Origin of the sequence: Streptosporangium oxazolinicum (assembly GCF_039537505.1) — a bacterium.
Taxonomy (GTDB): domain Bacteria; phylum Actinomycetota; class Actinomycetes; order Streptosporangiales; family Streptosporangiaceae; genus Streptosporangium; species Streptosporangium oxazolinicum.
In genome coordinates this window covers 1-57,280 of record NZ_BAABAQ010000023.1, presented here as the reverse complement: position 1 = coordinate 57,280, position 57,280 = coordinate 1, and the positions used below count along the sequence as shown (strand labels likewise).

50 protein-coding genes and 1 pseudogene (1 of these 51 cut by a window edge) are annotated in these 57,280 nt (G+C 68.5%); 26 read left to right on the top strand and 25 right to left on the bottom strand.

Features of this window, described 5'->3' with window-relative positions; all coding sequences use genetic code 11:
* Window positions 1-354, bottom strand: the 5' portion of a protein-coding gene (locus ABD817_RS38670) for a hypothetical protein (RefSeq protein WP_344923435.1). It extends 183 nt beyond the left edge of the window; 354 of the gene's 537 nt are visible here — the first part of the coding sequence; the start codon lies at window positions 352-354; its stop codon lies beyond the left edge, outside the window.
* 87 nt (window positions 355-441) lie between these two features.
* Here ABD817_RS38670 and ABD817_RS38665 point away from each other — a divergent pair, with 87 nt between their 5' ends.
* Window positions 442-1,821 carry a hypothetical protein gene (locus tag ABD817_RS38665; protein WP_344923434.1) on the top strand — a complete coding sequence of 460 codons (1,380 nt, stop codon included), beginning with the start codon at window positions 442-444 and terminating at the stop codon, window positions 1,819-1,821.
* On the opposite strand, the pseudogene ABD817_RS38660 reads toward ABD817_RS38665, so the two are convergent.
* A pseudogene (locus ABD817_RS38660) lies at window positions 1,784-2,974 on the bottom strand (IS3 family transposase). The gene ABD817_RS38665 and the pseudogene ABD817_RS38660 sit on opposite strands and share 38 nt — an antisense overlap.
* A 162-nt stretch (window positions 2,975-3,136) precedes the next feature.
* Here ABD817_RS38660 and ABD817_RS38655 point away from each other — a divergent pair.
* Entirely contained in the window at window positions 3,137-3,337 is a 201-nt protein-coding gene (locus ABD817_RS38655; RefSeq protein ID WP_344923433.1) for a hypothetical protein, read from the top strand.
* Here the strand turns inward: ABD817_RS38655 and ABD817_RS38650 are convergent.
* The 4 genes from ABD817_RS38650 to ABD817_RS38635 are packed head-to-tail and all read right to left on the bottom strand — an operon-like array spanning window position 3,330 to window position 12,139.
* The gene (locus tag ABD817_RS38650) at window positions 3,330-6,002 is read right to left on the bottom strand and encodes a pPIWI_RE module domain-containing protein (RefSeq protein ID WP_344923432.1); all 2,673 of its coding nucleotides are present in this window, start codon (window positions 6,000-6,002) and stop codon (window positions 3,330-3,332) included. The two genes, ABD817_RS38655 and ABD817_RS38650, sit on opposite strands and share 8 nt — an antisense overlap.
* Window positions 6,003-6,007: 5 nt before the next feature.
* Entirely contained in the window at window positions 6,008-9,526 is a 3,519-nt protein-coding gene (locus tag ABD817_RS38645; RefSeq protein WP_344923431.1) for a pPIWI_RE_Z domain-containing protein, read from the bottom strand.
* Window positions 9,519-10,580 carry a pPIWI_RE_Y domain-containing protein gene (locus ABD817_RS38640; protein ID WP_344923430.1) on the bottom strand — a complete coding sequence of 354 codons (1,062 nt, stop codon included), beginning with the start codon at window positions 10,578-10,580 and terminating at the stop codon, window positions 9,519-9,521. The genes ABD817_RS38645 and ABD817_RS38640 overlap by 8 nt, the downstream gene beginning before the upstream one ends.
* Window positions 10,577-12,139, bottom strand: a complete 1,563-nt coding sequence (locus ABD817_RS38635) for a PD-(D/E)XK nuclease family protein (protein ID WP_344923429.1) — start codon at window positions 12,137-12,139, stop codon at window positions 10,577-10,579. Before ABD817_RS38635 ends, ABD817_RS38640 begins: the two co-directional genes overlap by 4 nt.
* A gap of 74 nt (window positions 12,140-12,213) precedes the next feature.
* On the opposite strand from ABD817_RS38635, the gene ABD817_RS38630 reads away from it, so the two are divergent.
* Window positions 12,214-13,110 carry a serine/threonine protein kinase gene (locus ABD817_RS38630; protein WP_344923428.1) on the top strand — a complete coding sequence of 299 codons (897 nt, stop codon included), beginning with the start codon at window positions 12,214-12,216 and terminating at the stop codon, window positions 13,108-13,110.
* 30 nt (window positions 13,111-13,140) lie between these two features.
* Here ABD817_RS38630 and ABD817_RS38625 read toward each other — a convergent pair whose 3' ends face one another.
* Window positions 13,141-15,882: an AfsR/SARP family transcriptional regulator gene (locus ABD817_RS38625; protein WP_344923427.1), complete on the bottom strand. Its 2,742-nt coding sequence runs from the start codon at window positions 15,880-15,882 to the stop codon at window positions 13,141-13,143.
* A gap of 846 nt (window positions 15,883-16,728) precedes the next feature.
* On the opposite strand from ABD817_RS38625, the gene ABD817_RS38620 reads away from it, so the two are divergent.
* From ABD817_RS38620 to ABD817_RS38600, 5 genes are all read left to right on the top strand, one after another.
* Window positions 16,729-16,920: a hypothetical protein gene (locus tag ABD817_RS38620; protein WP_344923426.1), complete on the top strand. Its 192-nt coding sequence runs from the start codon at window positions 16,729-16,731 to the stop codon at window positions 16,918-16,920.
* Window positions 16,921-16,925: 5 nt separating this feature from the next.
* Window positions 16,926-17,453: a DUF6879 family protein gene (locus ABD817_RS38615; protein WP_344923425.1), complete on the top strand. Its 528-nt coding sequence runs from the start codon at window positions 16,926-16,928 to the stop codon at window positions 17,451-17,453.
* Window positions 17,446-18,282, top strand: a complete 837-nt coding sequence (locus tag ABD817_RS38610; protein ID WP_344923424.1) for a helix-turn-helix domain-containing protein — start codon at window positions 17,446-17,448, stop codon at window positions 18,280-18,282. The genes ABD817_RS38615 and ABD817_RS38610 overlap by 8 nt, the downstream gene beginning before the upstream one ends.
* A 701-nt stretch (window positions 18,283-18,983) precedes the next feature.
* The gene (locus ABD817_RS38605; RefSeq protein WP_344923423.1) at window positions 18,984-19,415 is read left to right on the top strand and encodes a PPOX class F420-dependent oxidoreductase; all 432 of its coding nucleotides are present in this window, start codon (window positions 18,984-18,986) and stop codon (window positions 19,413-19,415) included.
* A 212-nt stretch (window positions 19,416-19,627) separates the two neighbouring features.
* Window positions 19,628-20,152, top strand: coding sequence for an NUDIX hydrolase (locus tag ABD817_RS38600; protein ID WP_344923422.1), 525 nt, complete (start codon window positions 19,628-19,630; stop codon window positions 20,150-20,152).
* Between the two features lie 265 nt (window positions 20,153-20,417).
* On the opposite strand, the gene ABD817_RS38595 is transcribed toward ABD817_RS38600, so the two are convergent.
* Window positions 20,418-21,158, bottom strand: coding sequence for a hypothetical protein (locus ABD817_RS38595; protein ID WP_344923421.1), 741 nt, complete (start codon window positions 21,156-21,158; stop codon window positions 20,418-20,420).
* 203 nt (window positions 21,159-21,361) lie between these two features.
* Between ABD817_RS38595 and ABD817_RS38590 the strand changes: the two genes are divergently transcribed.
* The 5 genes from ABD817_RS38590 to pcp all read left to right on the top strand — a co-directional run bounded on the left by ABD817_RS38590 (window position 21,362) and on the right by pcp (window position 26,535).
* Window positions 21,362-22,249, top strand: a complete 888-nt coding sequence (locus ABD817_RS38590; protein WP_344923420.1) for a hypothetical protein — start codon at window positions 21,362-21,364, stop codon at window positions 22,247-22,249.
* A 36-nt stretch (window positions 22,250-22,285) separates the two neighbouring features.
* A complete protein-coding gene (locus ABD817_RS38585; protein ID WP_344923419.1) occupies window positions 22,286-23,488 on the top strand; it encodes a hypothetical protein in 1,203 nt (400 codons plus the stop codon).
* Between the two features lie 131 nt (window positions 23,489-23,619).
* A complete protein-coding gene (locus tag ABD817_RS38580; RefSeq protein WP_344923418.1) occupies window positions 23,620-25,473 on the top strand; it encodes an endonuclease/exonuclease/phosphatase family protein in 1,854 nt (617 codons plus the stop codon).
* A 28-nt stretch (window positions 25,474-25,501) separates the two neighbouring features.
* Window positions 25,502-25,912, top strand: a complete 411-nt coding sequence (locus ABD817_RS38575) for a thiol-disulfide oxidoreductase DCC family protein (protein ID WP_344923417.1) — start codon at window positions 25,502-25,504, stop codon at window positions 25,910-25,912.
* Entirely contained in the window at window positions 25,909-26,535 is a 627-nt protein-coding gene (gene pcp, locus ABD817_RS38570) for a pyroglutamyl-peptidase I (protein ID WP_344923416.1), read from the top strand. Before ABD817_RS38575 ends, pcp begins: the two co-directional genes overlap by 4 nt.
* A gap of 73 nt (window positions 26,536-26,608) precedes the next feature.
* Here pcp and ABD817_RS38565 read toward each other — a convergent pair whose 3' ends face one another.
* Window positions 26,609-27,655 carry a hypothetical protein gene (locus tag ABD817_RS38565; RefSeq protein WP_344923415.1) on the bottom strand — a complete coding sequence of 349 codons (1,047 nt, stop codon included), beginning with the start codon at window positions 27,653-27,655 and terminating at the stop codon, window positions 26,609-26,611.
* Between the two features lie 89 nt (window positions 27,656-27,744).
* Window positions 27,745-29,181 carry a glutamate-cysteine ligase family protein gene (locus ABD817_RS38560; RefSeq protein ID WP_344923414.1) on the bottom strand — a complete coding sequence of 479 codons (1,437 nt, stop codon included), beginning with the start codon at window positions 29,179-29,181 and terminating at the stop codon, window positions 27,745-27,747.
* Window positions 29,182-29,487: 306 nt separating this feature from the next.
* Between ABD817_RS38560 and ABD817_RS38555 the strand changes: the two genes are divergently transcribed.
* Both ABD817_RS38555 and ABD817_RS38550 read left to right on the top strand, forming a co-directional pair.
* Window positions 29,488-30,579 (top strand): alcohol dehydrogenase catalytic domain-containing protein, encoded by a 1,092-nt coding sequence (locus ABD817_RS38555; RefSeq protein WP_344923413.1) that lies wholly within the window; start codon window positions 29,488-29,490, stop codon window positions 30,577-30,579.
* Window positions 30,580-30,660: 81 nt separating this feature from the next.
* Window positions 30,661-31,053 (top strand): hypothetical protein, encoded by a 393-nt coding sequence (locus tag ABD817_RS38550; protein ID WP_344923412.1) that lies wholly within the window; start codon window positions 30,661-30,663, stop codon window positions 31,051-31,053.
* 12 nt (window positions 31,054-31,065) lie between these two features.
* On the opposite strand, the gene ABD817_RS38545 is transcribed toward ABD817_RS38550, so the two are convergent.
* A complete protein-coding gene (locus tag ABD817_RS38545) occupies window positions 31,066-32,139 on the bottom strand; it encodes a class I SAM-dependent methyltransferase (protein ID WP_344923411.1) in 1,074 nt (357 codons plus the stop codon).
* 227 nt (window positions 32,140-32,366) lie between these two features.
* Between ABD817_RS38545 and ABD817_RS38540 the strand changes: the two genes are divergently transcribed.
* Window positions 32,367-34,277 carry a S9 family peptidase gene (locus ABD817_RS38540; RefSeq protein ID WP_344923410.1) on the top strand — a complete coding sequence of 637 codons (1,911 nt, stop codon included), beginning with the start codon at window positions 32,367-32,369 and terminating at the stop codon, window positions 34,275-34,277.
* Window positions 34,278-34,343: 66 nt separating this feature from the next.
* On the opposite strand, the gene ABD817_RS38535 is transcribed toward ABD817_RS38540, so the two are convergent.
* Complete coding sequence (locus ABD817_RS38535) at window positions 34,344-35,282, bottom strand: MBL fold metallo-hydrolase (protein WP_344923409.1); 939 nt, start codon at window positions 35,280-35,282, stop codon at window positions 34,344-34,346.
* A 195-nt stretch (window positions 35,283-35,477) separates the two neighbouring features.
* On the opposite strand from ABD817_RS38535, the gene ABD817_RS38530 reads away from it, so the two are divergent.
* Complete coding sequence (locus ABD817_RS38530) at window positions 35,478-36,137, top strand: DUF4232 domain-containing protein (RefSeq protein ID WP_344923408.1); 660 nt, start codon at window positions 35,478-35,480, stop codon at window positions 36,135-36,137.
* Between the two features lie 44 nt (window positions 36,138-36,181).
* Here ABD817_RS38530 and ABD817_RS38525 read toward each other — a convergent pair whose 3' ends face one another.
* Together ABD817_RS38525 and ABD817_RS38520 are read right to left on the bottom strand one after the other, a co-directional pair.
* Complete coding sequence (locus tag ABD817_RS38525) at window positions 36,182-36,631, bottom strand: MerR family transcriptional regulator (protein ID WP_344923407.1); 450 nt, start codon at window positions 36,629-36,631, stop codon at window positions 36,182-36,184.
* A complete protein-coding gene (locus ABD817_RS38520) occupies window positions 36,628-36,960 on the bottom strand; it encodes a hypothetical protein (RefSeq protein WP_344923406.1) in 333 nt (110 codons plus the stop codon). Before ABD817_RS38520 ends, ABD817_RS38525 begins: the two co-directional genes overlap by 4 nt.
* A 256-nt stretch (window positions 36,961-37,216) precedes the next feature.
* Between ABD817_RS38520 and ABD817_RS38515 the strand changes: the two genes are divergently transcribed.
* Window positions 37,217-38,191, top strand: a complete 975-nt coding sequence (locus ABD817_RS38515; RefSeq protein ID WP_344923405.1) for an aldo/keto reductase — start codon at window positions 37,217-37,219, stop codon at window positions 38,189-38,191.
* 112 nt (window positions 38,192-38,303) lie between these two features.
* Window positions 38,304-39,335 carry an AraC-like ligand-binding domain-containing protein gene (locus ABD817_RS38510; protein WP_344923404.1) on the top strand — a complete coding sequence of 344 codons (1,032 nt, stop codon included), beginning with the start codon at window positions 38,304-38,306 and terminating at the stop codon, window positions 39,333-39,335.
* 7 nt (window positions 39,336-39,342) lie between these two features.
* On the opposite strand, the gene ABD817_RS38505 is transcribed toward ABD817_RS38510, so the two are convergent.
* The 9 genes from ABD817_RS38505 to ABD817_RS38465 all read right to left on the bottom strand — a co-directional run bounded on the left by ABD817_RS38505 (window position 39,343) and on the right by ABD817_RS38465 (window position 46,164).
* On the bottom strand, window positions 39,343-39,615 hold the full coding sequence (locus ABD817_RS38505; RefSeq protein WP_344923403.1) for a DUF6510 family protein: 273 nt from the start codon (window positions 39,613-39,615) through the stop codon (window positions 39,343-39,345).
* On the bottom strand, window positions 39,612-40,370 hold the full coding sequence (locus ABD817_RS38500) for a ferredoxin reductase (RefSeq protein WP_344923402.1): 759 nt from the start codon (window positions 40,368-40,370) through the stop codon (window positions 39,612-39,614). The genes ABD817_RS38505 and ABD817_RS38500 overlap by 4 nt, the downstream gene beginning before the upstream one ends.
* Window positions 40,340-40,939, bottom strand: a complete 600-nt coding sequence (locus ABD817_RS38495; RefSeq protein WP_344923438.1) for a sulfite oxidase-like oxidoreductase — start codon at window positions 40,937-40,939, stop codon at window positions 40,340-40,342. The genes ABD817_RS38500 and ABD817_RS38495 overlap by 31 nt, the downstream gene beginning before the upstream one ends.
* Before the next feature lie 383 nt (window positions 40,940-41,322).
* Entirely contained in the window at window positions 41,323-42,069 is a 747-nt protein-coding gene (locus ABD817_RS38490) for a copper homeostasis protein CutC (RefSeq protein WP_344923401.1), read from the bottom strand.
* Window positions 42,066-43,016, bottom strand: a complete 951-nt coding sequence (locus ABD817_RS38485) for an asparaginase (protein ID WP_344923400.1) — start codon at window positions 43,014-43,016, stop codon at window positions 42,066-42,068. The genes ABD817_RS38490 and ABD817_RS38485 overlap by 4 nt, the downstream gene beginning before the upstream one ends.
* Window positions 43,009-43,836, bottom strand: a complete 828-nt coding sequence (locus ABD817_RS38480) for an amino acid ABC transporter permease (RefSeq protein WP_344923399.1) — start codon at window positions 43,834-43,836, stop codon at window positions 43,009-43,011. Before ABD817_RS38480 ends, ABD817_RS38485 begins: the two co-directional genes overlap by 8 nt.
* On the bottom strand, window positions 43,833-44,477 hold the full coding sequence (locus tag ABD817_RS38475) for an amino acid ABC transporter permease (protein WP_344923398.1): 645 nt from the start codon (window positions 44,475-44,477) through the stop codon (window positions 43,833-43,835). The genes ABD817_RS38480 and ABD817_RS38475 overlap by 4 nt, the downstream gene beginning before the upstream one ends.
* Entirely contained in the window at window positions 44,477-45,394 is a 918-nt protein-coding gene (locus ABD817_RS38470; protein WP_344923397.1) for a glutamate ABC transporter substrate-binding protein, read from the bottom strand. The genes ABD817_RS38475 and ABD817_RS38470 overlap by 1 nt, the downstream gene beginning before the upstream one ends.
* 41 nt (window positions 45,395-45,435) lie before the next feature.
* A complete protein-coding gene (locus ABD817_RS38465) occupies window positions 45,436-46,164 on the bottom strand; it encodes an amino acid ABC transporter ATP-binding protein (RefSeq protein ID WP_344923396.1) in 729 nt (242 codons plus the stop codon).
* Between the two features lie 105 nt (window positions 46,165-46,269).
* Here ABD817_RS38465 and ABD817_RS38460 point away from each other — a divergent pair, with 105 nt between their 5' ends.
* Entirely contained in the window at window positions 46,270-47,412 is a 1,143-nt protein-coding gene (locus ABD817_RS38460; RefSeq protein ID WP_344923395.1) for an ROK family protein, read from the top strand.
* 159 nt (window positions 47,413-47,571) lie between these two features.
* Complete coding sequence (locus tag ABD817_RS38455; protein WP_344923394.1) at window positions 47,572-48,123, top strand: DUF4142 domain-containing protein; 552 nt, start codon at window positions 47,572-47,574, stop codon at window positions 48,121-48,123.
* Window positions 48,124-48,215: 92 nt separating this feature from the next.
* Here the strand turns inward: ABD817_RS38455 and ABD817_RS38450 are convergent, their stop codons facing one another.
* Together ABD817_RS38450 and ABD817_RS38445 are read right to left on the bottom strand one after the other, a co-directional pair.
* Complete coding sequence (locus tag ABD817_RS38450; RefSeq protein ID WP_344923393.1) at window positions 48,216-49,256, bottom strand: LacI family DNA-binding transcriptional regulator; 1,041 nt, start codon at window positions 49,254-49,256, stop codon at window positions 48,216-48,218.
* Entirely contained in the window at window positions 49,240-51,693 is a 2,454-nt protein-coding gene (locus ABD817_RS38445) for a beta-xylosidase/alpha-l-arabinosidase (protein ID WP_344923392.1), read from the bottom strand. The genes ABD817_RS38450 and ABD817_RS38445 overlap by 17 nt, the downstream gene beginning before the upstream one ends.
* A gap of 350 nt (window positions 51,694-52,043) precedes the next feature.
* On the opposite strand from ABD817_RS38445, the gene ABD817_RS38440 reads away from it, so the two are divergent.
* The 5 genes from ABD817_RS38440 to ABD817_RS38420 form a co-directional block, all read left to right on the top strand.
* On the top strand, window positions 52,044-53,399 hold the full coding sequence (locus ABD817_RS38440; RefSeq protein WP_344923391.1) for an extracellular solute-binding protein: 1,356 nt from the start codon (window positions 52,044-52,046) through the stop codon (window positions 53,397-53,399).
* Window positions 53,396-54,322: a carbohydrate ABC transporter permease gene (locus ABD817_RS38435; RefSeq protein WP_344923390.1), complete on the top strand. Its 927-nt coding sequence runs from the start codon at window positions 53,396-53,398 to the stop codon at window positions 54,320-54,322. Before ABD817_RS38440 ends, ABD817_RS38435 begins: the two co-directional genes overlap by 4 nt.
* 1 nt (window position 54,323) lies before the next feature.
* The gene (locus ABD817_RS38430; RefSeq protein WP_344923389.1) at window positions 54,324-55,256 is read left to right on the top strand and encodes a carbohydrate ABC transporter permease; all 933 of its coding nucleotides are present in this window, start codon (window positions 54,324-54,326) and stop codon (window positions 55,254-55,256) included.
* Between the two features lie 248 nt (window positions 55,257-55,504).
* Window positions 55,505-56,440 (top strand): class A beta-lactamase, encoded by a 936-nt coding sequence (bla, locus tag ABD817_RS38425; RefSeq protein ID WP_344923388.1) that lies wholly within the window; start codon window positions 55,505-55,507, stop codon window positions 56,438-56,440.
* A partial coding sequence (locus ABD817_RS38420; protein ID WP_344923387.1) for a transglycosylase domain-containing protein occupies window positions 56,440-57,280 on the top strand: 841 nt, incomplete at its 3' end. The genes bla and ABD817_RS38420, both read left to right, overlap by 1 nt.

Here is a 57,280-nt window from a genome sequence, read left to right as displayed (position 1 = left end):
GCCGCCTATGACCAACTCCAGTGTGAGTGGAGAGTTCATCGAGATGTGGCGCACTTCCAGGCCGTCCTCGCTGATCTTATGCCGCAACAAAGGCCCTACTCGATCCTCTAGGAGGATCAAACGAATTCTCTCCAAGTCGCTAGAGGGAGACCAATCCTCCTGATAGATATCAAGGCCGAGGGAATCCCCTTCTAACTTAACTATCAGATTTGTATTCAGCGTATCAAGGAAGTCTTTCAGCGTCGCCATTATCCCTAGGACATCAGCAAACGGCGGCAACCCAGTCGGCGCCGGGTGCTCCGTAGTGGTCAAAAAGAATCTTAAATCAAGATCCCTAATGACCACTTCAAGCACATTTCCAGTACGAACACGTTCACCTGCACCCAGTTCCGTCACAAGGTCTAGATCGTAGTGCCCCCGGCGGGCCGGGGGTGATGCCTTATGCAATCGGGCAATCTTCCCGAGGGAGTCCCCCACCCGACACGCAGCCTGGGCTACCAGATCCTGCGCTGGGGCGAGCGTTACCTCGTTCAGCCTGATGGCGAGAACGCGGGCGACCCCTGGGTTTTCACCACCGAGCAGAAGCGCTTCATTCTCTGGCTGTACGCCATCGACCCCAAGGGCCGGTGGCTGTACGACACCGCATGTCTGCGCAGGTCGAAGGGCTGGGGCAAGACGCCCGTCCTGGCGGCGCTCGCGATCGTGGAGTTCATCGGCCCCTGCCGGTTCTCCCATTTCGACGAGAACGGCTACCCGGTCGGCAAGGCGGTGCGCTTGCCGCTGGTTCAGATCGCGGCTACCAGCATCGACCAGACGGCAAACACGCGGGACATGGTGCGCGGGATGCTCGCCAATTCGCCAGCTGAGATCGAGTACGTCATCGAGATCGGCAAGGAGCGTATTCAGTTCCGGAACGGGCGCCCTGGCCGCATCGAGCCCGTCACCAGCTCCAGCCGGGGTCTGGAGGGTGCTCGGCCGACGTTCTGCCTCGGCGACGAGACGCACCACTGGGTTCCCTCCAACGGCGGAGTCGCCGTGTTCGAGGTGCTCGACCGCAACGTGCGAAAGACCGCTGGCGCGGGCTCGCGCTTCGTCGAATCCACCAACGCGCACAACCCGAACGAGGACTCGGTCGCGCAGCGCACCTATGAGGCATATCTGAAGCGGCCCAACGGGCGACTGCTGTACGACTGTGTGGAGGCTGACTCCGACGAGATTGACCTCCGGGACCTCGGGGCCGTTGAGCTGGGTCTACGGCAGGCGTACGGCGACTCGCACTGGGTGGACATCGCTGGGCTGCTGGAGGCGATCCAGGACCCGCGCACGACCGTCAGTCAGGCGTACCGCTTTTACCTCAACAAGATCCAAGAATCATCCGACGCCTGGATGGCCAAGCCCGTCTACGACGGCCTGCTGTCCAACGTCGACCCGATCATGCCCGGCGATCAGATCAGCATCGGCTTCGATGGGAGCCTCTACAGCGACTCCACGGCGATCGTGGGCTGTCGCTTGCGGGATGGCAAGTTGTTTCTGATCCATCTGGATGAGCAGCCGGACCCGAAGTTCTCCAAGAACGCGGCCGACTGGCAGGTGGACACGCTGCTCGTGGATCGCAAGATGCGCGAGGCGTTCGCCACCTACCGCGTGATGTGGATCTTCGCCGACCCCAGCTACTGGCAGAACGTGGTCGGGACCTGGGCCTTGGACTTCAAGGAGAAAGACCCCGAGGGGCGAGACATCGTCTGGAGTTGCCCCGGTTCGATAGACACATCAGGGCTTGCGACTACTTGGCAGCATAGTCAAGGTCTTGGGCGTTCTTGAGCGCGTGTCGGCGTTCGTATTCGGCGGGGCTGAGCTGGCCGTTGGCGGCGTGACGGCGGCGCGGGTTGTAGAAGCCCTCGATGTAACTGAACAGGACCCGTTCGGCTTCTGACCTGGTGCGGAAGGTGCGCCGGTCAATCAGCTCGCACTCCAGCGAGGCGAAGAAGCTCTCGGTGATCGCATTGTCGAAGCACGTCCCGGTCCGGCCCGTCGACGGACGGACGCCTGCCTGCTCACAGCGCTGACCGAAGGCAATCGAGGTGTATTGCCCCCCCTTTATCGCTGTGATGAATTACCCCGGCCTCGGGGCGGCGCTGGTGCAGCGCCATCGCCAGCGCATCGGTCACCAACTCGGTACGCATGTGCTCGGCCATCGCCCAGCCAACGATCCGGCAGGAGAAGACATCCAGCACCACCGCCAGATAGATGAAACCCTGCCAGGTCGGCACGTACGTGATGTCAGCGGTCCAAATCCGGTTCGGCTCCTCGGCACAGAAGTCGCGCCCGACCAAGTCGGATGCAGATCTAGCGCGCGGATCGGTGACAGTGGTGCGAACGCCCTTACGCCTGCTCACCCCGGCCAGCCCGGCCACACGCATCAGCCGGGCCACTCGTTTGCGGCCCACCCGGACCCCATCCAGCTCGCGCAGATCGGCGTGAATACGCGGCGCCCCATAGATCTCATCAGACGCTTGGTGATGCCGACGGATCCGCTCGGTCAGCTCGGCGTCGTGACGGGCTCGCGTTGACGGGCCGCGCCGCTGCCGGGCTGCCCAGGCGTAGTAGCCCTGGCGCGACACACCCAGCACCCGGGCCAGCAGGGAGACCTCGTGGTGGCCCTTCTCCGCATGAATCAGCCGGAACTTCATCTCGGCAGATCCGTCTCCCGCGCGAAGAAAGCCGCGGCCTTGCGCAAGATCTCCTTCTCCTCACGGAGGATCTTGTTCTCCCGGCGCAGCCGGGCCAGCTCGTCCTTCTCAGCGCTGGTCAGACCGTCCTGGCGGCGGCCGCCATCCAGATCGGCCTGGCGCACCCAGGTACGGATCGACTGCGCGGAAGGCTGGAACTCCTTGGCCAGTTCCTCCGGCGTCCGTCCCGCGCGCACCAGCTCCACCATCTGCCGGCGAAACTCCGGCGGATAGTTGTTCGGCACAGCAGACTCCTTCTTCCGGGAACCAGGGTTCCCCAGAGATCAGGTGTCCACCAAACCGGGCCAACTCCGGCCATGCTGCTGGACGCCGACGAACCGCTAGGCAATATGATCTTCCTGATTTGAGCCTCGGAAGCCGTAGAGCTTGTCGACCGATCGGGATGGGTGTCCCAGCTGACCCTCCGGCACCTGGTCTCGGGGCAGACCTGCGTCATCGACTCGTTGACGCTGGAGGCCCTGATCTACATGTCCGACAAGATGATGAAGTCCCTGGCCGATCCGAACCTCATCGTGGAGGCACAATCTGCCCTGGATTGCGTGGGGCTTCCGGTCCGTCCCCGGACACCCCACGCTCAGGTCACTTGACGTTGTGAGCCCCAGCGAGCGGAAGAACGTACTCTTCGGCCAGCTTCGCGAGATGCGAAGGGAGCGGCCGGGACAAGGGTTCGTATTCGTCGTGGAATCGCAGCTGGTGTGTTATCGCAGCGATTGTCGTTGGCTTGTCCGAGTTCGTGCTGATTCGCTTGTCCTCCGCGAGAGCAGCCTCCGAAAGGCATCCTAGGACCGTGATCTCCAACGCCTGCGGGTTCCAAGCCGTCGCTGCCGGACCATGAGGCCAGTTCGGATCGGGGACCAGCTTCTGAACGTCGCGTCGCTGCTTGCTCGTCGCTGGCTTGTCGGTGGTGCTGAAGAACACCCGATTGTCTGGCTCCGCGTTCTGGGACACCCAGAGTCCCGAGGAGAAGCCCGGCGTAGCGTCTTCTGTTCCTCCCGGTGCATAGCATTCGGCTGTCTCTTCGCGGCTGTTGGCGTCCCGCAGCAGCACCAGACGCAAGTCCGCCCCGTGAAGCGCAAGCCGCGTCGGCTCCTCACCGCAGAACGTGATCATGTCCTTCCTTAGCTGCCCGTTGGCCAGGCCTGGCCAGGCATCGCGGAGGTTTCCACTGTTCACCATCACCAACGTCGGCCGATCGCGCACCTGGAAGAGCAATGATCTGATCTGACGCTCGATGTGATCACGTCGTTCCGCGTCAGTGGAGTAGGCCTTTATGTCTCCCATCCGGGCAGCGGCCGCAAGAGTAAGCAGAAGCTCCGAGTACGGCACCCACTCCTTCCGACGGCCATCCCAGCCGCGAACGGGGTGGCAAGAGTCGCGCGGGCGTATACGCAGGGCGACCAAGTGCTCGCCGGAACGCCTGGTTGGTCCACTAGCCAGCCTCCGGACCTGCCAGATCGCGAGAAACTGCAGGTCGTCAGCTATCTCCTCGCCCAGCCGCTGTTCGGGTGGCACAAACGCGCCCAGTTGGCGCATGCCATCGGCCACTGCTGAAGCGGCGCGTTCGGCCAACGGCCCTTCGGAGTCCTCTGGGACGACGATGAACTGACTGACCCGGGCCGCCTGAGCACACCCGAGCCGAAGCGCGTTTTTACAGTCCGAATCAGCGGCGAAAGAGGTGAAGTACTTGCGCCCGCGCGTTTCGACAATTGTCAGCCCGACCGGCACCTGGCACGGCCCCAGCCGCGATGCAACCTGCTCGGCACGTTTCCGAACGGCGTCGGCAAGCCGCTGGGCCCGCGAATGGCCAGCTTCTTTGGCGATCTCCAGAGGTGTGCCCAGCGTTCCGAGCGGCTGGGCGAGAAGCATGACGTGCAGGTCGTCGTCCTGCCACGCGTACTTGCCGTTCTCGTCCGGAGTGGCGCTCGAAAGTCCCAGCCACTTTCGGAGTGCCGTAATCAGTTCTTCCTTGGTCTCCTCGGTCTGCCAGAGCACCTCCACCACCAGCGGCTGTTCGGCGAGCGCGGCACGCAGCGCATCGCGCCGGACGCGCACGAGTTTCTGGGACGGCAGGGTCTTGTCTTCGGGATCCTTCACTTGGGCCTTCGGGATCACAGCGGGCTTGGACCACCGGTAGGCGCGTTCGAGGTCGGGTACTCGGCGGAACATGGGGTGGAGGGCTTCTTCGACCCAGCGGTCCAGCAAGGATCGCTCCAGAGGCATGAGACCCCCACCCACCCCGTGCGACCCCATCGTAGTGCTGCTGTATAGAATGCCCGCTGCCACTCCGTCCCGACCTCCGAGCCAGACAGCCGGTTCAGCCGTCAGCTCCGAGGGTTTGGGGTAGACACGCACCACATCCATTTCGGGTAGAAGGTTCACCAGGCTCTGACCGCGCCAAGTGAGCATTCCGAGTCGGCGATCGTAACCGACGGAGTTGGCAGTGAGTCGCCGACGTGGGCTGCCCGTGCCCAGCCACGGCGACGGCGCATCGAGCAGGACGGTCGCGCCCCTGCCGTCTTCCAGCTTGACCGGTGACTGAGTGGCCCATCGGCGGATCCCGTACGACGCATGCACTCGAAATCGGGCGTGGAAGGGCACCGTCTGCATGGTGACGGTCACAAGCGCCGAGTAATACCAGGTCCGTCCCTTCGAGCCATAGGCCCTGGGCGGCCAGCTAACGAGCTCGACCCCTTGGTCGCAGGTAATCACGCGGAAGGAGAGCTCATCACCATTGAGAAGAAGAGGACGATCTGCAAGTAGCGCCCCGATTCGTTCCGGAAGCAGAGGATAAAGCCTTCGGTCAGGCTGAGCGGTACCTCCCGGAGAGACTCCCGCCGCTGTGAGATCCACCGACTCCTGACGCCACTGCGGGCTGTGCTGGTCGATCATCGCCAGCGCCCGGTCCAGGGCAGCCTGGTGGTCCGCCATTCGTTTGGGATTCAGCTCATCGCCGGGAGGCAGCGTCATGACCCAAGAGGCCAGAAGCGGTGGAACTAGTTCGGAAGGCAGTTCCTCGGACGCGTAAACCCAGGGCATCTCACTGCTGCTCCCGGCTCCGCGGCCGGTCGCCACGAGCCCGGGAGCGGTGGCTCGGAATAGATCGTTGAGGCTGCTCACCGGCAGATGCTCCGCACCACGCCATCGCCGACGGTACAGTTCCAGGAATTCGGCCCGCCACTCCTGGGGGAAGGGCATGACCCGGTACTTCTCGGTCCACAGGCCGGCGGCAGGGTCCGGCTCGTAGGCGGTCATTCTGATCAGTCGATACACTTGGCGGACCCTTCGGCAACGATCTCGGGAAGGCAGCGGTCAAGAGCGCTCCATAACGGGCGGTAGAGCGCCTGTACGATGTGTCGGTCGTCGGCAGGCACAGGGCTGCCCGGGGTGAAGTAAGGCTTAAGCACAGCGTGCATGCTGAGCAGCAGACTGGTCTCCGGCGTGTCCGGCTCCTGGGCCGAGAGCCCATCGGCCAGGTTCGGGGCGAAGGCCGCGTCGACGAAGGCCACTCGCGTAGGAACCGCACCGCGCACAGAACGGCCGATCACCTGCCAGATGAGCACGAGTAGATCCCAGGTGACCTGCTCCCGATCATCCTTGAGCCCGCTCCAGGCCATGCGTCTGGCAAGAACCCGGTACCACTGGGAGCGCGCGAGGTCCCTGACCTTTCGGGCGCCGGCTCCCAGACTACTTTCTGCTTGCACCCAGGTGTCGAAGTCACCACCGTCGATCGCTCGCACGATCCAGTCATTAATGGCGTGGACGGCCAGACCTAGGTCGTCCGGACGCGGGTTGGGCCGAGCAAGGAAGTAGATCGAGCCGATGGCCGCGTGGCGGCCTTCGATGTTGAGGATGTTGTGTCCGCGCTCCACCGCTAGCAGCGGCGCGACCAGCACCTCGGCTCTGGTGCTGGCCAGTGTCTCCACGTCGCCACGACGCAAGACCGGAGCATGGTGCTCATCACCGTCCTGTCGGGCCCCTGCGTCGGGATCATCATCGGCGACCAGCCGATAGACCCTGTCCCGCCAGCGTGAACTGAGGGTGTGGAGAGTATCCGCCACCACCTTCGCCTCCTCGTAGCTACCGACAAGCAGCAGGATGTGTTTGCGGTCCTCATTCACCTGCCGCAATTCCTGTTCCAGGCGGCTCAGCTTGCCGTCGGATCGGCCCAGAGCCACAGCCATTCGGCGGAGAATGGTCGCCCGCTGGTCGATCGGGACGCCGGAGATCCGCAGCGGTTCACTGGGCACGTGACACTCGCAGCTTTGGCGGCAGTCACAGGCGGCGCGAACGAACTCGATCCGAAAATTGCTTTCTACGGCGATCCGCTCAAGTTCCACAGGATCCGGCTTGATGATCATGCCGATCGGAACCGGGACGTGATAGCGGCTCGACTTCCCTGCCCAACTGCTACCTGACATGAGCAGCACATTGGTCCCGGGCCGGCCATCCACTGTCGGCAGTCCCGGCATCGCCCGCAGCAGTTCCCTACCCACACCGCTGCACCGGAAGAAACGCAACTCGCCGCTGCGCACCCCGCCGCGGTCGGGCCCGTCCATCAGAAACTGAAAGCCGAGCACGTTCCCCATGGGGGCTTCCGGAACCATAGGCCCGTAGTCAGAGGGCCTGCGGTACATTTCGTTGAATCCCAGATTAAGGGCGGGAGCGACACGCGGCCACATCGCATTGATCAATGTGAGTTTGGGCTCCAGCGCGCTGAGAAGAAGAGTGAACTCGAAGCGATTCATCAGCAGGTTGAGCCATTTTTCCGGATCCTCCGGAAGTGGCGCCCGTTTTACTTGTTTCCGCCGGTGACCGTTAGCCTGGGCGCGTAAGCACTCGTATCGATTCACACCCTCTTCGCTGCCTTCCAGCAACGGGTCGAGAATGAAGATGTCGCGGAGAATCGCCTCCAACCGGCTCCGCGTGTGCTCACGAAAATTGGTATGGAGGATTTCACCGAGCAGGCCGGTGAGCTCGGCGCCAGTTCCAGTGGGCCGTCTCCGGTCACCAAAAGGGTTCTTCCTGAACTCGTCCAGAGTCTCTGTCAACAGGCGACGCGGCTCACGATGCGGGTGTTCGGCCCGGCTTTCATCCGAGATCGCGCCGTCGTCCTCCGGCAACGGGAAGCGTTCTTCTAGCAAGCGAAGCTGCAGCGTCCATGCGCTGAAATATCCGGTCCTGACCCAACGGCGCAGGTCGACATCGCGCACCAGCATGGCAACCAAACGGTCGACGGCGGTCTGAGTGGTGTTGACGGCAGCCGACCAGCTCTCCACATCCCGATCGGAGAGCTGTGTCCGACCGGCTTCGGCGAGTTCGCGGATGCGATGCTGATTGACATCATCAAGAAAAGATCTGACGTCCGGACCGCCACCGATCAGAGTGGTAGCCGGCGCGAACATCCGGTCGAGTTGCATCTGAACTCGGTCGGCCTCGTCGACGACAATCAAGTCGCTGCGGCGACAGGCGAGTTCAAGGTAGCGGATACGTTCCCGGTTCTGCGGGTGCGGCACCGATGAATCCACCAAGCTCGCCGGAGTCGCTACCCAGATGAGCGCATCGACGAGTTCCCGAGAGACATGATGCCGCGGACAACAAGACCACAGGGGGCAGCTCAGCGAGTGCTCAGACCATCGCGTCTCCTCCACGTCGTCGCGGGAACGACCAGGTGGTCGTAATTTGGCGCACGGTGCCTCGCCAAAGTTCAGCAGGTCGTCGGCGATCCGGTCGCTGGATTGTCTCGCCGCGTTCAGCGCGCAGGACGTGCTCAAGTACGCGAATCCAGGATCGTCGTGGATGAGCAGATTGCGTTCATGCCGCCCGGCCAACCGCCGGTGCAGACGTTCCGCGTGTTGTTCGCGGCTCGTAGCGCCCAGCACTGGAGCCGCAGATCCAGGCACGAAGGTGTTGTACTCCGCGACCAGTTTCAACTGTTCAGCGACGTCTCCCACAACGATTGTCGATCTAAGCCCCTTGCGCGCCATATGAACGGCCAGTACATCACGCAGGGTGCTCTTACCGGCACCAACGATCCCCAACATGTGCTGAATCCCGGCGATTTCAAATAGGTCAGCGGCCTGAAATCCTCCACCTTGCCGGGTGAACAGCTCGAACGTCATTCGCTGGACCCATTGAGCCGGTTTCGTCGTGTCCATGAACTCCGCCGTATCCCGCAGATCCTCCAGGCAGAAGGTCAGCTTTTCTCCGCCATTCTTCAGCGGCATACCGAGATCGTGGCCGACGGGAGGCGCGACGTTGTGCTCAGGAATCTCAACCGTGCCGAGGGTTCTTCCAACCGGAAAAACGTGTGGTCCGGCCTTTGCGGGCTTCAGTGGCAGGCCAGAGAAAGCGGGTGCCTCGTTGAGCAGCGATTCATAGGTCGACCAGCGGTCAGGCGCCACCGACAGCGATGAGCGACGCACTGCGGGAATGCCCGGATCCGTGACCTCGTAAGCGCGCAGGTGACGATCGAGGCGCTGGTACTCCTGAAGCGCTTCGGACCAGGCCATCCGGCGCCCCCAGGTCCACAACGTGTACCGCGCTGCGCGGATCATGTGCTGGCCTTCGGCGTCAACCACGCCGAAAGCACGGGCGAAGGGATATCCGCTGAACAACACCCAGGCGTCCTCGGCCGGAGATGCGGCGGAATGCTTTTCTTGGAGAAGCAGCCCGATCTCAACCTCGCACAGAAAGAGCAACTTGTGTTGTTTTAGGTCTTGAGCGGCCACCCTCAGGTGACGGATGACGTCGCTCAGGGATTCGGACGTGCTACGCATCAGATCTCCTCAATCGCTCAGACGGCGGAGTCGCGACGAACTCCGACACGGAAAGGAGGCGCACAGGCGCGCCGAACGGTAATGCACTTTGGAAGCTCTGCCGATACGAGAGGTCAGCCATTCGGTCGTCAGGTACCAAAATGTCGAGCACCCTGCCTAGACGATCCGCGAGAACGGCCGCACGTTTGGCAGCGGGCACCGGCTGCTCCAGATCCTGTACCTGAAAAACGCGAGGAATTCCTCGATGGTCGACAGCCTCGTGCACGCCCAGGCCGACCGGGATGAAGGTCGTCCTCCCCGTGAGCCGGGAGCGAACCGATAGCTCAGTGTGGCCGGGTAGCGCGAGAAACAAGCGCAATGCGAAGGGGATGGCGAGCGCCCGCCTTGGCTCTTCGGACCTTTCGAGCTTGCGGACGTCTTGCTGGCAACCTCCTTCGCACCATTCGCCACCTACCGTCGCGGTTTTGGCGAGCAACCTGCACCGGGTGCAGCGATACATCGCGCCATCCACCAGAAATCGCTCCGGTACCTGCTCGTACAGAAGCTTGACCAGCTTCCATGTCTGTGCCAACATCGGCTGGTTCATGGCCGCGGGATCAAAATTCAAAATGACCGGATTTGAGATCAGATAATCGCGGCAAGCCATGAAGCGATGCACGGTGCCGCAGGTGCCCATCAGCCTGTTCAGCAACTCCTCGGCTTCCTCTTGTACGGTGCCGCCGGGTCCTGGAGAGGCCAGTTCGGCACAAGAAGAAGTCGGTTCACCACCCGCTGGATGAATCAGGCGCGTGCCGGGAGCGAGAAGATCCGCCAGAAGCTTCGACCGCCATTCCATTGGCCAGCCAGCCCGGCACCATGACAACAGCTCGGGCACTCCGGCGGGCACGCGCAGTCCCTCAACCAGCCCGAACAGCACCACCTGATCCAGCGCCAACTGCAGGCTGGGTGGGTAGGGCAGCCGAAGCGCCGTCGATCGCCTCGTCGTAGCCAGCTCGATGATGCCGCGAGCCAGCCTAGCGATGACACCGTGGTCTTGGTGGTCCTCCCGAGTCACTGCCTGGCCTCCTCTCCCGGTCGCGGTGACCGCGCCGAACACCATCGAGCCATTTCGCAAGAACCACACTCGTGGCTGGGCCTTGCCTGGAACTGCACATCGGAGTGCCACCCAAGCACCTGGTCGCTGAGCACCGCCTCAGCGGCAGCTTGGGTGGCCGGGGCGAACGGATCGAGAGTGCGCAGGTCAACACCACCGGGACGGAGCACTTCCAGCTCGACCCGGCCTTTGGAGCGCGAAGCGGATGGCAGTCCACCTCCGATGATCCGGACGGCGAGGGCGAGCTGTGGGTAAGTGTTCATGACGTCCCGGCATGCACGGTCACTGCCGGAAGTCTTGGTTTCCCGCCAAACCCACGCGTTCCCGTCCCGATAGAGAAGATCAGGTTCTGCCAGGACGAGCACATCGGCCGCGGTGTCATCGAAGACCAGCGCGCGTTCGACCCGAACCTCCGAGCCGGGCCCGGTTCTCCGCAAGGGACACACTTCCGCGTGATGTCGCAGCAGCGTGGCTCCCAGCTTCTGCTGATCGTCCGAAATCTGATACCCCTTGGGTAACCAGTCCGGCGGGATGTCGGGGCTGCACGGGGTGCACGGCCTGCGTTCGTGCCGCTTGGCGAGGAAGGCGTGAACGGCACGCCCACGCTCGGCCGCAGGGCCACGTTCGACACTGTCGTCCACCGGTAGCCGGAGGTCACGCAGATAGGCACGGGCTGGGCAGATCTTGTAACCCCTGCCAAGCGTCGAGGACCAGCTACGCCGCGGACGAGTGCGATCCGCTACCCCGAGTAGCCCCGGAGCCCTCTGAAGCGCGGGGCACACCGACGCGAAGGCGCATGAGGCGCAGGCGGTACCTGGCTTGTACTCCCGGCCCGCGAGAAGCGCACGCACAGCGGGAGCTCCGTCGGCCCGGTACAGAGCCTTAGCCTCATCGCGGGTGCCGTTGAAGATCTCTTCGGCACGGCCATCGGACAACGCGAACTGAACGACTCGGACCCGCTCCACTCGGCGATCATTGTTGCCTTCGGCGGCGACAAGCGCGGCCACCGCCCGTTCCGTCTCGCTGCGCTTACGAAGGCGATTGGAGGGCAGACGTAGTTCGCGTATCCTGCCGTCGCGTGACTCAAGAAATCGACCCCAAGCAGTGATGTGGTACTGCACGGTGCCCTCACCACCCGGCTGGCTCTTGTAGACCCACGGGCCGCGGGCAGGCACCAGGTCCGTGTTCGCTGGAAAGGCATCTTGATATATACGAAGGGCATGCTGGGTCCATTGCCGCACGCCGTCATGCAACGGATGATGCCAGGAGCCGATGGGGATGCTTGAAAGCTTTGCGCCCGGTGACCGTTCCAGCCGATGGGCCGCAGCCATGAAGGGGCCGTGCGGAAAGGGATCCAGCGCCTCAGGCTTCCTGCCGGTCTCCCCTCGAGGCCTCAGACCGTGAGCGGTAAGCGCGTTCGCCGCCGGGCAGCGGTACTTTTCCGGGCCGAACATGCTGAGACGAATGACGATGATGGCGGAGTTGCCGACAAGCCCTTCGGGAGGCCAGTTTCCTGCCATAATTCCTTCACCTTTCTAGCCCCGGACATCGAGCTAAGCTGTCCGGAACTTCCTTTTCTGTGTGGAGTGATACGTTGCGTCAGGGAGATGTACTCAACGGCCGATACGAAATCCTCGGAAAACTCGACAAGGGCGGCGAGGCGGAAATTCTAATTGCGTGGGACCTGATTTCCCAGGTGAAAGTCGCGGTTAAGTGCCAATTCCCGCAGCGCTTCGACTCTTCGGCGACCTTCGAGTACAGAAGCCGAGGGATCAGGCGTGAGTACCGGCGTCTCCAGGCCCTCGCCGATATTCCGGGTATCACCAAGGTCCTCGACCAAGGCCATGTCGGAGGAGGCAACGGTGGCCAATTCCTCGTCATGGAGTACGTCGAGGGTCCCACGGTCAAATCCTGGATCAAAGATCATCAGCCGGTGCCGTCCGTCGCAGCCGCTTCGGTGCTCGCACAGCTCTGCGAGACCTTGAGCCATGTCCACGCCAAGGGCTACATCCACCGAGACCTCACTCCGGGAAACGTGATGGTGCAGCCCGATGGGCGGGTCCGGTTGCTCGATGTCGGCATCGCCGTGAGATCCGGGAAACTTAACTGCTTCCCTGGTGGTAGCCCCGGCTACGCCTCACCAGAGCAATACGACCGCGAGTCCAAGCTCACCCCGCAGGTCGATGTCTTCGCCCTTGGCGCCATGTGGTTCGAGATGACGATCTGTGAATTGCCGTACGGCGGCCGGGAGGGCCCGCCCGTCCCGGCCGAGCACCCGTTTCCAGCAGGCTTCCCGGGAGGGTTTGGAGAGGGCATGCGCGCACTCGGCCTGGCGATGGTCTCGCACGATCCGCGTGATCGGCCGGAAGGAGTAGGCGAGGTGTTACGCCGTCTGCAACCAATGCTGCCCGTATCAGGTGCACCAGCCAGCCCGAAAGCCACCAAGCCCGATCCAACGTCCTACTATCGAGCGGGAGAATCTGCGAAGTGAGCCGAGTGCGGGAGAGAAACCGGGTGGCTGTCACGGCAGGCCTCGCAACCGCTCAATCTCCATTTCGATATCGTTCTCCCCGAGGTCTCGAAGGATGTCGCGTACCTGAGTCATCGCGTCATCCGACTCCCGCATGTGGCCAACACTGCATAGGGCATCCGCGAGCCAGACCAGAACTCTGGCTTCCCTACTCGTATAGTTCAGCGATCGGTACAGCCCGAGGGCCTGCTTGAAGTCCGCGATGGCGGCATCGTGCTCTCTTAGCGCCAGGCGGGCCCTTCCCAGGCTGAACCGCACGTGGGCCTGGCCGTTGATGTCATCAGTGCTGTCGAGGAGGGTCAACGACTGAAGGCAGGTCCGAACGCTCTCCTCGTGTCGGCCGAGATCGTACTGTGCGCTCCCGATCCCGTTGAGCGCGGCGCCCTGATTGATGATCGCGCCGAGGTCGGTGAAGGCAGTGAGGGCGATGGAGAAGTTCTCCAGCGCCTCGGTTACTTCTCCACTCTCACGAAGGATGACGCCGAGGATATGCCGGCCCATCGCGGCTCCCGGAGTGTCTCCGCATTCCTCGCTGATCTGGACGGCACGACGCAATTCCCTCGCCGCGGGTGCATGATTGCCCAGGCTGCGCTGGGTACCCGCGAGCATGCGGTGCACCATGGCCACATCCGACGGGTCCGCGACACGCTCGGCCGCCTCAAGGCCAACTGTCAGGTATTCGAGGGCTTCAAGATAACGGCCCGAGCGCCACTGAAAGGTCACCAAGGTCATCGACAGCAGCCACGTGTCCCGGTGCAGCCCCCGCTTCACGGCCAGCTTGATGACTTCCGTAAGGGTCAAGTATTCGGCCTCGAACCAGGACATTGCCTGCCCCGCATTGTTCGGGCTCTCGACCTCCGCTCCCCCTTGCGCACCGATCGGAAGCTTGCGCCCCGGGTCCAGCTTCTGGTCGCATGCCCAGGCACTGTGGAGCAGGAAGGTGACGACCTGATCGACTGTCTCCGCCTGCTCGATGTCGGTCTGATGGTCGGCCAGTTCACTGGCGAAAACCCGAACCAGATCGTGCAGGGAGTAACGCTCGGCGGACGGCTCGCTCACCAGGCTCATCCGCAACAGCTCGTCGATCGCCCTCAAGGCGACATTGGGTGGTGCAAGCGCGAGAATCGCCGTCCAACTGATGGTCGGGCCCGGATGAAGACCCAACTGCCAGAAGAGACGCGAGGCCGGTTCGGAGAGCAGCTTGCATGAGCTTTCCAACGACAAGCGCACACTTAGCTCCATGGAGCCCAGGTCAAGCGAAGCCAATCTCGTGCTCTCCCGACGGAGCTCACGAATCACACCGGCGATCGCCTGAGCGGGGCGACGGGCGATGCGCCCAGCCATGATGATCAGCGCCAGCGGTAGGCCACCACAGTGCTTCACCAGATCGTCGAAAAATGGAACAACCACACGTTGGCGATCCTCCTCCAGTCGGGTTCGAAGCATGGCCGTGGCGTCCTGCTGGTTCAACGGAGCGAGTTCGATGCGTTCGGCTCCGTGCTTGATGAGCAGCCCATCCATCGTGTGGCGACTCGTGATAATCGCCGCGCTGCCCCCTGGCCCCGGGAGGAGTTGGCGGACATGATCCTCGTCGCGGGCGTTGTCCAGCACCAGCAGGACCGCTCGGCGCTCAAGCCCAGTCCGGAAGGCTGAAACCATGCCGTCGAGAGTCGACGTCTTGGGTCGAATTCCGAGGTCGTTCAGCAGTCTCGCGAGAACGTGACCGGGTGGTTCGGGACCTCGGGCAGAGAAGCCGCCAAGGTCGACAGAAAGAACACCGTCTGGGAAGCTCGTCTCACACAGATCCGCAGTGTGGGTAGCGAGAGCGGTCTTCCCTATTCCCGGCATTCCCGTGATGACGGCCAGCCGCCGGGAAGCCGACTGTCCGAGAAGTATCTGCATGAGCCGCTCGCATTCGGGCTCACGCCCGACCAACTCGGCTGGGTTAGCGGGCAGTCGGCGGAACGTCGGGTTTGTTACGGTGCCCAGTCCGTCCTGGTGTTCCGTCTCGTCGGCCAGCAACAAAGGTGCCGCACTCCGGCCAGTTGTGTGCTCCCACGATGTGAGCACTTGTTCAACCTCATGATGCCGGCCCAGCGCTCGCAAGGCGCGCACCTTGTGGCGGATCAGCCTCTCACTGTCCGGCCACGATTTCAGCGCGGCGTTGATCCGCGCGAGGGCCTCGGCGTTCTCCGCACACTCCATTTCGGCCCGGACGCAAGCAACGACCGCGTCGTGCACCTCCGTCATGAGTGCGGCCCGCAACTCCTCGAACCCCTTCCCGGGCAGATCTTGCAGGGGCGTTCCGCGCCACTCACGGAGAGCCAGTCGAAGCGCTGCGAGCCGGTCGGTGATTTTCTCAGCGGCCTTGGCGGCGACCACAGCTTCCCGGAATCGATCAAGGTCGACGTGCTGTGGATCGATCTGGATTTGGCAGTACCCTCGCCCACCCCCCTGCACTATCTCCGGTACAACCTGCTTCAGCTGGTGAACACACTGACGAATTCGATTGCTGTTCGGTTCGTCGCCAGGCCACAGGTTACGAGCGACAAAAAAATGGGACGCACGGTACCCCGGAGATAGCAACAGGACGGCAAGGAGCTCAACTACCTTCATGGACCTAATCTCGACAGCACGGCCTGAATGCAGAACAGCGACCGGCCCAAGCAGGCGGAATTCCATACGCATCAGCATCCATTCCAATGACAACGCCTTGATTGACCCATCGGCCAACGCAGGAAAGTGTGCCACAAGAGGCCGAGACCCCATTAACGTTCGACTAACGCTGCCTTCTTGGCACTTCCGACCACGATCTGCCAGGCTTCCCCTGTCCGACCAAGCCATTCCGCAGACCTGCGGGATTATTTAGGAAAGTACACATGAAGGCGGCACAGAATGCCGCCAAAGCACAAAATTCGGACATAAACTATCAAAATACGCAAGTAGGGAGAAAGGCGTGAATTACATGCAAGATAGATATGTTCCGCAGGGGACTCGGCGGGCCATGCCAAGCCGACCCGTCAAGCTGACGGTTCCTCCTCGTCGCCGCAAGCGCACCCGCCCGGCACCCGGAATCAAAAAGCGGCCGGTACGAAACCTCATCACGCGTCAGCGCGCTCAGCTGACCTAACTCGAATGATCCAGGCTAGGGTAGCCGAAGTTTCCTTCGGCTACCCTAGCCTGGCAAAAATATTTCGGTCGACAGGCGCCGCCCTGAGACCGAATCTAGGTAGATCTCTTTCCGAAATTCTCCCCGGCGCACTGAACCCACTTATCTAGGCGACAGACCACTGACCTATCTCGGGAGGCCTGAACGTACGAAACAACATGTAGCGACAGCCAGCACTAACATGGAACAGCCGCCAAAGTCCCCCTCAGGGGCCTTTGGCGGCTTTCTGCTTTCTTTGGTTTCTCCCGGTTGACGGCCGTTGCTTCCCATCCCGGTGCTGACTGTTGTGCTGACCCGTGAGAACCTCACCTGGCCGGGCCTTCCCCGAAGGGGCTTGACTACCCTCCGCATCTGACGGAACATCCGAACCAATCCGAGAAACGCTAGCAACTTTTGCTAGGGAGAAGAACATGCGGCTACGGTTCGTCGGTAGTACGTCCAACCAGGGTGGATGCCCCACGATCTACGAGACGGATCGTGGGACCCTGGTCATCCAGGGCATGCAGGTGACCGACCCCGCGACGCTGGCAGAGGCCAGGGACATCCTCACCGGGGAGGCGTTCGTGGAGGTTCCCAAGGAGTTGTTCGAGTTCCCAGGGTGATCGGCATGGGTCTTGTGTCCGGCGACGAGTTCGTGAGGTTGTTCTCCTCCTTCGACGTGTCCGCGTTCCGCCTGGAGACGCGAGAGCGCTACCACCTGGCCAAAGACGAGGAGGAGCCGCTGCGGCGGTTTCTCGCCGGTGAACCCGACGACATGGCGTGGATGGGCGAGTGGTTCGATCTCATGCGCAGCCATGCCGCACACGGACGAACGTTCCGACGCGTCCGCGTCGTGTCACGTCCGTTCTCCGACTACACCCGGTTCAGCATGGCGGTAGCCCGCCACAGCATCCCCGCCGGTGATCGGATTCATTACCTCGATCGAAGTGAGGTCGATCGGCTGGGTCTTCCCCGGTCGGATTGGTGGCTGTTCGACGATGAACGTCTGGCACTGCTCCACCTGGACGCCGGCGACGTTCTTCTGGGCGCGGAGATCATCACAGATCCGACCGTGGTCGAACAGCATCGCGCGTGGCGTGATCTCGCGTGGGAGAACGCGATAGCCCTCGAGGAGTTCGTGACCTCCGGTGCGTGACATCAACCGCGCCCGTCAGCAGATGGGAGCACGGCTCAAAGAACTGCGACTGGACGCCAGGCTGACCGGGCGGCAACTGGCCGCCCGGTACGGCTGGCAGGCATCCAAGGTCAGCAAGCTGGAGAACGGCCGTCAGACACCGTCGGAGGCGGACATCCAAGCATGGTGTGACGCCGTGGAGCGACCGGACGAAGCACCGAACCTGATCTCCACCCTACGAGCCATGGAAACCCTCTACGCCGAGTGGCGGCGACAGCTCAAACTCGGGACCAAGGCCCGCCAGCAGAGCTGGGCGGAGATGGAGGCAGAAACCTCCGACTTCCGCGTCTTCGAGTCGGTTCTCATCCCCGGCCTGCTCCAGACCGGCGAGTACGCCCGGTTACGCCTGTCGCAAGTGATCGCCTTCCACGAGATTCCCAACGACCTCGAAGAGGGGGTCGCCACCCGGATGCGCCGTCAGGAAGTGCTGTACAACCCTGCCAAGACGTTCCATTTTGTGATCTTGGAGAGTGCTCTCCACCTCGGCATGGCACCCCCTGACGTGATGCTCGGGCAGCTTGACCGCTTGATGGCCATCACGATGATGCCCCGCCTTCGACTGGGCATCGTGCCCATGCGCGCCCCGTTGCCCTTCGCCCCGCAGCACGGGTTCTGGATCTTCGGTGATCGTGCGGTCCATGTGGAAACCGTCGCGGCGGAGCTGACACTGACCCTCTCGGACGAGATCGAGCAGTACGCACGACTGTTCGACTGGTTCACCAGGGTGGCCTGCTACGGACCCCACGCCCGGCGGATCATCACTCAGACGATGGAAGCTTTGTCGGCGTAGGTTCTTGGAATTTCCACCCCGTGCTTACCGGCCAATAGCTTGGGGCAATTGCGAGCAACTTCCTTGAATCATCGCTGATTGATTCCTACCGTCGTAGACATGGCGACCGGACAGACAGCAACAGAGGCCCGCGCCGGGGGGCAAGGCGACAATCAGGCAGCGAGCTGTGCTGGGCAAGAGCCACCCGAGGGGCTGAGTGACCTCGCGCGGTTGGTCAGTGCGCGAGGTGTCCAGACGTCGATCATTCACTATGTGGGGCTCCGCCTGCGCAGCCACCGTCCGCTTCCGTTTCCGCGAGAGGACCGCTTCGAGTTGATCGCGCACAGCCGCGATGGCTGGGAGGTGGCGAGCGTCACCGTGGGGGAACGTTCCGGCTGCTTCGTGGTCTCGCTGCCCTCGGTGGGCCACACCCGTTGACTGAGCCCTACCGGGGGCACACCCCTGGCCGCAGGTGAACACTCACGTCACCGTCCCTCTTCGTCGTGGAGGGCGAGGAGAGGGGCGGCCAGGGGCTCAACGCCAACGGCGAAGGCCCGGCTGTGCACATGCCGGACCGAGGCCGTGGTACGTCACCGAATTCACGTACGCCGGTCGGGAGATGACGTACCCGCGCACCACGCACGCCCCCCGGCGGGGAGCCGAGGGTGCGTCGCCAGGAATAACAGGAATAATCGGCATCCCATCGCGACTTGGCCCTGGACATGACCGCCACACCATTCATCCCGCGCACCCTGCTCGCGGAGAGCAGGCTCGGTGTCCTCGCGACGATCAAGTCGGACGGCCGCCCCCAGCTCTCCCCCGTCATGCCCTTCTACGACCGGGAGGCCGATGTCATCTACGTCTCGATGACCGAGGGACGCGCCAAGACGGCGAACCTGCGTCGGGACCCACGAGCCACGCTGGAGGTGACCAGCCCCGACGGCCTGGCGTGGGCCACCGCCGACGGCACGGCGACACTCACCGGGCCGGGGACCGACCCCCACGGCCCCGAGGTCGAGGCACTGGTGGACTACTACCGCGCCGCCGCCGGGGAGCACCCGGACTGGGACGAGTACCGGTCGGTGATGGTGTCCGACCGCAGGGTGCTCATGGTGATGACGGTCGACCACGTGTACGGCGAGAAGATCGGCTGACAGCGCTCGGAAGAGGCGTCGAACATCGGAGTCCGCGCCGGTGACAGTGAGCATGAGCAGGTCGTGCGGCCGGCGCGGACACGATCACGGTGGTGCGCGCCGCCGGGCCGGACCCGCCCGGCGCGCGCACCGGCGAAGCGGGAACGGCCCCGCGATCATCCGCTCTTGTAACGTGGTGCCGAGATCAGGTCACCACGCTGGGAGCACGCCGCATGCGCTGGCAGGTTCACTCCGAAGAACCTCTCTACACCGACCGGTGGCTCGACGTCCGGGTGGCGGATGTGGAGCTTCCCGACGGCAGGCACCTGGACCACCGGCTGATCCGTACCGCGCCGGGCGCCGGGGCCGTCGTCACCGACGATCGGCGCCGGGTGCTGCTGATCTGGCGGCACCGCTTCATCACCGACTCGTGGGGGTGGGAGATCCCCATCGGCGGGATCGACGACGGGGAGGAGCCGCCGACGGCCGCCGCGCGCGAGGTCGAGGAGGAGACCGGGTGGCGGCCCGGACCGCTGCGCCCGATGCTGCGCGTCCAGCCGACCAACGGGATCTCCGACTCGGTCCACCACATCTTCCACGCCGACGGCGCCACCCACATCGGCCCACCGGCCGAGGCGTGGGAGGCCGAGCGCGTCGAGTGGGTGCCCCTCGCCGACGTCCGCGACATGGTCGGCAGGGGCGACGTCACGTGCGGCACCAGCATGGCCGCGCTGCTCTACGTCCTCACCGGAGAGTAGGACTCACGGGACCGCAAGACGTAGAGGATCGCAGAACTCAGGGGATCGCAGGACCCGCCGGGTCATGGGGCCCGCCGGGTCATGGGGCCCGCCGGGTCATGAAACTCACGGGATCGGGGACCCGGCGGGTCGTAGGACGCGAAGCGATCCGCCGGGTCACCCTCCCCCTCGCAGGACACGAAGCGACACGGTCGCCATGGACTTCGGCCGCATCACCATCGGCACCCTCCCATCGCAGGACGAGAGGCGACCCGTCCGGACCGGGTCAGCCGCCCACTCCTCTGTATTCGACCGGCGCGCCGTCGCCCGTGGTCGGCAGGTCGCCTCGCCGCACCGGGGGGTGCCGTGGCGGGGGCGTTCGGGAGCCCTTCCAGGTCACCTGCCGCACACCGGCCATGGCGGCCTTCAGCACGGCCCGGTCGACGAGCCCCACGGGGCAGTTCAGCCAGATGAGATGACCGGCACGGAGCACCGCGTACTCGTGCCGGCCTCCCGCCGAGCGGTACGAGCCCACCTCGTCATGCTCGCACCTCACGGGTGCCGTCCACGGTTCGGCGCCCATGAGCCTCGTGCTCGCGAGCAGGGCGCCGTCGGACGTGCTGTGATGGGCTCTCAGCTCTACGCGCCCGTCCTGCGACCAGTAGGTGGCCCCGAACCCGTCGTCCCCGACCACACCGGCCGACAGGTCGGCCAGCTCGAATCCCGGCAGGTCCACCAGGTAGATGAGATCCGGATCCACCCCCTGCGCCAGCGACCGATCCAGCGCGTCCTGGCTGAGCGACGCCCTGGGGGCGTGGCCGGACGCGAGGAGGACGACGGCCGCGAGAAGAACGAGACGGTGTTCCAGCTCGATCGTCCTCTTCCACGGTGCCCTCGGACGCCGACCCGCGTCCTGTCCGTGTCGTCCGTCGAGATCCCCCGGCAGGGGTACAGGCGTTCTCGCGTCCCCGCCCCTCGCCTCGCGTCCCCATCCGGCCTTGTCGCCCCATCGAGCCTTGTCGTCCATCCCGTACCTTCCCTCGCCTGCCACCACGGCTCCGCGCCCCGGACCGGGCCGCCCCGCGCCCACCTGGGACGATCTCCGGGCAATCATTACGATCATGTTTTCGGCACGCGATACTCGATGGTAGGGAGGCACCATGTAAGGACGCATGACCCGAAACATGGTTAATCGCTATGCTCTTGAAACACGGCAAAGGGGGCGAGCCTGTGCAGCGCGTGGTGGTCGATCCTGAGGTGCCCAGGGATGTCGCCGACCTCTTCCGCCGGAACGGTCCCCTGCTCTACCGCCTCCGCACCCGGCGTCCGCCCAGGGACGCGAACGAACCCCGGGTCCCGGGAATACTCATGGGAATCTTCGGCGGGACGGCGGCTCTCGCGGCGGGTGGTCTCGTCGTCGCCGGTGCTCCGCTCCCGGCCTCCGCCGCCCTGCTCACCTTGATGATCAGCATGTACCTCTTCATCCTGGGGGTGATCTACCTCGCCAGGAAGCCCTCTCCCGCCGACTCCGTCGAGCGGCTCCTGTACGCGCACTCGCGGCACTGGCAGGGGCGTTTCCTGATCCTGGAGGACTTCGACTACGACGCCAGGCATTTGCTCGGCCGGGTCCAGCGGGCGATCGACCACATCCTGCGTTCCCGGGTCAACGCGATGGGCATGCTCGACAGCGTACGCAACTCGGTGATGCTCCCCGCCGAGGAGTGGGAGATCGCCCGGCTGCTGACCAAGCTCTCCGCGCTGCGGGCCAAGCACCGCAACCTCGCCAGGGGTGGCAGGAGCCCCGAGGTCGTCGCGGCGATGGCGCCGCTGGAGCGGGCGCTGGCCGCGAGCGAGGCCGCCGTGCTCGCGCGGGTCGAGGCCCTGGAACGCTACGCGGGCCACGTGGCCGACGCCGAGCGGGCGCTGCGCTCCCAGGGACAGATCGAGGTCCTGCGGGCGCACCTGCCCGAGTACGAGCAGCTCGTCGCCGAGACGGGCGCGGCCAGATTCTCCGGACCGGAGATCGGCCATCTCAGCGAGGACGCCGACCTGCTCCGGAGGGCGCTCCGCGAGAGCGTACGCTCGGCGCACGAGGCGTTCCGCCATCTCGACGGCTGACGTGAATGTGATCGAACGGAACGGAGGGGCGAGCCTGTGCGGCGAGTGGTGGTCGATCCTGAGGTTCCCCCCCGGACCGCCGACCTGTTCCGCCGGCACGCGTCGATGTTGTCGCGCATCCGCGCCGGGTGGAGCCCCGAGCCTCCGCCGCCCAACTCGCGCCTGCCCGGACGCTTCCTGAACGTCGGCGGAGGGGTCGCGGCGCTCTTCCTGGTCTGCCTGATGTTCCTCGCCGACGTCGGGCAGCTGCTGTTCTTCATGATCTCGTTGCTCGTCTTCGTGGTCTTCGTCGGTCTGCTGGCCTCCCGCGAGCCGGCGGAGCCGGAGACGATCGAGCACGAGCTCTACCGCGAGGCCCGCTGGTACGAGGGCCGCTACCTGCTGCCCGCCGAGGACTTCGACTACAACGCCGGACAGCTGCTCGACCGGACCCAGCAGGCGATCGACTACATCCTGCGCTCGCGGGTCAACGCGATGGGCATGCTCGACAGCGTACGCAACTCGGTGATGCTCCCCACGCAGGAATGGGAGATCGCCCGGCTGCTGACCAAACTCTCCACACTGCGGAACGAGCATCAAGAGTTCGTGTACGGGGGCAGCACGCCGGAGGTGGCCGCGGCGATGGCGCCGCTGGAGCGGGCGCTGGCCGCGAGCGAGGCCGCCGTGCTCGCGCGGGTCGAGGCCCTGGAACGCTACGCGGGCCACGTGGCCGACGCCGAGCGGGCGCTGCGCGCCCACGACCAGATCGAGGCCCTGCGGGCGCGGCTGCCCCGCTACGAGGAGCTGCTTGCGGAATCCGGTGCCGACGTCTTCGCCGTACCGGAGATAGGGAGGCTGGCCGAGGACGCCGGTCACCTGGAGCAGGCGCTGCGCGACAGTGTCCACTCGGCGCACGAGGCGTTCCGCCACCTCGACGCTTCCCCCGCTCCCCCGTCCTCCGCGAACCGGTCTCCGGACCGGGGGGACGGACCCCCTGTCACGGGCCACAACGAGCCTCCTCCCCCAGACCGTCCGGACCATGACGGGCCTCCCGCCCCGGATCATGACGGATCCCCCGTCCGGGATCACGACGGGCCTCCCGCCAGGGAGCAGGACGAACCTCCTGCGCCGGGCCATGGGGACGGGCCTCCCGTCTCCTCCTCTCGCGGACGCGATTCCTCCCCCGAAGACCCGACTTCGCGGAACCCTGGATACCCCGGAGACCCTGGGGACCCGGCGGAAGGACCCCCGGCCCGCTGAGGGACTCCCGCCAGGCCGGGACACTCCGGCAGGGCCCCCTCCGTCCCGGTCCCGACCGCGCTTCGGGCGGATCTCGCCCTTGTCATGGGTCGTGAAGAAGGCGAGGATAGCTCGCGTTCTTTGGAGGTAGCATGCGGATCCGCCTGGACGTGGCCCTCGGCGTGGTCGTGCTCGTCGACGTGCTCCGGGTCTTCCTGCCGTCGCTGATCACGCTCTTCGGCCGGGCGGGAAGCACTCCCGCGGAGCTGATGGGCCTGTACGCCGTCTCCTGGTTCGTCCTGGCCTTCCTGGCCGTCCCGCTGGCCAGGTCCGTCCGGCCACCGCTGATCGCCCTCGGCGCCGCCGGCCTGCTGCTCCTGGCCCGGCTCGTGCTCCAGCTGACCGACGGCGGGGATCCGCAGCTGTACGTGGCCGGCCTGGGCCTGCTGGCCGGGCTGGTCTGGCTGGTGGCGACCGCGATGGGCAGCCGGGACGCCCGGCCCGTGATGGGCGGGGCGATCGCCGGTCTGGCCGCCTCCACGGTGGTCCACGCGGCGCTCGACGGCATCGACCTGATGTGGCGGCCTGGAGCGGTCCCGTGGATGCTGCTGCTGGTGGAGCTCCTGCTCTTCTGCGCGTTCACGGTCCGGGCCGAACCCCCGGACGAGGAGTACTCCGGGGCTCCCCGCGCCTGGCTGGCGATCGGTCCCGCCCTGCTGCTCTGGGGTCTCTACACCGGCAACACCGCGCACGCCCAGGCGGCGACCGACTCCGCGCAGCAGGCCGCCGCCGTGGTCGTGGCCGCGTTCGCGGTGGTGTCGGCGGCGCCCGCCGCGCTGCCGGTGCTGCGCCGCCCGCTCGCGCCCGCGGTCGCCCTGGTGGCCTCGGCGGTGGCGTTCACGCTGGGCGGGGCCACCGTGGACGGCGTCCACGGCGTGGCGCCCGGCTGGACGATCGTCGCGCAGATCGTCGGCCAGGTCGCGCTGGGAGCCTGCCTGGCGCACGCCGCGACGACCTTCGGCCAGGACCGCCCGGCCCGGCGGGGCCTGGCGGCGGCCGGGGGAATGCTGCTGTTCGTCGTGTTCGTCTTCGGCTACTACGCCGCCTACGACCTCTACCTGTCCAACGGCTGGGTACCGGTCTGCGCGGCGCTCGTCGTCGCGTTCCTGGGCGTGGCGGGCAGCTCGGGCCTGCCGCGCCGCTCCTACGACCGGCGGTTCGCCGTGACCGCCGCGACCTCGGTCGCGCTGGTGGCGGCCGTTCCGCTGTGGCAGGGCACCCCGCCCCGCTGGGAGGGACCGGGCGACGGGCTGCGGATCGCGGCGTACAACATCAGGATGGGGTACGGCGAGTCCGGCAGGCTCTCCCTGGAGCGGCAGGCCGACGCGCTCAGGGAGCTGAGGCCGCACGTGGTGGTGCTGAGCGAGGCCGACAGGGGCTGGCTGCTCAACGGCGGCCACGACGGGGTACGGCTGATCGCCGAGCGGCTGGACATGCACTACATCTGGGCCCCGGCGGCCGACGAGGTGTGGGGCGACGCCCTGCTCACCACACTGCCGATCACCTCGATAAGAAATCACGTGCTGGTCCGGGGCGGCCCGACCGGCGCGCAGGCGCTGGAGGTCGGGCTGCGCTGGCAGGGCCGGGACGTCACCGTGATCGGCACCCACCTGCAGCCGCCGCCCGGCTGGCGCGAGCTCGACCAGGTCGAGCAGCTCGGGGAGATCGTCAGGAACGCCACGGGGAGCGGCGCCCCGGTGGTCGTGGCCGGTGACCTCAACCTCCAGCCCGGTGACCCGGCCTGGCGGGTGCTGACCGATGCGGGCCTGACCGACCCCTTCGCCCCGGTCAGGCCGTTCAACACCATCCCGTCCCGGAGCGGCCCGGCCGAGCAGATCGACCACGTGCTCGTCACCCCGGGTTTCACCGGAAAGGACCAGGCCAACCCCGATGTCCCGTACTCCGACCACCGTCCTGTCGCGGTCACCCTGGTCGCCGGGTCTTGATCGGATTCCGCTGGGTAATGTCAGGTGCATGACAGGAGAACCTGTACTGGTCTTCGACGGCGACTGCGGTTTCTGTACGACGAGCGTCCGGTTCGCCGAGCGTCGCGTCGGGGTGCGCGCCCGGGTCGTCCCCTGGCAGTTCGCGGATCTCCAGGCCCTGGGTGTCACCCGCGAGCGGGCCGAGCGCGAGGTGCTCTGGATCGAGGACGGCCGGGTGTACGGCGGGGCCCAGGCGGTGGCCAGGCTGCTGATCGCCGCCGGTCTCCCGTGGAGCCCCCTGGGGTTCGTGCTACGGGTCCCGCCGTTCCGGTGGGTGGCCCAGGGGGTCTACCGGATCGTCGCCGCCAACCGTCACCGCCTGCCGGGCGGCACCCCCGCCTGCGCCCTGCCCTCGGAGCCCACGGTGGTCTCCGGCCCCGCGACTCCGGAACGCCGGTGAAGGGCGTCCTGCTCGCCGGGATGAAGCCGCTCGACGGCGGCGGCGACCCGGTGTGGGAGGCGATCAGGCTCGTGCCCGGGGTGCGGACCGCGCTGCTCCCCTGCGCGTTCGGCGGGGCGCTGGAGCACCTGCGCGCGGCGGTGGCGGAGCACGACCCGGCGGTGGTCGTGTGCGTCGGGCAGGCCGGGGGACGGCCGGACGTGACGGTGGAGCGGGTGGCCGTCAACCTCGACGACGCCCGCATCCCCGATAGCGCGGGGTGCCGGCCGATCGACGAGCCGGTGGTGCGCGGCGGTCCCGCCGCCTACTTCTCCACGCTGCCGGTGAAGGCGTGTGTGGCGGCGGCGCGGGCCGTCGGGGTCCCGGCGAGCGTCTCGCAGAGCGCCGGTACGTTCCTGTGCAACCACCTCTTCTACGGCCTCATGCACATGATCGCCACCGAGAGACCGGCGATCCGCGGGGGGTTCGTGCACGTGCCGTTCAGCCCCGAACAGGTCCTGGGCGAGGCGAGGCCCTCCATGCCCGTCACCGTGGTCGCCCAGGCGCTCACCGCGATCGTGACCACCGCGGTCTCCGTCTCGCTGGGCGGCGACCTCCGCCTGATCGGCGGCTCCCTCCACTGAGGGTCACCGAGGATCATTGAGGGTCACCGAGAGCCGCCGAGGTCCACCGACGGGGCCCCGGTACGGGCCTTCCTCAGAGCGGCACGCCGTACACCACGCGACGGCCCGCGAACTCGCTCACGCTCCACAGCGTCCTCTTGTCCCGGACGCAGGTCAGGTCCTCCGGGCCCACCGGGTAGGGCCGTCTGCGCACCGTGTCGCCGACCACGATCAGGGTGCCGTTCCCGGTGGAGCCCACGGTCTGGCTGAGATACCAGACGCCCTCGTAGGAGAGCGCGCCCTGGATCTTGCCCGCCGGCAGCTCGTAGGCGTCCACGGCCTTGACGACGCCCCCGGCGGGAGCGTTCAGGATTCCCCCCTCGGTCAGCGGCCAGCGGGCCACCCGTCCGACCGTCCCCGCCGTGTCGACGTACTCGCCGGAGATCAGCGTGTCGGGGGCGGTGCTGCGGTCGACGGCGGCGAAGGAGAAGCGGACGGTGCCGCTGGTGGTGGTCCAGGCGTCGGTCTGCGGCATCACGTACCGGTAGCCGAACGCGTCGTACTCGCCGCCCTTCCTGCCGATGGTCTCCGTGCCGTCCCCGTTGACCTCGAAGATCTGCCGGGTGTCGAAGACCCGCAGGCCCCGCGTGGTGTCGGCGACGTACAGCAGGTCGCCGTACCAGGCGACACCACCGGCGTGGATGTTGATCGGCGTGATGTTCCCGTCGGCGGCGGCCCGTACGAGCAGGACGTGCCGGTAGCGGAGCGTCGCGGTGTTCAGGAAGCTCAGCCGCACGCCCCGCTCGGCCCCCGACGCCGGTGTGTGGTACCAGCTCACCACGAAGGTGCTCCCGCCGATCCCGGCGTCGGAGGCGCAGGTCAGGCCCTGGGGGTACCACTCCTTGGTGGCGTTGTCCCCGGCGTCGAAGCAGTACCAGTCGACCGGTCTCGGCCTCATGGTGGCGAACGCCCCGGCACCGGCCGACCCCTTCCTGGCCGTGACGCGGTTGGCCTTGGCCAGGACGGTGTCGAGGGATACCCGCTTGAGCTCCTTCTCCAGGATCTTGATTCCGGCCGCGAGGCCGCCACCGTCCCGCTTCAGCCCGAACGGCTCCGCCGGCGCGGCCTTCATCTGACTCATGAGGGGTCTCTCCCTGTCCGGTTCCACCAGGATTGGCGGATCAAGATACGGAGTTCATGAGTATGCCGGTACTCAAATCCCTTTTGTAGTTAGAAAGACCAGGTGTGGACGGGCTCCCCGGCCAGCGACAGCTCCCGGTACCGGCTCACCACGCGCGCCGCCGCGGCCTGGTCGCCGCCCTCCCTGGCCAGCGCCTCCCGCTGCCAGATCGCGCCGGTACGGCGGCGGACGACGCGTTCCCGCACGATGTCCAGCGCCCACCGGGTCTCGTCCGGGTCCACGCCCATCCTGTCGAGCCCGGCCGCGGCGACCGGCAGCAGGTCCAGGGCGAGCCGCTCGGCCGGGATCTCCTCGTCCAGGCCCGGCCAGCTCATCGGCGCGTCCAGGCCGTGGATCGCGGCCCGGTAGAAGTTGCGGTAGGCCCCGGCGAAGGGGAAGTCCTCCACCGACTGGACGGCGAGGGCGGCGGTCAGCCCGAGCAGGAACGCGCTGTTGGCCGCCATGTCGGGCGCGCTCGGCCCGGCGGGCAGGGCGCGCATCTCCACCCGCAGGTGGCCGCCGTCACCGGGGTCGTAGACCGGCCGGTTCCACTGCCACACGGTGCCCTGGTGGAGCCGGAGTTCGGCCAGCTCGGGAACGCCTTCTCCGGCCCCCTCCTTCGGCGCCGAGGTCATCGGCAGCACCGGCTCGTAGTCGCGGACGCAGGTCTCGAACATCTCCCCGATGCCCCGCACCCAGCCGGAACCGAACCCCACCCGCCGGTCCCTGCGGTCGAGCCGCTCCACGTCCCGGTCGTCGGCGGCCTCCTCGAACAGCGCGATCCTCGTCTCCTCCCACAGCCGCCTGCCCAGGAAGCCGGGTGAGTTCCCGCTGACCGCCAGGGCCGGGCCGATGGCCAGCTGGGCGGCGTTGTAGACCCGGGCGAAGTCGGCGGGGGCCGTGCGGAGATGGACCTGCCAGGAGGTGTTGGCGCTCTCCAGGATCACCCCCTCGACCTCCAGTTCCAGCAGCTCGACGCCCTCGACGCGCACCCGGAACGGCTCCGTGCGCAGCCGCCGCATGCCCCTGGCCAGCGCCCGGTAGCGGCCCTCGCCGCTCAGCGCCCCGTGGGTGAAGTCGAACTCGCTCAGCGACGGCAGGATCCCGATCGCCACGGCCTGCCCGCCCTGCGTGGCGGCCGCCTTGTCCACCACGGCCATGATCTCCCGCATCTCCCGCACCAGGGCGGTGAATGGCCGCCCGGCGATCGGCAGCGGGGTCAGGTTGGCCTCCAGGTTGAACCTGCCCAGCTCCAGCGTGAGCCGGTCGTCGTTCGCGGCGGCCTGTACCTCGTGGTTGCGGGGAAGCGGCCGCCCGTCGGGCGTTATGAGGAACATCTCCAGCTCGGCTCCGATGGTCGCGGGACCGGCGCCGAAACCCGGCCTGGCGAGCACCTCGTGGAGGGTGTCGAGCTGCTCCGCCAGTTTCGCCCTGAAACGGAGGAACTCCGCCTCGGTATAGCGGTCCTTGTCGACTTTCTGCCCCATCGCACCGTCCGATCAGTTGACCCTTGTGCCCCTCCCTCTCTCCCAGAGTGCGCCTTCTAATCAGGGCGCACCGCCATCGGGGGCGCGTACTGCGTATCGGGGGGTCCCGCGGCTCTCCTGGCGCCGCGGGGAGCACCCGGCCGGGCCGGTCTCCGGACGGCCTGCCGAACCGGCTGACCATCCGGAGTCGCTACCCTGCTGGACAGGCTCACCGACCGAATAGGCTCAATAGCCTCAATCGGCTCACCGGCCAGACGGACTTACCTGCGAAGAGAGCCGGAGGCCGGGGCAGAGGGGTGTGGGCGGATGCGAGCGGTGGTCTTCGACGCCTTCGGGGCCGATCCGGAGGTCCAGGAGGTGCCCGCCCCCGAGCCTCCGCCCGGCGGAGCGGTGATCCGCGTGGAGGCCACCGGGCTGTGCCGGAGCGACTGGCACGGCTGGCAGGGCCACGACCCCGACATCCGGGTCCTCCCCCACGTGCCGGGGCACGAGCTCGCCGGGGTCGTCGAGGCGGTGGGTTCGGGCGTCGCCTCGTGGCGGCCCGGCGACCGCGTCACCGTCCCGTTCGTCTGCGCCTGCGGCTCCTGCGCGGCCTGCCTGTCCGGCGATCAGCAGGTCTGCGAGCGCCAGACCCAGCCGGGGTTCACCCGCTGGGGCTCCTTCGCCGAGTACGTGGCCGTCGACCACGCGGACGTGAACCTGGTACGACTCCCCGGGGAGATGTCCTTCACCACCGCCGCGAGCCTGGGCTGCCGCTTCGCCACCTCGTACCGCGCGGTGACCGCCGTGGGCCGGGTGCGGCCGGACGAGTGGGTGGCCGTGCACGGCTGCGGCGGCGTGGGCCTGTCCGCCGTCATGATCGCCGCCGCGGCCGGGGCCCGGGTGGTCGCCGTGGACGTCTCCGAGGGCGCCCTGGAGCTGGCCCGGCGGTCCGGCGCCGTCGCCTGCGTCGGCGTCGGCGTCGGCGTCGGCGTCGGCGTCGGCGTCGGCGTCGGCGTCGGCGTCGGCGTCGGAGCGTCCGAGGCCGATGTCGCCGCGCGCGTCAGGGAGCTGACCTCGGGCGGCGCCCACGTCTCCATCGACGCGCTCGGCGATCCCGGGACGTGCGTGGCGTCGATCGAGAGCCTGCGCCGCCGGGGACGCCACGTCCAGATCGGCCTGCTGCCCGGCCTCACCCCGGTCCCGATGGGGCGGGCGATCGGCTACGAGCTCGAACTCCTCGGCAGCCACGGCATGGCCGCCCACGCCTACCCGGCGATGCTGAAGGCCGTCTCCGACGGCACCCTGAGCCCGGACGCCCTGGTCACCCGTTCCATCGGACTGGAGGAGGCGGGTGCCGCGCTCGCCTCGATCGGCTCCGTCCCGGGGGTCACGATGATCCTGCCGTCCCTGCGCTGAAGGGGTCCGTGGCCGCGTTTCTGTCGGCCCGGGTTGCTATAGATGACGTCTGTCACCCCCCGACGATCAAAGGATGCACCGATGGCGTTGGTCACCTTCCGCGACGAGACCGCGACCGGCAGGGCGTTGGAGGAGTTCACCCTGCCCGACCTGCCCGAGCGGATCTCCGCCAGGGAGCTGGTACGGCTGCGCGTGCGCGAGGAGGTGGCCCGCCACAACGCCGCCCCCTCCCACCATTTCCGCGGCCTGGTCCGGCCGGGCGACGCCGAGATCGAGCTGAACGGATACCGGATGCGCACGGCCCGCAGGCTCGACTGGGAGAGGCAGGCCGACGCCGCCGAGGTGGCCTTCGCCCGCAACGGCTTCCTGCTGCTGGTCGGCGACCGGCAGATCGAGGACCTGGATCAGGAGATCGATCTGACCGTCGACCCGGTCGTGTCCTTCGTCAAGCTCGTGCCCCTGGTCGGCGGCTGACAGGGCATGGCCTCAGGCCAGGCGGTGGACCTGGAGGTTCGCGCCCCACCTGTCGACGGCCTCGTCGTCGGCGAAGGCCAGGGCCCTGAGCATGTTCCCCCCGTCGCCGATCTCGACGGTGCGGCGCAGGCGACGGCTCAGCCGCTCCGGCAGCCTGGTGGTGCTCGCCTCGACGGTGTCGCCGTAGAACGGGGTGAAGGCCACCCCGGCGAATCCGGTACGGCGCAGCAGGGCGGGCATGGTCTCGGCCGAATAGAACATCAGCTGGTTCCGGGTGAAGCCGTTCCAGCCGCTGCCGTACGCCTTGAGCCGCAGGGAGGCGGCGTTCACGGTGAGGACGAGCAGCACCCCGCCGGGGGCGAGCAGGGCGCGGAGGCGCCCGAGGTCGTCGATCGGGCGGGGCAGGTGGGCGAGGACCGACCAGAGGGTGATGACGTCGAAGCCCCCCGCGGCGACCCGCGGGACGTCCTGCGGCGACCCGAGATAGGCGCGCGCGCCGGTGAGGCGTTCGTTGGCGGCGGCCACGGAGCCGGGTGAGAGGTCGACCCCGACCGCGTCGAAGCCGCGCCGCTCGGCGAGCCGCAGGAAGAGGCCGGTGCCGCAGCCGAAGTCGAGCAGGCGGCGCCCCTGCCCGGAGGAGAGGGCGGGGCCGAAGGCGTCCATGGTCAGCCGGTAGCGCCGCTGCCGGTTGGCCGCGTACCTCCCGGTCGGGAAGCCGCTGTGGCCGGTGGCGTACCGGTCGCCCAGCCGGTCGGGCCGGATGTTGGGGTTGCGGTAGAGGAAGCCGCACGCCGGGCAGCGCACCACCCGATAGCTCCATGCCCGTTTGTCCCCGGCCGGTTGGAACATCGGCTGCTGGCGTGTCTCCCCGCACAGCTGGCAGGTGATGAATTCCTCAGTCTCCTCCAGGAGTGTCCGTTCCCGGTAGTCCTGGAATCTCATGACGGGGGTGCGGCGAATTCTCAGGCGCCACTGGATCTCGCGGGCGATCCTTTCTCCGGGGCGGACGTAAACCCTCTGCCCCCGGGGTACCCGGTCGTAGCGGGAGCCGTACACGACCCGCGAGAGTGTTCGTTTGGCGGACACCGCGCCCATCCCTTCACCAGGACTTTTCTCGAAAGGAGGGTTCATGTCAAAAGTGGCACGGCACCGTCGACGACTCAACCGTCCTTTCGTATCGGCGCCTTCAGGTATTCAAAGAGAGCGAATAAACAATCACCTTTTCCAAAGGACAGGACACAACAAGAGCACCATTTTCATCATAACGGACATATAGCCCATTAATCACTAAACAGGTGATAGCGTTGTTGGCTATGCGCCCTGAAGACCTCGCCCTGCTCACCATCCCCGGTAGTGTCACGCTCCACGGCGACCTTCTCCTCGTCGACGTGGCCCGGCCCGACCCGGAGGCCGACGCCTACCCGGGAAGCGTGTGGCGGGTGCCCGCGGACGGCCCGCCCGTCCGGTTCACCTCCGGCGAGCGCGACAGCGCGCCGCGCCTCTCCCCCGACGGCGCCTGGGTCGCCTTCCTGCGCGCCGACGCCGCCCGCGAGGGCGTCCCGCAGCTGTACGTGATGCCCACCGGCGGCGGCGAGGCCCGGCCGGTCACCGATCTGCCGCTGGGCGCGGGCGTCCCGGTCTGGGCGCCGGACTCCCGCCGGATCGCGTTCGTCGCCCGGGTCGCCGAGCCCGGCCGGTACGGCACCGAGCAGGGGGTGAGCGCCGCGGCCGAGGCGCCCCGCCGGATCACCGGACTGCGCTACCGGACCGAGGGGGTCGGCTTCACCGTCGACCGGCCGCAGAGCCTGTTCACGGTCAACGCCCTCGCCGACGTCCCGCGGCCGGTACGGCTGACCGAGGGGCCCTACGACGTGGAGTCTCCCGGCTGGACGCCGGACGGTGAGCACGTGCTGGTCTCGGCCCCCCGCGACCTCGACGGCGAGAGCCTGCACACGGACGTGTACGCGGTTCCGTCCGGCGGGGGCGCCCCGATCCTCGCGGTGCGCAGCGGCGGCTCCGCCGGACATCCCGTCGCCCTGCCGGGCGGGGAGGTGCTCTACCTCGGCACCGAGTTCTCCGGCCTCGACGCGGTGGCCCGCAACACGGGCCTCTACCGCGCGCCCCTGCGAATCGGCGGCGAGGGTCACGAGGCGGTGGCCGGGACCCGGCTGACCGAGGAGGAGTCGGTGGACTGCGAGGCGCTGCCTCCCGTACCCCGGCACGACGGCGTCCTGGTCGCGGTACGGACGCGCGGCGCGGTCGAGCTGCGCCTGGTCCCCTCCGGCGCCCTGGACGCGCCACTGGAGAAGCTCGTCCCGGTCCTGGGTGAGCGGGCACGCGTCAAGGCGTTCACCACGTGCGGGGAGCGGATCGTCGCGGTGGTGTCCACGCCCGCGAGCCCCGGTGAGGTGGTCACCCCCGACGGGGCGCTGACCGACTTCTCGGGCACCCTCGCCGGGATCAGGCCGCTACGTGAGATCACCGCCGTCTCCGCCGACGGCTACCCGGTGCACGGCTGGCTCGCCCTGCCCGAGGGCGACGGGCCGCACCCGGTGCTGCTGAACGTGCACGGCGGCCCGTTCCACCAGCACGGGTGGGCGTTCCTGGACGAGACCCAGGTCTACACGGGCGCCGGGTACGCGGTGGTCCTGCCCAACCCGCGCGGCTCCTGCGGGTACGGCCAGGCGCACGGCCGGTCGGTGATCGGCGCGCTGGGCGGCGTGGACGCCGACGACGTGCTCGCTCTGCTGGACGCGGCACTGGCCGATCCCGCGTGCGACGCCGGACGGGTGGGCGTGATGGGTGGCTCCTACGGCGGCTTCATGACGAGCTGGCTCGCCGCCCGCCACGGGGACCGGTTCAGGGCCGCCTGGAGCGAACGCGCGGTCAACGCCTGGGACTCCTTCACCGGCTCCTCCGACATCGGCTGGTTCTTCGCCGAGGCCTACTGCGGCCCCGATCCGGAGGCCCAGCGCGCGATGAGCCCGCTCTACCGGGCCGACCGGATCACCCTGCCGTTCGCCGTGGTCCACTCCGAGGACGACCTCCGCTGCCCGGTCGAGCAGGCGCAGCGGATGTTCGTCGCGCTGCGCCGCAACGGCGTCCCCGCCGAGTTCCTGCTCTTCCCCGGCGGGGGACACGAGCTCACCCGCAGCGGCCGCCCGAGGCACCGCATGCAACGCTTCGAGGCCGTCCTGGAATGGTGGTCCCGCCACCTGTCGTGACTTTCCGGGCGGTACGGGATCCGGAGAGACCGGGGCACCGGGACCAGCAGGCCGGGTCGAACAGATTCAGGCCAGGCAGGTGAGGGGCTGTCCCCCGTTGTAGTCGATCATCTCCAGCATCGCGGTGACCAGGTCGATCGGTTCCCCCGGGGCGAGCCCGTCCAGCTCCGCGTAGGCCCGGTGCAGGTTGCCGACGATACGCTCGGGGTCGAGCAGTCCGGCGTACTCCCCCAGGTCGGTCTCGCGCGCGGTCTCCAGCGGGGACAGTCCGGCGGCCCTGCCGCGTTCGGCGGTGGCGAGCACGAACCGCAGATAGCCCTGCACGTGGTCGATGACCTCCGGCCCGCACACCCCACCGTGTCCCGGGACGATCGTCTCCGCGCCCAGCGCCCTGAGCTCGTCGAGCGCCGCGATGGCCCCGGTCACCGACCCCATCATCACGAACGGCGTGCCGCCGTTGAACACCAGGTCGCCGGAGAACAGCAGCGACCGCTCGGGGATCCACACGATCGAGTCGTTGGTCGTGTGGGCCGGGACGCCGATGTGCCGTACCTCGCAGCGCAGCTCGTCGGAGTGGACGGTCACCCCGTCGGTGTAGGTGAGGAACGGCGGGTGGATCTTCAGGTCGCCCCAGTCGGCCTCGGTCCAGGCCAGCTTCAGGTAGTCGGGGATCCCCTCGGCGAGGATCATCTCCCTGGTCCGCTCGTGCCCGACGACGGTCGCCTCGGGGAAGGCGGAGTTGCCGAAGGTGTGGTCGCCGTGGTGGTGGGTGTTGACCAGCGTCGTGATCGGCCGGTCGGTGACCGACCTGATGGCCTCGCGGTAGGCGAGGGTGCGGCGCTCGGTGGAGCAGGAGTCCACACTGATCACCCCGCGACGGCCGACGAGGAAACCCGTGTTGTTGATCCACCAGCTTCCGTCGGGCTGTACGTAGGCGTAGATCCCGTCGGAGACCTCCTCGACGCGCGCCGGAGGCAGGGGATGGTCGTGTCGCGATGAACTCATACCTGCGATTGTCGGCCCTGCGCCCACTAACGGTCACACCAAATGGGTGGTTTTGACGGTTATAAACCGATTTAACAGGTAAAAATACACACCCACCTCCCGCCCGTCCGGCACGGCCCGCCTCCAACGAACACCGTAGGCAACCCGCTCCACTCGACCGGCAACAAAACCGGCACCGCTCGCATCCAACAGACCATGAAACGATCTCTCGGCGCCAAGCGGCTCACAGCCGCCTCGGCGGTGGCGGCGGCCATGCTGACCGCCGTGGCCGCGTGCGCCCCGCCCGTCTCCTCCGTCCGGAGCGCCACCCCCATCCAGAACGCTCCCCTCACCGGGAACACCACCCCCTCTCCGGTCCCGAGTTCCGCCCCCGCGCGGGCCGCCACATTTACACGTCCCGCCGCCACCGTCCAGACCGCGAGCCTGAGTGGCGCGGACGTCGGCGGCGCCGGGCGCTGCCGCACCGAGGCGCTCGCGGCACGCGTCGGCAGGGTGAAGGTCGAAGCGGGACAGTGGTACGCGCCCCTGGCCTTCACCAACACCTCCGGCAAAACCTGCTGGGTGTACGGCTTCGTCGGCCTGATCATGATCGATGGGAACGGCGACGCGCTGCGCACCAGGACGCGCAGGGACAGCGTCCGGCCCCACCGGATCACCCTGCTGCCGAGGGCGAGCGCGCACGCCGGTGTCCACTGGACCCAGGTGCCCGGCGGGAACCGTCCGTGCCCCACGTCCGCCCGGCTGATGATCATCCCACCGGACGAGGTGGCGCACCTGGAGATCCCCTTCAGGGCCACGGTCTGCGGGGATGGCCACCTGCTGGTCACCCCGATGGCCCCCGGAAAGCATCCGTGAGTCCCTGACCGGCCGCGACGCCCCGGAGACCGTCCGTCCTCGGCTCAGCCGGATCCGGCCTGCCGCTCGCCCCTCGTCGCCAGATCGGAGAACGGCAGGGGGCAGCACGAGTTGGTCGCGCAGGTCAGCAGGTCGTCACACCCGGCGTCCATCGCCTGGACCAGCGACTCGCGGATCAGCTGGAGATCGGCGATCTTCCGTTCCACCTCGGCCAGCTTCACTCCCGCCCGCGCCCGCAGGCCGACGTCCACCGCGCCGTGGCGATGACCGGCCGCCTCGACGAGCTCCGACACCTCCCCCAGCGTGAAGCCCAGACGCTGCGCCACCTTGATCACCCGGAGGGCGGTCACCGTCTCCGGTGGATACAACCGGTGCCCGCCGTTGCTACGCGGCGGCTCTTCCAACAGCCCGCGCCGGTGGTAGTAGCGCAGCGTCTGCGTGTTGACCCCCGCCGCCTCCGCCACCTCCCCGGTACGGAGCCACTCCCCGCTCACGAGGACACTCCGGGGGCCATCGCGAGCGCCCGGACCACCAGGCCGTCGAGCACCCCGCTGTGAACCGCGGGAACCTCGACGTCCAAGACCAGGTCATCCCGCTCCCGGGTGAACGTGAAGGCGAAGAACGAACAGCACACCGTCTCCCGCGCCACCAGATCCCGAGCGGTTTCCTCCACTTGGGCGTCGCCTCGCAGGTTGAGCCGCAGGTGAGTCGGGCTCACCCGCTCCAGTCCGCTCAGCGCCGAGGCGAACAACGCGTCGAACTCCGCCGTCCGCAGGGGCCGCTCCCCGGTGGGAAGCACACATTCAGCCGGTGCCCACTCCATGTCCCCTCCAAGACCTCTTCAGGACCGAGCCACCCGGCTCCGACGCGAGCGGCCCCACATCCCGACGGTAAGCCTGTACCGGGGTACCGGATGCAACCCCGAATCGCCGACCTTCCCGGCTCGATGACCTTTCACCGAGGGTGAGTTCCGGAGACCTGATGTGAACCCGTCTCCTCCAGCCAAGCGGGCAGGACGAACCGGCCGGGGCGACGGTCGTAGGGTGGGAAGCAAGGTTTTGAAGATCCGGAGGTTTGTCATGGAGTACGTGCGCCTGGGGTCCACCGGTATGAAGGTGTCGAGGGTCTGCCTCGGCATGATGAGTTACGGCGATCCCGCCAAATGGGGCGAGTGGGTGCTGGGCGAAGCGGCCGCCGAGCCGATCGTGCGGCGGGCCGCCGAGGCGGGGGTGACGTTCTTCGACACCGCCGACGTCTACTCGTACGGCACCAGCGAGGAGGTCACCGGCCGCCTGCTCGCCAAGATCTTCCCCAGCAGGGACGACTACGTGCTGGCCACCAAGGTTTTCATGCCGATGGGCAAGGGCGTCAACGACGGCGGCCTGTCGCGCAAGCACATCCACTCGGCGATCGACGCCTCGCTGCGCCGCCTGGGCACCGACTATGTGGACCTGTACCAGATCCACCGCTGGGACCCCGACACCCCGATCGAGGAGACCATGCAGGCCCTGCACGACGTCGTACGGTCCGGCAAGGCCCGCTACCTCGGCGCCTCCAGCATGTACGCCTGGCAGTTCGCCAAGGCCCAGCACGTCGCCGAGACCCACGGCTGGACGAAATTCGTGTCGATGCAAAATCACTACAACCTCCTTTACCGAGAGGAGGAGCGGGAGATGAACCCGCTCTGCCTCGACCAGGGGGTCGGCCTGATCCCGTGGAGCCCGCTGGCCAGGGGCCTGCTGGCCCGCGCCGGATCCGAGGAGGTCACCACCCGGGCGGGCAGCGACCCCCGCATCGAGGCCCTCTACGACGACGCCGACAACGATCGTCTGATCCTCGACCGGGTCGCCCAGGTGGCCAGGGAGCGTGAGGTCGCTCCCGCGCGGGTGGCGCTGTCCTGGCTGCTGCACCAGCCGGGCCTGTCGGCCCCGATCGTGGGCGCGACCAAGGACGGGCACGTGGACGACGCGGTCGCCGCGGTGGATCTGTCCCTCACCGAGAAGGAACTCGCATTCCTCGCCGAGCCGTACCGCCCCCGGGTCGTCAAGCTCTGACGTCCCGGCGAGGCTGTCGGCACGGCACCGTCGGGCCGGGCCCCGAACGGAGGGCCCGGCCATGTCGCGGTGCTCTCCACCGACCGGAGATCATCCACGTCAAGGAGAGGTCTTGAACACCCCCGCGGTTGTCCACGTGAAGCATGTGCCCCCGGCCGAGCGGTTCGACTTCTGGTGGGAGGCGGTCGCCCGGTCGGTGATATCGGTGGACGCGGCCAGCGATCGCGCCCGCGACTTCTACGGCGAGATGCGGATGATGGACTTCGGCGTGATCCAGGTCGGCCGGGTGCGCTGCAACTCGTTCGAGGCGCGGCGGACACCGCGCCGGATCCGCCAGTCCGATCCCGGCTACTACCAGATGACCGTCACCCTCAGCGGCCGTTCCGGCATCAGCCAGCTGGATCGCGAGGCCGTGATGCGTCCCGGGGAGTTCGTGCTGTACGACACCTCGCAGACCTTTCGCGCGTGGACGGCGGCGGACTTCTCCCCGGAGACGCCCGACAACCCCTACGAGGCGCGTGGCGGCCTGGTGCTGGGTTTCTCCCGCAACGACCTGCCGCTGCCCGAGGCCAAGATCCGGCGCCTGCTGGCGGTGGGACTGTCCGGGCGGGACGGGATGGGCTCCATCGTCGTTGCGCTGCTACGGCAACTGGTCGACGAGAGCGCCACGTACTCCTCCACCGACAGGCTGAGGCTGTCGGCGACCCTCCTGGACCTGCTCGCCGCCACGCTGGCCCACGAACTCGGCCACGACCCCGCCTCGACGGCCTCGACGCTGCGCCACCCGCACCAGGTCCTCCTCATGCGCGTGACGGCGTTCATCGAACGGCGTCTGGACGACCCCGACCTCTCCCCGTCAAGCATCGCCTCGGCGCACAACATCTCGGTCCGGTACCTGCACCGGCTGTTCCAGCCGCAGGGCGTCGGCGTGGCCGGATGGATCCGGCGTCGCAAGCTGGAAAGGTGCCGTGCCGACCTGGCCGATCCCGCGAAGCGGGCCCTGCCGGTGCACGTCATCGGAGCCCGGTGGGGCTTTCCCAACGAAGCGCACTTCAACAGGACCTTCAGCGCGGCCTACGACATCTCGCCCGCCGCCTACCGGCGGCAGGTCGGCGAGCGGCGCGAACCCCCGGCGGAGGGCTGACAGGGGGTCAGGAACCGGCGGGCAGCTCGAACTGGACGCACGTCATGCCGCGCATGTCCAGCCACGCCCGTCCCGGCGCCCGTACGAGCCGGAAGACGACCTCCTCGCACCCGGGGCAGCGGGCCACCAGGCCCGGGGCCCGGGTGTAGAGGAGCGCCTCGGCCAGCACGAGGGTCCGCGCGCAGCCGGAGCACTGGCCGGTGGCGGCGGTCAGGTCGACGGCGAACACGTCGCGCAGGGCTCCGCCCGCCGAGTTCCCGTCGAGGTGGTCCTGGCTCATGGTTGTCCTCCACTGGGGCCGAAGCGTTCCGTGCGGATCAGACGGGGGTCGTGACCGGCGGAGACGAGCAGGCCCGCGACGGTCTCGACGAATCCGGTGGGCCCGCACACGAAGACGGCGGGTTGCCGCTCGGGGGGCCAGACGGTCTCGGCGAGCAGGGCGGCGTCGACCCGCGCGGGCGGACGCTCCCAGCCGTCGGGCACCTCGCGCGTGTAGGCGTAGGTGACGTCCAGGCCGGATCCGTCGGCGCTCCAGCGGTCCAGCTCGGCGCGGTAGAGGGCCGACCTCGGGCCGCGCGTGGAGTACAGGAGCCGGAACGGCGTGCCGATCCCGGCCGAGGCGCGGGCGCGGATCATCGCCATGAGCGGGACGACCCCCGAGCCGCCCGCGACCAGTTGCACCGGCTCGGGCGTCTCGGGCCGCCAGACGAACCAGCCGCCGATCGGGCCGCGTACCTCCAACGGGTCTCCCGGCGAGAGGACCTGGGCGAGGTACGGGGAGACCTCGCCGTCGGGCAGCAGCTCGACGGTGAGCTCCACGCGGTCCCCGTCGGCGGCCGTGGCGATGGAGTACGAGCGCTGGGTGGAGTAGCCGTCGGGGGCGGTGAGCCGTACGTCGACGTGCTGGCCGGCGAGGTGGCCGGGCCAGCCGGGGACGTCCAGGGTGATCGTGCGTGCCCCGGGGGTCTCGTCGCGCACGGCGGTGACCGTGGCGACCCTCCAGATCAGTCGCCCCAGTATCGTTGTTCGCGCCACGGGTCTCCGTAGTTGTGGTAGCCGACGCCCTCCCAGAATCCCGGCTGGTCCTCGTCGAGGAGCCGGAGGCCGCGTACCCACTTGGCGCTCTTCCACAGGTAGAGGTGCGGCACGAGCAGCCGGGCGGGCCCGCCGTGCTCGGGGGTGATGGGCTCGCCCTCGTAGCGGACGGCGATCCAGGCCCGGCCGTCGAGGAGGTCCTCCAGCGGGAGGTTGGTGGTGTAGCCGCCGTAGGAGGCCGCCAGCGCGTACTCCGCGGACGTCTCCACGCCGTCGAGGAGGGTGTCCAGCGACACGCCCTCCCAGGTGGTGCCGAGCTTGGACCACTTGGTGACGCAGTGCAGGTCGACCGTGAACCGCTCCACGGGCAGGGCGTTGAGCTCCGCCCAGCTCCAGCGGACGGCCTCGCCGGTCTCGGTGGTGACGCCGAGACTCCAGTCTTCGGTGGAGACCAGGGGCGTGGGCCCGGCCGACAGGACGGGGAAGTCCTCCGTGAGGTACTGCCCCGGCGGCAGGTCCGGGTTTCCGGCGCGGCGGCGGCCGAAGAATCCGGGCGAGACGATGCCGATGACGCCCACCTCCCACTGTCAGGCCACTGTCAGGCCACTGCCGGGCCGCTGCCCGGCAGGTCTCGACGACCGCGGCGCGTTCCTCGAACCGATCACGAGCGAACGAACCACGAGAACAAGACAAATCTCATCACACCTGGTTACGGCCCGCGTCACCGGGCGGAGTCCGGCGGGTTTCGGCGTGCCGGTCCGGGCCTTCGCGCCACGACGAGCCGGTGCCCGTACGAGCCGGGGCGGCGGACGTGGCCCCTGTTCACGTCCGCGGCGGGCACGGCTCCCGGGGGCAGGCACCCGCCGAGACGCCTCACGGAGACCAGGCTCCGGAGATCAGGCTCACGGAGACCAGGCTCACGGAGACCAGGCTCTCGGAGGGCTCCCGGAGGTCAGGCGCCCGAGGCGGCGATCACCTCGGAGACCAGGCGCGGGGAGGTGATCAGGCGGCTGTACTCGGGCTGGCGCAGCTCCCCGCCCATGAACGGGTGCGGGTTGCGGTGGACCGCGGGGCTGGGCGCGTCGACCAGGGCGGCGAAGTGGATCTCGGAGGCTCCGGTCGCCTCGACCACGCGGTGCACGTTGCGGGGCGTGATGCCCCCGCCGGGCATCACGACCAGGTCGTCGCCCGCCCGCTCGACCAGGGCAGCGATCAGCGGCGCGCCCTCCAGGGCGGTGACGTCCTGGCCGGAGGTGAGGACCCGGTCGACGCCCAGGGAGGCGAGGGTGTCCAGGGCGGCGAACGGGTCGGCGGTCATGTCGAAGGCCCGGTGGAAGGTGACCGAGAGGTCCCCGGCCGCGCCGATGAGGCGCTTGGCCACCTCGGCGTCCACCTCGCCGGACGGCGTCAGCACCCCGATCACCACGCCCTTCGCGCCCGCGTCCCTGACAGCGGCCACGTCGCGCTCCATCGCCGCGATCTCGTACTCGTCGTAGATGAAGTCGCCGCCCCGGGGACGGATGATCACGTGGACCCGGATCGCCGAGACCGCCGCGAGGGTCGCCTCGACGGTGCCGAGGGTCGGGGTCAGGCCCCCTTCGAAGAGGGCCGAGCACAGCTCGACGCGGTGGGCCCCGGCCTGCTCGGCCGCGAGCGCGCCCGCCGTACTGTCAATGCAGATCTCATATCTAAGGCTCATTTTTCCTCCAAAGCATGGATTTCACCGACCGGTAGGCCCCCGCCCAGCACCGGGACGCTCGCGAAGCCCGCCGCCGGAGCGACGTCCCCACCGGCCGCCCTGAGCGCGGCGAGCGCGATCGCGCTCGTGGCCCGAGGGCTCCCGTCGATGACCTTGACGGCCGCCGCGTGCCCGGTGGCGAGCGCGACGACGAGGACCCCCTCGGCGCCGCCCTTGGCCACCGCCCCCGGCAGCGCCCGCATCAGCGAGGTGTTCACGTGGCCGGTCCCGCCGACGTACTCGGGGTGCTCGCGCATCGCGTCGGCGACCGCCCGTTGCGGGGTTCCCGGCTCGGCGACGACCAGGGCCCGTACGGCCCGCGCCAGCCCGGCCAGCGAGAGCCCGAACAGCGGGGCGCCGCACCCGTCGACGGCGACGTGGGCCGTCTTCTCCCCCGACAGTTCCTCGGTCACGGCGCGCACCCGCAGTTGCAGGGGGTGGCCGGAGTCCAGGTAGGAGGCGGTCTCCCAGCCGGAGACGGCGGACGCGGCGAGCATCGCGGCGTGCTTGCCCGAGCAGTTCATCCGCTCGCGCGAGGCCGTCAGGCCCGCCCGGATCAGCATGTGCCGGGTGGCCTCGTCCTCCGGCCAGTCCGCGGGGCAGCGCAGGTCCTCGAAGCCGAGCCCGGCCCCGGCGAGCATGTCGGCGACGAGCCGCACGTGGAAGTCCTGGCCGGTGTGGCTGCCCGCGGCGATCGCCAGGGCGGGACCGCGCAGGTCCGCCCCGGACAGCAGGCAGGCCAGCGCCTGGAACGGCTTGGCCGAGGAGCGCGGCAGCACCGGCGCGTCGACCGCTCCCCTGGCGACGGCCACGGTGCCGTCGGGCGCCAGGGCGACGGCGCTGCCGAAGTGCACGCTCTCCACGAATCCGGAGCGCACCACCTCCGCGAGCGGGACGAGTTCAGGCACGGGCGGGTCTCCTTCTGAGCCGGCGGGCCCCCGGGGTGTCGCGGGCGTCGAGGGTACGGGCGAGTTTGGACAGCGACGCGTTGACCACCAGGTAGATCAGCGCGACGACGATGTAGGTCTGGATGAGCAGGCCGTTGAAGGTCGCCAGGACCTTGCCGCTGTAGAGCAGTTCGGCGTAGCTGACCACGAAGCCCAGCGAGGTGTCCTTCAGCAGGCCGACCGACTGGCTCACGATCGAGGGCAGCACCCGCCGGGCCGCCTGCGGCAGCACGATCAGGCGCATGGTCTGGCCCTGGGTGAGCCCGACCGCGAGACCGGCCTCGCCCTGGCCGCGTTCCACCGACAGGATCCCGGCTCGGAAGATCTCCGCGAACGCCGCGGCGTTCGAGATCGCGAGCGGCACCACGAGTTTCCAGAACAGCGGCAGGTCGAGCCCGTAGCGGGGCAGCGCGAACAGCACGACGTAGACCAGCAGCAGCGCCGGGATGGTCCGCACGACCTCCACGTACGTGGCGGCGGGCACGCGTATCCACCGGTGCCGCGACAGCCGCCCGAGGGCGAGAGCGAGCCCGGCCGCCATCGCGAGCGCGGCCGAGACGACGGCGGCGAGCGCGGTGGCCCACAGCCCGTTCAGCAGGTAGCGCCACATCGGCCAGGTCGCGTACGGCGACCAGCGGTCGGCGTCGAGCTGGCCGTTGGCGGCGAACTGGCGGACCGCCAGCGCCAGCAGGACGAGGATCGCGACCGCCCCCACCGCGGTCGCGATCCTTATCCTGCGGCGGGCGCGCGGCCCCGGCTGGTCGAAGAGGAGGTTGCTCACCGGACCACCACCAGCCGTCGTTCGAGCCGCCCGGTGACGAACCCGGCACAGGCGGCGATCAGCGCGTAGGCCAGTCCCGCCCCGACGAAGATCGGGATGGGCTGCGCCTCCGCGAGGTTCACCCGGTTGGCCGCGGCGGTCAGGTCGACCACGCCGACCGCGGCGGCGAGTGAGGTGTTCATCGTCAGCGCGATGAAGATGTTGCCGACCGGCTGGATCACCGTGCGCAGCGCCTGCGGCAGGACCACGTGGCGCAGGGACTGGCCGAAGGTCAGCCCGAGCGCGCGGGCCGCCTCGCCCTGTCCGGCGGAGACCGCGTTGACGCCGGAGCGCAGTGCCTCGGCGATGTAGGCGGCCTCGTAGAGCGCGATGACGATCATGGCCGTCACCAGCAGGTCGGCCTTGAGCCCGATCTCGGGCAGGCCGAAGACGGCGAGCACCAGCAGTACCAGCAGCGGCAGGTTCTGGAAGGTCTCCACATAGGCCGTGCCGATCCCGCGCAGGACGCCGACCGGGCTGACCCGCATGGCGGTGATCACGAGCCCCACGACCGCGGCTCCCACGAAGGACGCCGCGGTCAGCTGGAGGGTCACGACCAGTCCCTGCCACAACTCGGGCAGGTGGTCCAGGAGGGCGGACATCAGGACCCCGGCACCGATCCGATCTGCGGCGGGGTGGGAGCCTCACCCTGCACGACCGTGCCGAGGGAGTTCTTCCAGGTCTTCTGCCAGAGGCCTTCGGCCTGGATCTTCTTCAGCCAGTCGTTGACGAACGTCTTGAACTGGTCGTCGCCGTGCTTGAGGCCGATGCCGTACGGGTCCTCGGTGAACGGGCTGCCGACGACCTGGACCGAGGAGTCCTTCTGCGCGTTGGCGACCAGGAGCGTCTCGTCCTGGACGTAGGCGTCGCCGCGTTCCTGCTTGAGGGCCTGCATGCACTCCGGGTCGCTGCCGAACGTCACGATCTTGGCCTGCGGGGCGAGCTTCTTGATCGCCGGGATGGCCGGGGTGTTGGCTCCGGCGATGACGGTCTTGCCGTTCAGGTCCTCGGGTTTGGCGATGCCCTCGGTGCCCTTCCTGACCGCGAGGCTCAGCCCGGAGGAGTAGTACGGACCGGCGAAGGCGACCTGCTCGGCCCGCTCGGGGGTGATCGTGTAGGTCTGGAAGACGACGTCCACGGTGCCGTTGGAGAGCAGTGCCTCGCGGGTCTCCGAGGCCGAGTTGACGATCTTCACCTTGGGCTCGCCGATGATGTACTTGGCGAGCGCCTTGCCCATGTCCGCGTCGAACCCCTCGACCTCGCCGGTCGTCGGGTTCTGCTGCGACAGCAGCGGGGCGTCGAGCGACCCGCCGACGATCAGCTCGCCGCGCTGCTTGATCTTCTCCATCGTGGAGCCGGGCAGGATGTCCGCGGCGGCCGCGACCGGCGCCGAGGCGATCAGGTCGTTCCCCTTGGCCTCGCCCGGTACGGCCGGGCTCGCCGAATCCGTACCGGCACAGGCCGAGAGGCCGAGCATGGACACAGCGGCGACAGCGGCCAGCCGCTTCATGGACACCATCGGGCCCACCATCCTTTTCGATCGCTTTCGATCGTTTTCGATCAATGAGTGAGAACTTTGGCCAGGAAGTCCCTGGCACGGTCGGTCTGGGGAGCCTCGAAGAAGGCGCCGGGCTCGCCCGTCTCGACGATCTGGCCGGCGTCCATGAAGACCACGCGGTCGGCGGCCCTGCGGGCGAAGCCCATCTCGTGGGTGACGACGACCATGGTCATGCCGTCGGCGGCGAGCCGGACCATCACCTCCAGCACCTCGCCGACCATTTCCGGGTCGAGCGCCGAGGTGGGCTCGTCGAAGAGCATCACCTTGGGCCGCATGGCGAGCGCGCGGGCGATGGCGGCCCGCTGCTGCTGCCCGCCGGACAGCTGCGCGGGCAGCTTTCCCGCCTGCTCGGCGATGCCGACGCGCTCCAGCAGTCTCCGCGCCGACGCCTCGGCCTCGGCGCGGCCGTCGCCCCGGACCTTCATCGGCGCGAGCACGATGTTCTCCAGCACGGTCTTGTGCTGGAACAGGTTGAACGACTGGAACACCATGCCGACGTCGGCCCGCAGCCGGGCCAGTTCCCGGCCCTCCACGGGGGCGGGCACACCGTCGACGAGGATGTCCCCGGATCCGGCGGTCTCCAGCCTGTTGAGGCAGCGGCACAGCGTGGACTTGCCGGAACCCGAGGGGCCGACCACCACGACGACCTCGCCCCGCGCCACATCAAGGTCGATGTCGCGCAGCACGTGATGATCACCGAACCATTTGTTCAGCCCTTTGACCTGAATCATTGCCATCTTCCTTCGAAATCGAAGATAGAGCGGAAGGTAATGGATGATTCTCACGCAAGTCAACACGTTGCCGTAGTAAGTACAGACGTGGTATTCCTCTAGTTCATGTCAGGCAAAGAGCGGCTGCCGGTACGGGGAGCGCAGGGCGATCTGCTGCGTCTCGTCGCCACCGGCCACGCCGAGTCGCGCGCGCAGCTGGCCCGCATCTCCGGCCTGGCGGCGTCGAGCGTCTCCCTTCGCGTCGAGGAGCTGATCGACACCGGGCTCCTCGTCGAGGAGGGCTCGGGCACCTCCAGCGGCGGGCGGCGGCCCCGGCGGCTGCGGGTCAGCCCGGCCGCCGGCCTGCTCGCGGTGGCCGACCTCGGGGCGCACCACGCCCGCCTCGGCCTGCTCGACCTCAGCGGTGTCCCCCTCGTCGTCGAGGAGCGCGCCTGCGACATAGCGCTCGGCCCCGAGGCGACCCTCGACTGGATCGCCGCCTCGTTCGACGAGCTGCTGATCGCCCACGGCCCGCCCGGCGTCCCGCTGCGCGGTGTCGGCACCGGCATCCCCGGCCCCGTCGACCCCGCCAGCGGCCGGGTGGTCTCCCCCTCGCGCATGCCCGGCTGGAACAACTTCCCCGTCGCCGAGCATCTCGGCGCCCACTACGACCTGCCGGTGCTCGTCGAGAACGACGCCAACCTCCTCGCCGTCGGCGAGGCCCGCTCGTGGCCGGGGTTCGACAACCTCATGGTGCTCAAGGCCGGCAGCGGCATAGGGTGCGGCGTGATCGTCGACGGCCGCCTGCACCGGGGCAGGGGCGCGGCCGGAGACATCAGCCACGTCCGGGTCAGGACCGACTCCTCCACCATGTGCTCGTGCGGCCACCCCGACTGCCTGGAGGCCTACGCGAGCGGCGCCGCGCTCATGGACGCCCTGGCCGGGCTCGGCATCGCGACGCGGCGCCCCGCCGACGTCGTCGCCCTGGTCGAGGACGGCGTTCCCGAGGCCACCGCCCTGGTCAGGAACGCGGGCCGCCTCATCGGCGAGGTGCTCACCGTCCTGGTCAACTTCCTCAATCCGGACGCCATCGTCGTCGGCGGCAGCCTCTCCACCGCCGAGCCGCTGATCTCCGCCATCCGCGCCGCCGTCTACGAGCGCTGCCTGCCTCTGGCCACCCGCGACCTGGAGATCGCCGTCACCCGGGGCGGCCCCGACGCCGCCCTGCTCGGCGCGGGCTCCCTCCTGCTGGACGCCGTCCTCGGCTGAGGAGGGGCAGGTGGGACGGGCGGCTCTTGGCATCACCCTCTCGTCCTTTTGTCATGATCTACCGCTTATGGCGCTATATCTCCATGAATGCGTGCATATGAGAAGGAGGTGGTAGTTCCGACCGTGGACTGATCGACGGAGGATCCGATGGTTCGAAAGATGATCATCTTGCTGGCCGTCGCCGTGACCGTGACGGGCGGCACGGCCGGCGCTGCCGTCTCGCCCGCCCCGCAGACCGTGAGCCAGCAGGACAAGGACTTCCTCGTCCAGGCGCACCAGGCCAACCTGGCCGAGATCGAGGGGGGCAAGGCCGCCGAGGCCAAAACCTCCGACTCCGAGGGGCGGGAGAGCGCCCAGACCGTCCGCGACCTGGGAGAGAGGTTCGTCGCCGACCACACGAATCTGGACGAGTCCGTACGGCAGGTGGCCGACAAGCTCGGCGTCAAGCTCCCCGACCAGCCCACCGCCGCGCAGCGCGAGCAGCTCGACAAACTGGGGGCGCTGAGCGGCGCGGACTTCGACAAGGCGTGGCTCAGCGAGGAGCTCGAAGGCCATCGCGAGACCCTCGCCGCCATCGAGAAGGAGGTCGGGAGCGGCTCCTCCCCCGAGGTGAAGAAGCTCGCCACCGACGCCAAGCCCGTCGTGGAGGAGCACATAGACCTGCTCCTGCACGCCGAGGAGACTGCCACGCCCGCCCCTTCGGAGAGCTGAGGAAGCCCTCCGGGACCACCCGGACGCGCGCTACCGGTGAGAACCGGGCGAGCCGTCCCCGGCCGCACGGCCGCGCCGACGGGCGAGCGGGATCAGCCCCGCCCGGGGGGACCCCCGGGCGGGGCGGTGGAGCCGCGTACCACGAGCTCGGTGGCGAGTTCGACGTGGTGGGAGTCGACCCGCTCGCCCGCCGCCAGGCGCAGGGCCGTGCGGACGGCGACGCCGCCCATCTCCCGTAGCGGCTGGCGCACGGTGGTCAGCGGGGGCGAGGCCATCCGGGCGACCTGGGTGTCGTCGAAGCCGACGATGCTGAGGTCCTCGGGCACGCGCACCCCGCGCGCCCTGGCCGCCTCCAGCACGCCGAGCGCGATGTCGTCGCAGCCGGTGAAGACGGCCGTGGGCGGTTCGGGCAGGTCGAGCAGAGCCGCGCCACCCGTCACCCCCTCCTGGTACTGGAAGTGCCCCGACCGTACGTAGTCCGGGGGAACCGGGGCGCCCGCGGCCTCCATGGCGGCGCGGTAGCCGTGCAGCCGGGCCTGGTCGCAGGCGGCGGTGACCGGGCCGCCGAGGTAGGCGATGCGCCGGTGCCCGAGTCCGAGCAGGTGCTGCGTCGCGGCCAGGCCCCCGGCGAAGTTCGTCGAGCCGACGCTGATGACCCCCCTGGTCTGCGGCAGGTTCAGCGGGTCGATCACGACCAGCGGCACCCGCGCGCGGGACAGGGCGGCGAGCTGCCCGGCGGTCAGCTCGCTGGTGACGGCGATCACGGCCCGCCGTCCGGCCGTGGCCAGGCCGCGCGCCCAGCCTCCGGTGCGGTCGGCGTTCGTCCGGATGCTCACCACGATCGCCGCGTCGGCCTCGGCCCCGGCCCGTACCGCGCCCTGGACGATCTCGGTCGAGTACGGGTTGAGGTCGGCGTCGAGCTCCACCTCGATCGTGGCCGGCGCGCTCACGTCACCCTTGCGGCGCTGCGGTGGCGCGACGTAGTCGTGCTGCTCCAGCAGCGACTCCACGAGGGAGCGGGTCACCGGGGAGACGTCGCCCCGGCCGTTGAGCACCTTCGACACGGTCGCGACCGACACACCCGCCGACGCCGCGACCGTGGCCAGCGTGGCCCGTCTAGGACTGGCCGGCATCCGTTCCTCCCTGATGTGTGGTGGAAGCGCCCGGTGCCGGTCGCACGTCCACCCGGGTGACCAGTCGCCGGTCCGGGCCGACGTGGCGCGGCGGGCCGGTCAATCGTACGCGGCCCCGGCAGGGCAGGTCGGACGCCGACGCGCCCACGAACACCTCGAGGTCGCCGGGTTCGACGACGCGCCGCAGGTCGCGGCCGGTGAACGCGGTCCGGTCGGCGGGCACGGTGAAGGTCACCAGGGCGCTCGCGCCGGGCTCCAGCCGGACCCGGGCGAACCCGGTGAGCTGCCGCACCGGCCGGGTGACCTGGGCGACCACGTCGTGCAGGTAGAGCTGGACGACCTCCTCACCGTGTCGGCCCCCGGTGTTGCGCACGCGCGCCGACACGGTGAACTCGCCGTCGGTGGGCACCTCGGCGTCGCCGATCCTCAGGGAGTCGATCGCGAAGGTGGTGTACGAGGTGCCGTGCCCGAACGGGAACAGCGGGGTCGGGTCGAGGTTGCTGATGCCGTGGCTGTTGGAGCCCAGCGGCGGCTGCAGGTAGGTGCCCGGCTGCCCTCCCGGGCCGCGCGGGATCTGCACCGGCAGCTTCCCGCTGGGCTGCACCCGGCCGGACAGGACCCCGGCGATGGCCGCGCCGCCCTCCTCGCCGGGCATGAACGCCTGGACGAGCGCGGCGGCCGTCCCGGACACGCCGCCCAGCGCGTACGGGCGGCCCGAGACGACGACCACCACGACCGGCGTGCCGGTGGCGGCCAGCTCGGCCAGCAGGTCCTCCTGCACGCCGGGCAGCCGCAGGTCCTCGGCGTCGCAGCCCTCGCCCGACGTGCCCAGCCCGAACATCCCCGCCAGGTCGCCGACGACGGCCACGCACACGTCGGACTCGCGGGCCGCCCGGAGCGCGGCGGCGAAGCCGGAGCGGTCCTCGCCCCGCACGTCGCAGCCCGGCTCGTGGACCAACTCGGCGCCGGGCAGCTCGGCCCGCAGCGCCTCCAGCAGGCTGGGCGCGGCCACGCCGAGTCCGAGCCCCGGATGGCGGGGCAGCACGTGGTTGGGGAAGGCGTAGCAGCCCATGAACGTGCGCGGCTCGTCGGCGCCGGGGCCGACCACGGCCACCCGGCGCGGCTCCGGGCGCCCCTCGCCGAGCAGCGGCAGCGCGGTGCCCGCGTCGAGCAGCACGATCGACCGTTCGGCCAGCTCCCTGGCGAGTGCCCGGTTGGCCGGTGAGTCGAGGTCCACGGCCGGTGCCCCGGCCACCGACCTCTCCGGCGTCCAGTCCGGGTCCAGCAGCCCGAGTTGCGCCTTCTGGGTGAGCAGGCGCCGGGCGGCCCGGTCGATCAGGGACTCCGGCAGCTCGCCCCGTCGTACCCGCTCGACGAGGTGCCGGCCGAAGCCGAGTGTGTCGGGCAGTTCGACGTCGATGCCCGCGGTCAGCGCCTGCACCCCGGCCTCGTCGGTGTCGGCGGCGACCTGGTGTGTCGTCGCGAGGAACGGGATCGCCCAGTAGTCCGACACCACCGTCCCGGTGAACCCCCACTCGCCGCGCAGCAGGTCGGTCAGCAGCCACGGGTCGGCCGCGGCGGGGACACCGTCCACGTCGGAGTAGGAGTTCATCACCGACCGCGCGCCGCCCTCGACGATGGCGGTCTCGAACGCCGGAAGGATCATGTCCATCAGCTCGCGGCGGCCCATCGGCACCGGGCCGTGGTTGCGGGCCGCCCGGGAGGCGGAGTAACCGGCGAAGTGCTTGAGGGTGGCGATGATCCCGGCGCCCTCCAGGCCGCGCACGTAGGCCGCGCCGAGCGTCGCGACGAGGTACGGATCCTCGCCCATGGTCTCCTCGACCCGGCCCCAGCGGTAGTCGCGTACCACGTCCAGCACCGGCGACAGGCCCTGGTGGACGCCCACGGCGCGCATGTCCCGCCCGATGGCGGCGGCCATCCGCTCCACCAGGTCCGGGTCGAACGTCGCACCCCAGGCGATGGCCGCCGGGTAGACGGTCGCGCCGTAGGTGGTGAAACCGGTGAGGCACTCCTCGTGGACCAGCGCCGGGATGCCGAGCCGGGAGTGTCTCACCACCTCCGACTGCAGCCGCACCACCTCCGCGGCGCCCTCCACCGCGGTCACCGGGGCGCTGCCGAACACCCGCGTCAGGTGGCCGAGCCCGTCGCGGACCGCCTCCTCCAGCGGCACCCTCCCCGAGGCCGCGAAGACGTCCTGCATCGGGGCCACGTTCGCCGGGCCCTCGGCCTCCTCCGGCTCTCCTCCCCGGTCGGCCCACATGTCGTTGCCGAACCACCGGCTGCCGAGCTGGCCGACCTTCTCCTCAAGGGTCATCTCCTCCAGGAGGGCGTCGACCCGGTCGGCCACGGAAAGTGCCGGGTCCCGCCACGGACGGAGGATCCGGCCCGTCGCGGAGGTCCCATCTAGCGCCGTCATCTGCTCTCCTCAAGAAAACGCGTTCCGGCAACTCTTCGAAACATTTCGACGCGTTGCGGAGCCTCACTCGATGTCCTGGCGTGCGGGAGATGACCAGGAAAGTCCAGATGAGAGTACCTCACATACCTCGCATATCAAGCTCGCGCCGACCCGCGACCGCCCCTTGACAGGTAACTAGCTGAAATCTAAATTGACGATCCACGCGGTCTGTTTCGGAAATGTTTCGACATGTCGGGCTCAGAAGAGCGGACGCCTGGCATCGGAGGTGCTGATCCACGACCGACGGCCACCGCCACTCATGTTTCCCCTGGAGCCGCACCCAGTCCGGCACTCGACACACGGAGATCAGCGTGGAGCCAACGACACCCTCTCGCCGCACCTTCCTCACCCTCTCCATGGGCATTCCCCTGGGGGCCGCGCTGGCGGCCTGTGGCACGTCCGGCCCCACCCCGGCGGGCGGGGGCGCGACCGGCGGCAACGCCGCGAGCGCCAAGAACACGGCCACCTACTGGTTCCTGTCGGTCCAGCCGCAGGAGGGCGTGCGCACCAGGGCCGTGGAGCGGTTCAACAAGGCCAACCCCTCCGGGCAGATCACCTTCACGACCATGCAGAACGACGCGTACAAGACGAAGATCAAGACGGCGATCGGGGCGGGCCAGGCGCCCACCATCATCTGGGGCTGGGGTGGCGGGACCCTGCGCACGTACGTGCAGGCCGGGCAGGTGGAGGACCTCACCCCGTGGTTCGAGCAGAACCCGGCGGTGAAGGACCGGCTGTTCGCCTCCTCCTTCGGGGCGGCCACGATCGACGGCAAGATCTACGCGATGCCCGCCGAGACCATGCAGCCCATCGTCCTGTACTACAACAAGAAGGTCTTCGACCAGGTCGGCGTGCGTCCGCCGGAGTCGTGGGGCGACATCATGGCCCTGGTCCCCAAGTTCAACGCCGCCGGCATCGCCCCGTTCTCCCTCGGCGGCCAGTCCCGCTGGACGAACATGATGTGGCTGGAGTTCCTCTTCGACCGCATCGGCGGCCCCGAGGTGTTCCAGGCCGTGTTCGACGCCAAGAAGGACGCCTGGTCCCACCCGGCCGCCCTCGACGCCCTGACCAAGCTGCAGGACCTCGTCAAGGCGGACGGGTTCATCAAGGGCTTCTCCTCGATCACGGCCGACTCCAACGCCGACCAGGCCCTGCTGTACACCGGCAAGGCCGCGATGATGCTGCACGGCGGCTGGACGTACGGCAGCATGTCGACCGACGGCGGCGACTTCGTCTCCGGCGGCCACCTCGGCTACATGAACTTCCCGCCGGTCGAGGGCGGCAAGGGCGACCCCAGCAACACCGTCGGCAACCCGGGCCAGTACCTCTCGATCTCCTCCAAGGCGACCCCCGAGCAGAAGGAGATCGCCAAGAGGTTCTTCGCCACCGCCGTGCTCAACGACGAGGACGTCAAGGAGTGGGCCGGTACGGGCGCGGTGCCGATCGTCAACGGCGCCGACAGCGCGTTCGCCACCTCCAAGGACGCGGACTTCCTGACGTTCGTCTACGGCATCGCCAGCAACGCCACGTCCTTCGCCCAGTCCTGGGACCAGGCGCTCAGCCCCACCGCGGCCGAGGTGCTGCTGGACAACATCGCCAAGCTGTTCCAGCTGTCGATCACCCCGCAGCAGTTCGTCTCCAATATGAACGCGGTCATCGGCAGTTGAGCGCGCTCGCCACCCCCGCCCGGAGAGGGACGCCGCCGGCCGCCGCGCGAGGGGCCAGGGGCGGCGTCCTGCCGTGGCTCGCCGTACCGGCCCTGGTGATCTTCGTCGCCTTCGGGGTGATCCCGCTGGCCGGGGTCCTGTTCCTCAGCTTCACCTCCTGGGACGGGCTCGGCGAGATCCGGATGTCCGGGCTCACGAGCTGGCGGGCCGTGCTCGCCGACCCCGGCCTCCCGCACGCCCTGTGGGTGACGCTGCTGGTGATGGTCGCCTCCTGGGCGGTCCAGACCCCGGCCAGCATCCTGATCGGGGTGTTCCTGGCCGGGCGGCAGCGCTACCGCTCGCTGCTCGCGGTGCTGTACTTCATCCCGCTGCTGCTGAGCTCGGCCGCCATCGCGATCGCCTACAAGGCGCTGCTCGACCCGAACTTCGGGCTCGGCGCCGGGCTGGGCGTCGACCTGCTCGTGCAGGACTGGCTCGGCGAACCCGTCCTCGCCTTCGGTGTCGTGATCTTCGTGGTGTCGTGGCAGTTCGTCCCCTTCCACTCGCTGATCTACCAGGGCGGCGTGCGGCAGATCCCGCGCTCCATGTACGAGGCCGCGGAAATAGACGGCGCGGGCCGCGTCCGCAGGTTCTTCAGCATCACGCTGCCGCAGCTCAAGTACACGATCATCACCTCCTCCACCCTGATGGTCGTCGGATCCCTGACCTTCTTCGACCTGATCTTCGTGCTGACCGCGGGCGGCCCCGGCGACGCCACCCGGGTGCTCGCCCTGGACATGTACAAGCGCGGCTTCCAGGCCAACCTCATGGGACCGGCCAGTGCCATCGCCGTCATCCTCGTCCTCGTGGGCCTCGCCCTGGCGTTGCTCCTGCGCCGGCTCGGCGGACGCGACGCGGGAGCCAGCCAGATGGAAGGGGCCTGACATGGGCATGACCTGGACGACGAGGCCCGAGCGGACCGCACCGGCCGCGCCGGCCGGGACGGAGACGCACCGGCGCCCGCCGCGAGCGGGCGGACAGCGGACCCGGGCGCTCGGCGAGCGCCGCAACTGGCTGGGCGGGATCGCGGGCTGGCTGTGGCTCGCGATCGTGATCGTGCCGATCTACTGGATCGTCATCACCAGCTTCAAGGCGCAGAGCGGCTACTACGCCACCAACCCGCTCGCGCCGCCGACCGAGCCGACCCTCGACAACTACCGGCTGGTCGTCGAGTCCGACTTCCCGCTGTACTTCCTCAACAGCCTCATCGTGACCGTCGGCGCGGTCGTCCCGGCGGTCGCGGTCGCGTTCATGGCGGCGTACGCGATCGTCCGGGGCAGCGGCGCCTTCCGCTTCCTTCGCGGGGTGAACGCGCTCTTCCTCATGGGCCTGGCCATCCCCTTGCAGGCGACCATCATCCCGATCTACCTGATCATCATCCGGCTTCGCCTCTACGACTCGCTGACGGGGCTGATCCTCCCGTCGATCGCCTTCGCGATCCCGCTGTCGGTGCTGGTCCTGACCAACTTCATCCGTGACGTGCCCAAGGAGCTGTTCGAGTCGATGCGGCTGGACGGCGCGGGCGAGCTGACGACACTGCGGCGCCTGGCCCTGCCGCTCACCATGCCGGCCGTGGTGACGGTGACGATCTACAACGCGCTGACGATCTGGAACGGGTTCCTGCTGCCGCTGATCCTCACCCAGAGCCCCGACAGGCGCACGCTGCCGCTCGCGCTGTGGACCTTCCAGGGGCAGTACAGCGTGAACGTGCCGGCCGTGCTCGCCTCGGTCGTGCTGACCACGCTGCCCATCCTGATCCTGTACGTGATCGGCCGCCGCCAGCTGCTCAGCGGCCTGACGGCCGGTTTCGGCAAATAACCGTGCCCGGCCGGTCGCTCCGGGAGGCGGCGCCGGACGGCCCCGGCCGTTCCCCGTCCGCCTGCGACCGGCCGGTGCCACGCCGGAACCCGTAGGACATCCGGCGCGCCTCCGTTCTCCGGCTGCGGGCTCCGAGCAGGTCCGTGTATGCCATTTCAGCATGAAGCCGACTGTTTCTGTCTTTGACGGCATCGGACAACGACACGAGACTGCCCGTCGTATCCAGTCCACGATGGGAAGGCCCGACCATGCCCGCTCAGCTTCTTCGACGCGTCGCGCTCTCGACGCTGGCCTCACTCGCGCTGATCCCCCTGCCGGGTGTCGCGACGGCCGGTCACGCGTCCACCACCCCGCCCGCGACGGCGACGCCCACGCGTACCGATCAGGCCCTCAAGGACCTGCGCACCCTGGAGACGTCCTTCAAGGGCCGCATCGGCGCGTACGCCCTGGACACGGCGACCGGCAGGACGGTGACCTACCGGTCGAACGAGCGCTTCCCGCTGCTGTCCACCTTCAAGGCACCCCTCTGCGCGAACGTGCTGCACAAGGCGCGCACCTCCGCCCCCGGCCTGATGAACAAACTGATCAAGTGGACGGCCGCCGACCTGAAGCCCGGCTCGCCGGTCACCGAGAAGCACGTCGAGGACGGCCTGACCGTCGCCCAGCTGTGCGAGGCGGCCGTCACCCAGAGCGACGGCACCGCGTCCAACCTGCTGCTCAAGCAGATCGGCGGCCCCGCGGGCCTGACGAGATACTTCCGCGGCCTGAAGGACCCGGTCTCCCGGATGGACCGCTGGCACCCCGAGCTCAACGACTGGACCCCCGGGGACAGGCGCGACACCACCACGCCCTCGGCCATCGGCCGTGACCTGCGCATGCTCACCACCGGCAAGGCGCTGCACGCCAAGGACCGCGCGCAGCTCAACGCCTGGCTGCTCGCGAACAAGACCGGCGACGAGCGCATCCGGGCGGGCCTGCCCAAGACCTGGACGATCGGCGACAGGACCGGCACCAACTCCGACGGGTTCGGCGGCGGCAACGACATCGCCGTCATCTGGCCTCGGAAGGGCGACGCCCCCATCATCATGGCGATCTACACCAACCGCACCCCGGGCCTCGCCACCGACAACGAGACCATCGCGAAGACCGCCACCATCCTGGCCCGCGGGCTCGGCAGGCTCTGATGTCCGGCCGGGGGACGAAAATCGTACGGCTCGTCGCCGCGAGCGCGGCGGTGGGCGCGCTCATGGCGGGGATCGCGTTGCCGGCGGTGGGGGGCGCCGGTCTGGGGATCATGTCGGCGACCAGCGAGCTGAATCTCAAGCCCGAGGATCTCACCGAGCCGCCGCCGGCGGAGGTGTCGATCGTGCAGGACGCCAGGGGCAACGAGATCGCGCGGTTTTATGAGGAGTACCGGACGGTCGTCACGCTGGATCAGGTCGCCGAGGTGATGAAGACGGCGATCATCTCGATCGAGGATTACCGGTTCTACCAGCACGGGGCGATCGATCTGGAGGGGACGATCCGGGCGTTCGCCAAGAACCTGCACGCCGGTGGGGTGAGCCAGGGGGGCTCCAGCATCACCCAGCAGTACGTCAAGCAGGTCCTGCTCAACTCGGCCGTCACCGATGAGGAGAAGGACAAGGCGCTGGAGGCCAGTTACGCGCGCAAGCTGAACGAGTTGCGGCATGCGATGGCGGTGGAGGAGAAGTACTCCAAGGACGAGATCTTGGAGAAGTATCTGAACATCGCCTATTTCGGGGCGAGTGCGTACGGGGTGGAGGCGGCGGCCACGCGGTTCTTCGGGGTACGGGCGGCCGATCTGAGCCTGCCGCAGGCCGCGACGCTGGCCGGTGCGGTGCAAGACCCCAACGCCACCGACCCGAACCTGGGCAGGAAGCAGCGGGAGCGGTTGCTCAAGCGGCGCAACGTGGTGCTGGACCGGATGGCGGAGCTGGGCAAGATCACCCCGGCGGTGGCGGCGAAGGCCAAGGCCGCCAAGCTCGGCTACAGGGGCACGAAGC

What these genes read in the sequence shown, in the direction of transcription:
- ABD817_RS38665 (WP_344923434.1), top strand. Translation starts at nt 442, where the DNA reads ATGCAATCGGGCAATCTTCCCGAGGGAGTCCCCCACCCGACACGCAGC.
- ABD817_RS38650 (WP_344923432.1), bottom strand. Translation starts at nt 6,002, where the DNA reads ATGACCGCCTACGAGCCGGACCCTGCCGCCGGCCTGTGGACCGAGAAG.
- ABD817_RS38645 (WP_344923431.1), bottom strand. Translation starts at nt 9,526, where the DNA reads ATGCGTAGCACGTCCGAATCCCTGAGCGACGTCATCCGTCACCTGAGG.
- ABD817_RS38635 (WP_344923429.1), bottom strand. Translation starts at nt 12,139, where the DNA reads ATGGCAGGAAACTGGCCTCCCGAAGGGCTTGTCGGCAACTCCGCCATC.
- ABD817_RS38620 (WP_344923426.1), top strand. Translation starts at nt 16,729, where the DNA reads ATGCGGCTACGGTTCGTCGGTAGTACGTCCAACCAGGGTGGATGCCCC.
- ABD817_RS38615 (WP_344923425.1), top strand. Translation starts at nt 16,926, where the DNA reads ATGGGTCTTGTGTCCGGCGACGAGTTCGTGAGGTTGTTCTCCTCCTTC.
- ABD817_RS38605 (WP_344923423.1), top strand. Translation starts at nt 18,984, where the DNA reads ATGACCGCCACACCATTCATCCCGCGCACCCTGCTCGCGGAGAGCAGG.
- ABD817_RS38600 (WP_344923422.1), top strand. Translation starts at nt 19,628, where the DNA reads ATGCGCTGGCAGGTTCACTCCGAAGAACCTCTCTACACCGACCGGTGG.
- ABD817_RS38595 (WP_344923421.1), bottom strand. Translation starts at nt 21,158, where the DNA reads ATGGACGACAAGGCTCGATGGGGCGACAAGGCCGGATGGGGACGCGAG.
- ABD817_RS38580 (WP_344923418.1), top strand. Translation starts at nt 23,620, where the DNA reads ATGCGGATCCGCCTGGACGTGGCCCTCGGCGTGGTCGTGCTCGTCGAC.
- ABD817_RS38575 (WP_344923417.1), top strand. Translation starts at nt 25,502, where the DNA reads ATGACAGGAGAACCTGTACTGGTCTTCGACGGCGACTGCGGTTTCTGT.
- ABD817_RS38565 (WP_344923415.1), bottom strand. Translation starts at nt 27,655, where the DNA reads ATGAGTCAGATGAAGGCCGCGCCGGCGGAGCCGTTCGGGCTGAAGCGG.
- ABD817_RS38560 (WP_344923414.1), bottom strand. Translation starts at nt 29,181, where the DNA reads ATGGGGCAGAAAGTCGACAAGGACCGCTATACCGAGGCGGAGTTCCTC.
- ABD817_RS38555 (WP_344923413.1), top strand. Translation starts at nt 29,488, where the DNA reads ATGCGAGCGGTGGTCTTCGACGCCTTCGGGGCCGATCCGGAGGTCCAG.
- ABD817_RS38550 (WP_344923412.1), top strand. Translation starts at nt 30,661, where the DNA reads ATGGCGTTGGTCACCTTCCGCGACGAGACCGCGACCGGCAGGGCGTTG.
- ABD817_RS38540 (WP_344923410.1), top strand. Translation starts at nt 32,367, where the DNA reads ATGCGCCCTGAAGACCTCGCCCTGCTCACCATCCCCGGTAGTGTCACG.
- ABD817_RS38535 (WP_344923409.1), bottom strand. Translation starts at nt 35,282, where the DNA reads ATGAGTTCATCGCGACACGACCATCCCCTGCCTCCGGCGCGCGTCGAG.
- ABD817_RS38530 (WP_344923408.1), top strand. Translation starts at nt 35,478, where the DNA reads ATGAAACGATCTCTCGGCGCCAAGCGGCTCACAGCCGCCTCGGCGGTG.
- ABD817_RS38520 (WP_344923406.1), bottom strand. Translation starts at nt 36,960, where the DNA reads ATGGAGTGGGCACCGGCTGAATGTGTGCTTCCCACCGGGGAGCGGCCC.
- ABD817_RS38515 (WP_344923405.1), top strand. Translation starts at nt 37,217, where the DNA reads ATGGAGTACGTGCGCCTGGGGTCCACCGGTATGAAGGTGTCGAGGGTC.
- ABD817_RS38505 (WP_344923403.1), bottom strand. Translation starts at nt 39,615, where the DNA reads ATGAGCCAGGACCACCTCGACGGGAACTCGGCGGGCGGAGCCCTGCGC.
- ABD817_RS38490 (WP_344923401.1), bottom strand. Translation starts at nt 42,069, where the DNA reads ATGAGCCTTAGATATGAGATCTGCATTGACAGTACGGCGGGCGCGCTC.
- ABD817_RS38475 (WP_344923398.1), bottom strand. Translation starts at nt 44,477, where the DNA reads ATGTCCGCCCTCCTGGACCACCTGCCCGAGTTGTGGCAGGGACTGGTC.
- ABD817_RS38470 (WP_344923397.1), bottom strand. Translation starts at nt 45,394, where the DNA reads ATGGTGTCCATGAAGCGGCTGGCCGCTGTCGCCGCTGTGTCCATGCTC.
- ABD817_RS38465 (WP_344923396.1), bottom strand. Translation starts at nt 46,164, where the DNA reads ATGATTCAGGTCAAAGGGCTGAACAAATGGTTCGGTGATCATCACGTG.
- ABD817_RS38460 (WP_344923395.1), top strand. Translation starts at nt 46,270, where the DNA reads ATGTCAGGCAAAGAGCGGCTGCCGGTACGGGGAGCGCAGGGCGATCTG.
- ABD817_RS38455 (WP_344923394.1), top strand. Translation starts at nt 47,572, where the DNA reads ATGATCATCTTGCTGGCCGTCGCCGTGACCGTGACGGGCGGCACGGCC.
- ABD817_RS38450 (WP_344923393.1), bottom strand. Translation starts at nt 49,256, where the DNA reads ATGCCGGCCAGTCCTAGACGGGCCACGCTGGCCACGGTCGCGGCGTCG.
- ABD817_RS38445 (WP_344923392.1), bottom strand. Translation starts at nt 51,693, where the DNA reads ATGACGGCGCTAGATGGGACCTCCGCGACGGGCCGGATCCTCCGTCCG.
- ABD817_RS38430 (WP_344923389.1), top strand. Translation starts at nt 54,324, where the DNA reads ATGGGCATGACCTGGACGACGAGGCCCGAGCGGACCGCACCGGCCGCG.
- bla (WP_344923388.1), top strand. Translation starts at nt 55,505, where the DNA reads ATGCCCGCTCAGCTTCTTCGACGCGTCGCGCTCTCGACGCTGGCCTCA.